Raw genomic sequence first — 56,162 nt, forward strand, 5'->3', positions numbered from 1 at the left:
GAGCACACGTTCCCTGGCTTGCGTTTCTGACGTTACACCCAATCTCCCCGTGCGGCTTTGCTCCCCGGCAATCGGCGCGCAGCGGATTTTTTTTGGCTTACCCAACCGCTGGCTCGCGATTCTGGCCATCTCTTCAAGCCTGATCGGTTGCTCGCCTTCTGCCGAACAGAACACGAACAATGGCACACTGAAAATCGCGTTTTTTCGGGATAACACCACGCTCGTCAGCCTGGATCCTTTTCAGGTTTACTGGCTGGAACATCGGGTCGTGCTGCGCAACATTGCCGAATCTCTGACCGATCAGGACCCGCAGACAGGCAAGATTATTCCCTGGCTGGCGACAGGATGGGACATCAGCGCGGATGCCTTGCAGTACACCTTTCACTTGCGCAAGGACGTTACGTTCAGCAATGGCACGCGCTTCGATGCCCACGCGGTGAAGACGGCGTTTGATTCCGACAAGGCCTTCGCTGCGCAACTGCCTGCGACCTTCGGCGCAACTTATCTCGCAGGCTACGACCATGCCGAGGTCGTTGACGACTTCACGGTAAAACTCGTTCTTGCCCGCCCGAATGCCGGCTTCCTGCAAGCCACATCCACCACCAACCTGGCCATCCTCGCGCCTGAGAGCTACGCAAAAACTGCCAAGGAACGCTCGCTTGGGGCAATTATCGGCACCGGGCCCTTCGTGCTTGATCACTACACCCCGGAGTCTGGCCTTCGTCTGCTCAAGCGAAGCGGTTACGCCTGGCCCTCAGCCAACGCGCAGAACCGGGGCGAAGCCCACCTGGACAAGGTTGACGTCACCTACATTCCTGAGGAAAGCGTGCGTAATGGCCAGTTCGTGCAGGGCCAGCTCGACATACTCTGGCCTCGCGCACCTTTTTCTGAGGTGGATAGCAAACTGTTCGAGTCGAAAAAAGCCACAATCCAGAGCCGCTCACTGCCTGGCCCGGCCCTGAACTGGTTTCCGAATACGCGTGGCGAGCGCCTCCTCGGTGACAGTGCGATACGCCAGGCGCTGCAAAAAGCCATCGACCGCAAGACCTATGCGTCGACCGTTTATAGCCAGCAATTCCCGGTTGTCAGCAGTCTCTACGACACAACCACTCCATTTTTCAAAAGTCAGAGTGCCAAGCTCGCCTTCGATCCCGCCGGCGCACGTCAACTGTTGAATGACGCGGGCTGGGTGCCGGGTGCAGACGGGTATCGAGTCAAGAACCGCAAGCGCCTGAAGCTTACCTACAACCTTCAGGTCGCAGAAACCGCCGGCGACGTTCTCATCCAGGATCAGCTGCGCCAGGTCGGCATCGACCTCAAGCTCAACGTTCTCACTACTGCCGATTGGGCAGCGGCAAACGCCGCCGGCAACTATGACCTGACCTCCACCTACATGACGCGCGCGGACCCGATCATTCTGCAAACCATCATTGATCCACGAACGGCCAACAGTTCCACGGTGGCGACCAACCTGTACACCCCGCAAACGCTGCCCAAGGCCCAGGCGCTGTTTGACACGGGAATGACCGCAACGTCCAGCGTACAACGGGCCCAGGCCTACGGCGCGCTGCAGGATTTGCTCATTGACGAGGCCTCGGCGTTTCCGATCTATGAGCGGGTATGGCAAGCCGCGACCAGCCAGCGGGTACACAACTTCCGCTGGACCGCTGAGGGCTTTGCACTGCTCAACGACATTGAGCTCAAACAGCCATGAGTCGCTATGTGATCGGCCGAATCGGTCAGGCTTTCTTGGTGTTATGGGGCGCATACACGGTCGCCTATTTCATTCTGTACCTGCTTCCGGGCGATCCACTCTCGATCATGCTGAGTGCATCGGGCGTGGAAATCGATTCACTTTCAGCCGCGGACCTTGCCAAGGCCCGCGCGTACTACGGCCTGGATCAGAGTGTCCTTCAGCAATACCTCAGCCTGGTGTTGGGCGCAGTGCACGGTGACTTTGGTCAGTCAATCGCGCTGAATCGTCCGGTCGCCGAGCTACTCGCCGAACGGTTGCCTCAAACATTGGCACTGGCTGGCGTGGCCATCGTGTTGTCGTTGACCGGTGGTATCGGGCTGGGCTATCTGGCTGCCTATGTGCGCTGGCGCCCCTTGCAAACGGCCTTGGCTCGAGTGCCTTCGCTGGGCTTTTCCGTACCGGTTTTCTGGATGGGCTTGCTGCTGATCCAGGTGTTCGCGTTCACCCTGGGCTGGCTGCCATCCACCGGCAACCAAGGTGCGTCCAGCCTTGTGTTGCCGGCGATCACCTTGGCGATCCCCAGCGCGGCGGTTTACGCGCAAGTGTTACTCCGAGGCTTTCAGGGTGTCCGCCATGAGCCCTACCTCGCGACCGCTTACGCCAAAGGCCTGAGCCGTGCGCAGGTGCAGCGCCGCCACGCCTTCAAGAACGCGGCCCTGCCGCTGCTCACCTTGATCGGTTTACAAGTCGGCAACACAGTATCCGGTGCCGTGCTGGTGGAGACCATCTTTGCGCGCAGCGGCATAGGTCGTCTGGCCCAGGAGGCAGTACTGCGCCAGGACATCCCGGTGGTTCTCGCCATCGTCAGCGTAGCGGCAGCGGCATTCGTTCTGGTCAACCTTGTCGTGGACCTGCTCTACCCCCTTCTTGATCCACGCATCACCCATACGCCGAGGATTGCCTGATGGCTGTTACAACAGAAATGTTGATTGAGACGTTCCCCGGACAACTCAGCCCGGCCCCCGTCTGGCGACCACGAACCCGGTGGCAACGGGCGCGCATTGCCATGGCACCTTTACTGCGCCGTCCGGGCTTCCTGCTGGCCCTGGCTGTCGTCGCTTTCGCGCTTCTGTCTGCACTCGCCCCTGGGCTGCTGAGCCATGCCGATCCGTATGCCACGGCGCCAGCCGCCAAACTGGTAGCGCCGAGTGCCGCTCACTGGTTTGGCACCGACGAGCTTGGCCGCGATCTGTACAGCCGCGTGGTGTACGGATCACGTCTGTCGGTCACCGCCGCACTGCTGGCAGTCGGCATTGCTCTGGTTGGCGGTCTCGGGCTGGGTATCCTGGCCGGCTTTGCCGGTGGGCGTCTGGACACCGTACTCATGCGCCTGATTGACGTCATGCTCGCCCTGCCCGGCCTCCTCCTCGCCCTAGCCATCGTGACCGCCATTGGTTTCGGCACAGTGCCCGTCGCGATTGCCGTAGGAGTAGGCATCGTCCCCGGCTTTGCGCGCACGACCCGGGCCGAAGTGCTGCGAATCAAAACCCTTCCCTATGTCGAAGCGGCCCGGCTCGGCGGCGCCAGCTGGACCCGCACCCTGCTGCGCCACGTGTTACCCAACGCATGGGGCCCGGTAGCGGTTCTGGCTACCCTGGACTTCGGCGCCGCGATTCTCGCCACGGCGGGTTTGAGCTTTCTCGGTTTTGGCGCGGCACCGCCTGCGGCTGAATGGGGCACGCTGATCGCCAACGGCCGATCCTTCCTGATGACCGCACCCTGGGTGCCTTTGCTGCCCGGCCTGTTTCTGGTGGCTGTGGTGTTCAGCGTCAACCATATCGCTCGTACGATGGAGGAAAACCCACGATGACGTCCCCACTGCCCCTCATTGAAGTCATCGATCTGCACGTGTCGTATCGCGCCAGCGGTCAATCGACGCCCGCAGTCCGTGGCGTGTCGTTCACCGTACAGCGTGGCGAAATCCTGGCCATTGTCGGCGAATCCGGATCGGGTAAATCCACGCTGGCCAATGCTCTGCTGGGCCTGCTGCCAGGTAATGCGAGCATCGATAAAGGACAGTTACGCGTTGATGGCAAGCAGGTTACACACGCCAGCGAGCGTGAATGGCAAAGGCTGCGCGGCCGCACGGTAAGTCTCGTGCCCCAGGACCCGATGGTTGGGCTCAACCCCACATTGCGCATCGGGCAGCAGATCGGCGAGGCGCTGATCCAGGCTCAGGGTCGACGTTACCTCACGGTTGACGCAGACATCATCGAGCTGCTGAAACGCGTCGGGCTTGACCAGCCATTGCTGCGCGCGCGCCAGTATCCCCATGAACTGTCCGGTGGTATGCGCCAGCGTGTGCTGATCGCTATCGCGTTGGCTGGCAATCCGCGGCTGATCATTGCCGACGAACCTACCAGCGCTCTCGACGTGACGGTGCAACGCAAAATCCTCGATCACTTGCAGAACCTGGTGGCCGAGCGCGGCATATCACTGTTGATCATCACCCACGACCTCGCTGTGGCCGCAGACCGCGCCGATAGGCTGTTGGTGATGAAGGATGGCCAGCTTATTGAACAAGGCCCTCCGGCCCAGGTCCTGGCGTTTCCGTCTCAACCCTATACCCAAGCGCTTATCGCGGCGGCTCCTGCCTTCAGCACGCGTGCGCATCCATCGCCAGTACCGGCGGCCAACGGCGCTCGGCTTTTGTCCGTGGAGGGAATCAGCAAGACCTTCCAGCTGCCCAGACATAAAGGCGAGCCGAGTTCATTTCAGGCGTTACAGAATGTCAGTCTTGAGGTTTACCCCGGTCAGACTGTGGCGATCGTCGGTGAGTCAGGCTCCGGAAAAAGCACTGCATTGCGCATTGCATTGGGACTGGAGCAACCCACCGAAGGCCGCATCGTCTTCGACGGTCAAGACGTTACCAACCTCAGCTGGAGGGAATTTCGCCCCCTTCGTCAGCGCATGCAACTGGTGCAGCAGAACCCATTCGCCGCACTGGATCCTCGCATGACTATTTTCGAGAGCGTGATAGAACCGCTGGTGTCGTTCGGCCGACTCAAGGGGCGGGAGCTTGAACAAGCAGCCCGCAAGCTGATGGAGCGTGTTCATCTGCCAGTGACATTTTTAGACCGGCTACCTCGCGAATTATCCGGCGGACAACGCCAACGGGTCGCCATCGCTCGTGCGTTATCACTGCAACCGGATCTGTTGCTTCTGGATGAGCCAGTGTCGGCTTTGGACGTCTCGGTTCAAGCGCAGATTCTCGACCTGCTGGCCGAATTGCAGGCCGAACTGGGATTGGCCTACCTGCTCGTATCGCATGATCTGGCGGTGGTGGCCAACGTCGCTCCGCACGTGCTGGTGCTGCGTAACGGTCAGGTGGTTGAACAAGGGCCGACCGACAAAGTGTTCAAAAACCCTCAGGCGGCCTATACCCAGGAACTGCTGGCAGCGGTGCCAGGGAAAAAGCTGAGCGCCTGATTGAATATGCCGGCAGACACAGCTTCGCCAGATGACTTTGTAGAAGCCAGCGTGATTCGCTTACCTCAACATCACAACTTTTCAGCTTGCTCCACGCGATTTCGCCCCCCACGCTTGGCGCGATAGAGCGCGGCGTCAGCCGAACCGTAAGCGGTATCAAAGGTTGTCCCGGAGGTGCTCGCGCTGACGCCAAAGCTCGCGGTGATTTGACGGTTTACCGGATCGGCAAATACATGATTGGCAATCGCGTCACGCATGGCTTCTGCCAGCTCCAAGCCACGTTCCAGGTCTTCGCCGGTGATCAAGACTGTGAACTCCTCGCCCCCGACGCGACCTATCTTTCCAATGTCTGCGACCACCTTGCGCAGGCACCCGACAATCCCCTGGATGACCGCATCGCCGGCAGGATGACCAAACTCGTCATTCACTTGCTTGAAGTGATCGATGTCCAGCACAACCAGTACGGCACCGTTCTTCTGAAGAGCCTGGACAGCCAGCTCGATGATCGCCCCGCGATTCAGTATTCCGGTTAGCGCGTCGTGAGTGGCACGGTATTCAAGTTGACCCGCCAGAGTCTGCAACTGCGTATTGAGCAAATTCATTTCTCGCTCGGCACGGTCGCTTCTGCCGATCAACCGTCGCGTTTCGCGCAGCAGTCGTTCGTAATGAGAAGCCAGATCAGCCAGTGATCGCCTGTAGATTGATGCCTCGGCATCATTGACGGCCAGGATCGAGCGGGCATGTTCGAGCGCATCCGTCTCGCTTTTAAACAAGTCAGGAACCGCGTCACTCGAAGCACAAATGGGTGTGACTGAAGCTGACATGACCGTCATCCTCATCAAGTGGTGATTGGATGGTCGTTGAACATGACTGCCGTAAAGTCAGCCTTCAGTTCCTCGCCGAATTCAAAAATCGTTTCGTCTTCTTCGTCGTGATACCAGTTCACCTCGATGCGGTTTCCAGCCTGGGCAGATTGATCCAGGGCATCGAAAATATTGAACAGGATTTTGGTGCTGGAACTATTGAAATAAGCCAGTGCGATATTAACGGTGATGGTTGCGCTGGCTCGCTCAACCAGAAAAGCGCGCAATTGCTGCACAACAGGCGCATAAAAAGCAGCGGCATTTTCCGGATACGACTCGCCCTTCATCGAAAGAAGATCCTGATCAAAGCGAAAATCGATTTCTGGCGAAGTTGCGGTTGCTTCGATGTAGAAATTATCCATGGTAGATAGGCCACTCATTTCAAATGATCGCTTTGAGACAGAACAACGTGGTGTCGGGATCGTCTTCCCTCGGGTAAAAGCCAAACTCCAAAGGAGCGCTTGCGTCGCGCGCCATTGTCAGGAAGCCCAGCCCGGCACCCTTGCTGTCGGCAGGAGTCTCCGAACGCAACGTTACCTTGTAAGCGGCCTTTATTTCTTCAAGTGACATGCTGCGCAAAGGCTCCAGCTTTTCTCGCAGGTGCTCGACATCCGTCGTCGCAATGGGGTTGGCGCAAAGCATCAGATGTCGCTCGCCTTCGGTACTGATGCAGACGGCACCCTGGCGAAGCACTGAATTCTCGGAATGAGTCGCGCCAAGAGAGTCGGAGGAATAATGAATAATATTCTGCGAAAGCTCGACGAAAGACGAAAACAACTTGCGTCTCGTTGGCCCGCTGACTCCGGAGATCTCCAACTGGAGTTTGACAACCTCAGCCATTGCGGAAATGACATGGTGTGAGAAGTAGCCCTTGTGATAGAAAATCACGTTCTGCCGGCTGGCCAATTCGAAGAATGAACCATCCTGCTGAGCGGTAGATGTATTAAGCATTTTTATTCCTGAGGCGGGCACAGAATAGGGTCAAGTCATCCCGACGGGTTTGCTCGCCCTGCCAGTTGAGCAGCGTATTTTTTATAGCGTCACAGATGGCTGCCGAGGGTTGGGCACGATGTTGCACAATGGTGTCGAATGCCTTGCGCTTTCCGAATGCAATTCCTTTAGGGCCGCCGATTTGATCGGTAAGCCCATCGGTGGCGATGAAGATAATGCTGCCAGGCAACATGGACACGGCGGCGGGAATCCACTCAAAGTCATAGTCGCTATCGACGTAGCCAACACCCATCCGCTGGCCGACCAGGGTATGAAGCTGTTCCGAATCCGGATGCAGTACGTGCAGCGACATTCGCGCACCTGCGAAACTCAGCACCTGCGTGGCGTTATCGAACCAGAAAAAAGCCGCATCCAGTCCGTCATCTGATTCCGGCGTGCCGTCCAGTCCATCGACCTGCCCTAGAAGCCCCTTCACACCACGGTTTACTGCCGATAAAAGCGCCGCCGGGTTGCGAGGCCCGATCTGCCCCAGCGCCTGGGTAAGCGATGAAGACGCAATCAAGGTCATGAAGGCGCCCGGCACGCCATGCCCCGTGCAATCGGCTATTGCCCCGAACCACCCCTCGGAGTACGCACAAAAGTGATAGAAATCGCCCCCCACTACATCGCGCGGTTCCCACAACAACGCAGCGTCATCCAGCGTTGAGGCCAATGCATCGCGAGAAGCTCTGAGCATCGCGCGTTGAATGACGCTTGCGTACTCGATGCTCTGCATCATCTGACGGTTCTTTTCCGCTTGCATGGCGGCCACCACCGCCATCAATTGCAAACCATTGCCCAAACCTGCGAACCGGCCTTCACGCGTTACGATGAAACCGTCGGCAAGCGCTTTTTCGCCAAACTCGACCGTCTTGAAGGTCAGCTCTTCGATGCTCATCCTCGAATCGACCACCAGAGGCTCTTTGTCCATAAACGCAATGCAGCTCTTGCGGTCATACAGCTCGCGATGAAACGGCTTGCTCATCTGCGACATAAAGATGTTTCGATTGATCAACCCGATGGGGCGATCGCCCTCGACCACGGCCAGGCACACCATTTCTCTATGAGCGGTGAAGATATCCATGACCTTGATGTTGGTGCTGTCCGAGTCGATGCCGGGCACCTCGTTGCACAAATCATCTGCACATCGATGGTCCCTGGGCAGTGTTGGCCGCATGAATATGAACTGTTCTGCCTGCATGCTCGCGTCATCGTGGCTGACTAAAGCTCGTATCCTGACACACTGATATTAAAGTGATATTACAGTGCCCCCCCTTCATCCTGCTGCCCGATTACCCTGTGAATAAGGCAGTGGTTCCGCGCCAGAGGATAGCCGCCCGCGCCCCTGAAGATCTCCGCAATCAGCATCAATTCCCCACTGCACATCGAACACCCTCACGCCACCTCATTGTCAGGCGCGCTCAATGTAATCACAGCGTCATCGTTCCTTAACACCTTTATGACATTCATCTTGCAGCGCTCGGTCAAACACCCGCCAGGCACGCCGAAAGTTTTGTGGATCAGAGGAAAGCGGACAGATGAAAGTGACAGTGTTCGGAACCGGTTATGTAGGCCTTACCCAAGCCGCCTGCCTGGCCGAAGTGGGGCACACGGTTTGCTGCGTGGATGTCGATCGGGAGCGTATTGACGCCCTGCGCCAAGGCATCTGTCCAATTTTCGAGCCCGGCCTGGCGCAACTGCTGCGCAACGGGCTGGACAGCAAACGACTGTGCTTCACCACCGACGAGGCCGAAGGCAGTCGCTTTGCTGAACTGGTATTCATCGCGGTCGGCACGCCTCTGCAAGCCGACGGCCACGCTGACCTGACTCAGGTGCTCACCGTGCTGCGCTCGCTGATCAGACACGCCGAAGGTGCGCGAATCATCGTCAATAAATCCACTTCGCCGGTGGGCACCGTCGACCGCCTGCGCCTGGAAATCGCTGCCAGCCCGCGTCGCGATGAAGGCTTCGAAGTGATCAGCAACCCGGAGTTCCTCAAGGAAGGTTCAGCCGTCAACGACTGCCTGCGCCCGGACCGCATTATTGTCGGCGGTGCCAGTCCAGCGGCGCTGGAACGCTTGCGCGAGCTTTACCAGCCCTTCAGCCGTAACCGCGAGAAATTCGTGGTGATGGATGCCCGGAGCGCCGAGTTGACCAAGTACGCCGCCAACTGCCTGCTGGCGACCAAGATCTCCTTCATCAATGAGATGGCCAACCTGGCTGAACGACTGGACGCCGATATCGAACAGGTGCGGCTGGGCATCGGCGCCGACCCGCGCATTGGCTATGACTTTATCTACCCTGGATGCGGCTTCGGCGGCTCATGCTTTCCCAAGGATCTGCACGCTCTGTTAAGGACTGCCGAGGAGCACGGCATGGAAGCCTCTTTGCTCGGCGCCGTGGAGCAGGTCAACCGCCGCCAGAAACACCGCCTATTTGAAAAAATCCACGCTCATTATCAAGGCTCACTAAAGGGCAAGGTCTTCGCTGTCTGGGGGCTCGCCTTCAAACCCAATACAGACGATATCCGCGAGGCCTCCAGCCTTGCCTTGCTCGAAGCGCTTTGGGCCGCCGGCGCGCAGGTACAGGCCCATGACCCTCAAGCGATGCAGGCCATCCAGCGACAATATGGCACGCGCAACGACCTGAACCTGGCGCAATGCAAGGAAGACGCACTGGAGGGCGCCGATGCTCTGGTGGTCATTACCGAATGGCAGGATTACCGGGTGCTGGATCTGGATCGACTCGGTAAACAGTTAGGTGACCGGGTGGTGTTCGACGGCCGTAACCTTTTCGATCCAATGCAGGTGCGTGACGCCGGATTGGCTTACTACGGCATTGGTCGTGGGCAGGCGGCGCAGCTATGACGGTGCTGGTGACCGGCGCCGCCGGTTTTATCGGGTTCCACGTCGCCAGGCAGCTGTGCGAGCAAGGCGTTGAAGTGGTCGGCATCGACAACCTCAACGCTTACTACCGCGTGGAGCTCAAGCAAGCCCGGCTGGCCAGGCTCCAGTGCCTGCCGGGTTTTACTTTTCAGCGTCTGGACATCACCGACTTTGCCGGTCTGTCTGCCCTGTTCGAGCGGCACGGTTTCGAACAGGTTATTCACCTGGCGGCCCAGGCGGGTGTGCGTTATTCGCTGGAGGATCCAGGCGCCTACGTCCAATCCAATCTGGTCGGCTTCATCAATGTGCTCGAAGCCTGTCGGCACCATCGCCCGGCGCATCTGATCTACGCCTCAAGCAGCTCGGTCTACGGCGCCAACCAGCGCATGCCCTTTCAGATCGAGGATGCCGTCGACCGGCCATTGTCACTGTATGCCGCCAGTAAACGTTCCAACGAACTGACCGCGTACAGCTACTCGCACCTGTACGGCCTGCCGACCAGCGGCCTGCGTTTTTTCACGGTGTACGGCCCTTGGGGTCGCCCGGACATGGCCCTGTTCAAATTTACCAGGGCGATGCTCGCCGCAGAGCCTATCGAGCTCTACAACCATGGGCAGATGGCGCGGGACTTCACCTACATAGATGACATTGTCGAAAGCATTCTGCGCCTGCGGCTGCGCCCTCCCGTCGCTATCGACAGCATGCCACCCCATCAACTTTTCAACATTGGTCGAGGTCAGCCGGTCACGCTGCTGGAGTTCGTCAATTGCCTGGAAGCGGCGCTGGGTTTGCGCGCAGAACGTCGCAACCTGCCTTTGCAGGCTGGCGACGCGCTGAAAACCTGGGCCGACGTCACCGCTCTGGCGCGATGGATCGACTTTCAACCGCAGGTGTCGCTCGACGCCGGCGTCCGTGCCTTCGTCGCCTGGTACTGCGAGCACTATCAGGTCCAGGTCTGCCTGCCATCTTCACAACAGGGACATCAATGACTGTGCCGATTTTTCTTTCCGTAGTGATTCCCGCCAAGAACGAAGCCGACAACCTGCCGACCTTGTTGGCGGAGGTCCGCAGCGCGTTGTCCGGGGAACACTATGAAGTGCTGGTGGTTGACGACGGCAGTACCGACGACACTTTGCGGGTGCTGCGTGCGCTGATGGACGGCGACTTCCCGGAACTGCGCGTTCTGCGAAACGAGCGTTCGCTGGGGCAAAGCACCTCGATCTACAGCGCTGCTCAGGTCGCCCGGGGTACTTGGCTGGCAACCCTCGACGGCGACGGACAAAACGATCCCGCGGACATCCCCGGCATGCTGGAACTGGTGCGTGCTCGCGCAGGACGCGCCGATGCCATTCAACTGGTCGCCGGGCACCGGGTGAACCGTCGCGACACTGCCAGCAAGCGTTGGGCTTCGCGATTCGCCAACGGTCTGCGCAGCCGACTGCTCAAGGATTCCACGCCTGATACCGGTTGCGGCCTCAAACTGGTCGAGCGTGAGGCTTTCCTGCGCCTGCCGTATTTCGATCATATGCACCGGTTTATTCCGGCACTGATCCAGCGCCACAACGGCCGCATGTTGATCCATCCCGTCAATCATCGTCATCGCCAGGCCGGTGTGTCCAATTACGGCAATCTGGACCGTGCGCTGGTCGGCATTCTCGACCTGTTTGGCGTCTGGTGGCTGATCCGCCGCACCCGCCTGAACAGTCAGCCACAGGAGCTGAACCCATGAGACTCGATAGCGCAACCCTCTGGCTGATCCTCGGTTTTGTCGGGCAGGCAGTGTTCACCGGCCGCTTCGTCCTGCAATGGCTGTACAGCGAATTCAAGAAGCGCAGCGTGATCCCGGTGGGCTTCTGGTATTTGAGTATGCTGGGCAGTTCCCTTTTGCTGGTCTACGCCATCTATCGCCAGGACCCAGTATTCATCGCTGGCCAATCCTTCGGCCTGGTGGTGTACCTGCGCAATCTTCAACTGATCAACCAGCAAGCCAAGTCGCTCAAGGAGCAATGACGGTGCGACCTACCCTTTCGCTCCGCCTCGAAGGTTGGCTGCTGGTCGTGTTTGCCGTGCTGCTGATCGGTGCCGGACTAGGTTTGCGCCAGGCACAGAATGTGGATGAGGAACGTTTTCTGGGCGTCGCGCTGGAAATGCTGCAGAGCGGTTCCTGGTTCGTGCCACACCGGGCGGCAGAGATTTACGCCGACAAACCGCCACTGTTCATGTGGACCGTAGCGTTCTTTACGTGGCTCACCGGCCGACCGGAAATCGCTTTGTACCTGCCGGGCTTGATGTCTGCCGCTACCACCACCGCTGTGCTCTACGACCTGGGCAACCGTCTGTGGAACAGACGCACCGGACGCTACGCCGCCTTGCTGTTCCTGGCCACTTATCAGACCTACAGCATTCTGCGCACGGGCCAGATCGACAGCTTCCTGTGCCTGTGGATCGCGTTGGGTTTCTATGGACTGGTTCGCCACTTGTTGCTGGGACCGGCCTGGCGATGGTTCTATCTGGGTTGCGCAGCCATGGGCCTGGGTATTATCAGCAAGGGTGTGGGCTTCGTGCCGGCGCTGATGCTGATTCCCTACGCTTATGCCGTTCGCAAGGGCTGGCATGGCGTGGTGGCAATGCCCGGACAGGCCGCTCGCTGGGCGCTTGGCCTGCTGGTTGTCCTGTTGGCCTGTTGCCTTTGGCTCGCGCCGATGATCATCTCGGTCTTGCGCGACGGCGGGCCGGAAGGCTTTGCCTATCTTCGCGAGATACTCCTGCATCAGACCGCCAATCGCTATGCCAGCGCCTGGGACCACCGCGAGCCATTCTGGTACTTCGTCATCAAGGTCATCCCGCAATATTGGTTACCGCTGGTGCTGGCGCTGCCGTGGCTGATCCCGGCCTGGCGTCGACAGCTGTCCAAGCGCGACGGTCGGGTGCTGGTTCTGCTTGGCTGGGTGTTGCTGGTGCTGCTGTTCTTCAGCCTCTCCAGCGGCAAGCGCAAGATTTACATCTTCCCGGCGCTGCCCGGTCTGGTACTGGTTGCAGCGCCGTTGGTGCCCTGGCTATTGCGGCGCTGGTTCGCCGATCGCGTCTGGGCCCGGCGAATTTTCCTGGGCGCGACTGCGGCCTGGTTCAGCCTCTGGTTTGCCCGCGGGTTCATCGAGCCCGTCATGGAGGGTGACAATCCTCATCAGCGCCTGATGGAGCAAGCCGCCGAAACGACCCACGGTGCCGACCTGGTGCTGGTCAACTGGCGAGAAGGCCACTGGCTTTATGCACGCCAGCCTCTGGTGCATTTCGGTTTCGCTAACGCTTTATCGATTGAACAGGCCGCCGGCTGGTTGCAAGCGCACCCAAGCGCCTATGCGCTGGTACCTGGCGCGCAGCTGGGCAGGTGCTTTATCCAGGACAAGGCCTACCCGCTGGGCCAGACGTCCCGGGCTGACTGGTTCATCGTTGGCGTCAACGCCGACAACGGCGAATGTCGACCGGCCAGCCCTGCTTCCGTCTACCGCTTCGCCTGGGGTCCGAACGGCCGTTGATGGGCCAAAAGCAGACACTTACATGGTGTGTGCATATCGTTCGGTCGCGCTTGCCGTCCTGCTCATTCCCTGCTCTCAGGAAAGATACATCCGCCATTGCGAACCAGCGCCTTCACCTCTTCGCTCACTTGCATGGGGTTTTGATTTAATCGAGCAACGAACGCCTCGCGGCGCCGCACGTACGACTCCGAATCGTGCTTCGCACTCCAGAGGACGATGGTAAGCACGATGGGGATGAGATCCAGACCCTTCTCGGTAAGCGTATAGAAATCCTTGCGCCCGTCGTCGGGGCTGGGCGCCCTCGAGAGAATCCCTTGCTGCTCAAGAAACACAAGGCGGGAAGCCAGGACATTGGTCGCGATTCCCTCTTCCGACTTCCGGAACTCGCCATACGTCTTCTTACCCACAAAAACGATGTCGCGAATGATCAACAGCGACCACCGGTCGCCGAAGATTTCCACGCCGTAATTCACTGCGCAATGGGACCGAATGTCTACTTTAGATGTCGTTTTCATGGCGGGATCTTAACATCGCTTGCATGTCGCAAGTAAATCTCCGTCTATTACTTGCTTTTTGAAAGTAACAGACCCCGACATGGTCTGCGCGGTCGCCGGATCGCCCCAGCAGCCCATCAATGAACAACCCATATCAGTAAGGAACTCGAAATGAAAGTCGGCTTTATCGGCGCAGGGCCTGTCGCCCAAACAATCGCCAAACACGTCCTGTTGGCAGGTCACCAGGTTGTCCTTAGCAACTCGCGTGGGCCTGAGTCACTCGCCGCCCTTGTGGCGCAGTTGGGTTCCGGTGCTGGCCGCCGGTACAGCGAGGTTCAATACCTCTCCAGCGCTCCAGAAGACAAGTTAAGGCGGCGCAACAGCAACGTCAGTTGCGTGAGTTCCGAATCGGTCAATTGCTCAGTACGTTGGGTGAAGCGGTTTCCCTTGTGCACCTCTGCAATACCGAGCTGCTCCCTGCCGATTGCCGTGAGGTCGACCACAATACTTCGCCCGTCATCGTCCCCCGCGCGAACCTGGATCAACCCGAGAGTTCTCAGGTGATTGACGAGTCTGCTGATAACGCTGCGATCCATTAAAAGACCGTCCGCGATTTGGCTTGCCTTCGCCGGGCCATGAGCCCTCAGCCATTGTAAAAGGTGAAATCCGGAAGGCGTAAGCGGAGGATCAAACACCGCAGCGGCCTCTGCCGAAACGGTCCGAAATCCAGCGATAAGCATGTTGAGCTCGGCACCCAATTCCGTTAGTGCGCGCTCCCGCAGAAGGATCTTCGTTGTTTCAGGCATCGCAATGACCACTCCAATCTAGTTGACAATTATCCATCATCACAGGAAATATGATTGATAATTATCAATCATTGGCGTGACACATGACTACCGTAAAGACGATCATTTTGACCGGCGGCACCAACGGAATAGGCCTGCTGGTTGGCCGTGAACTTGCCCGCCACGGAAAGCATCTCATCATGCTTGCTCGTAACGAGGACAAGGCGCACGCCATCCGTTGTGATATCCAGAAAGATACGCCGGGTGCCGCCATCGACATTTTTTATGCAGATTTTTCGCGACTCAATACGGTGGCTGACGCAGCAACCTCAATCAGCAGCAGGTTCTCCAATGTTGATGTGCTCATCAATAATGCAGGCATACACGCCTTCAGCCAGCGTGTAACCGAAGATGGATTTGCCGAAATGCTGTCGGTGAACTATCTGGCGCCCTGGTTACTGACCCACAAACTTGCAGCGCTTCTCGGCGCCTCACCGCAAGCTCGCGTTGTAACGGTTGCCTCAGAGGCATCGCGTCACGGAGGAAGCGTCAAGCCGGTCATCGATCTGGCCGATACCGCCCAGTTCTCACGCCGCAGGTCAATGGAGCTCTATGGCAAAACCAAGCTTATGAACATCATGTTCTCTCTCGAACTTGCGCACCGGATGCGAGACACACACGTTAGCTCGAATTGCCTTGATCCCGGTTTCAATGCGACTGGCATAGGCCGTGAACTTCCATTCTCAGGACCCATGCTGTGGATGTTGAGTGCACTCGGTATTGGTAACCCCAGGCAAGGTGCAGATATCATTATTCGACTGGCAACTGACCCCGACTTTTCCTCCATTTCGGGTCAGTACTTCTCACGTCGAGCAGAATCGATTTTGCCCGCAGGCGGCTCGTCGAATCCTGCCGCCCGAGTGGCTTTGTGGGATGCCACAGAGAACTTGCTGAAGAAATTCCTTTGATAGCCGCCTCTGGCTTTTCGGACAGCCTGATCGTTTGCTGCCGCGATAGGTAGCTACCGGCCAAAAGCTGCCTGTGACGAGTGCCTCGGTAATCCGGGGCAACTCTCGACTTCTTACCCGATGCGACTTACTCCCGGTCTTTGGTAAACCGGATGAGATCGCCGCGTAATTTCACAATTGCCTTTTGCATCTGCACGAAGTCGTCGGGATCAAGACCGGTTTTCGGGAAGCCCTCTTCTGTGAGGCCTTCACGCAGTTCTCGACCCTCTTTTGTCAGGCTGATACGTACCTGGCGTTCGTCTTCCGGGTTGCGCTGGCGCAGCAAATAGCCCATCGCTTCCAGCTTCTTGAGGATCGGAGTAAGGGTGTTGGATTCGAGGAATAGCTTTTCGCCAAGGCTGCCAACGGTCTGGTTGTCTTCCTCCCACAACGCAACGAGGGTGATGTACTGCGTATAGGTCAGCCCGAGCCGTTCCAGCATTGGCTTGTAAGCCTTGCCGAAGGCGAGATTGGAGGAATAGACCGCAAAACACAGGAAATCGGCAAGCTTCAGGTCGAGAGCGGCGGTCTTTTCATTTGATTTCATGAGTATTCTCGATAGCCAGGACGAATGGGTTGCAGAAATGCACTATACGTCGCATGCGATGATATCGGAATAACTCTCCCCTTTTGTAATCGATATCACGTACATCAGGTCTTTGCAGGTCGGCGACCGGCTCACCAGGAATAACCCTGGCGAGCTGGCCACGCGGCGCATTACTCGGTGAGAACGTTGATAGCGACATCAATGTTGCCGCGTGTTGCTTTCGAGTACGGGCAGATTGCATCGGCGTTGTGCGCCAGCTCGGTCGCGACATCCTGAGTCAAACCCGGCACGCGCAGGGTGAGCCGGGCCTGGAGGAAGTAATCCGCACCGGTCTGGCCCAGATCCACTTCGATGTCGACGGCGGTGTCGACCGGCAGTGTCACTTTCATCTGCTGGGCAGCCAGACCAACCGCCGCGATGTAACAGGCCGACCAGGCTCCCGCGAACAATTGTTCGGCTTTCGGGTGCGGCTGAACGCCGGTCAGCACATGTGCCGGTGTAGCGTTGCCGGGCGACGACAGCTCGATATCGAGGTTGCCGTTATGACCGCGCGAGGTTTTGCCTGCGCTGTTGTGGCTGGTGTGGGTTTTGCCGGTGACCAGTACTTTTTCGATCTTGCTCATGGGGGATTTCCTGAGTATTTGTAGTTGCATACGATTTGGTCGCATACGTTATATTGGATGGTGTAAAGCCAGGACTTATTAATCAACTGGCGAGGTGATCCAGTTGTTGTCGTTGCAGCCATGGAAAACGCGATAGGTGTTGTGATTACTTTCGGCATCCATGGCTGTATCTCCAGACGGTGAGATCTTGGTCAATGTTTATCTCTAGCGATTAGATCGCATGCGATGTACCAATGTACGATTAAAGCCCCGATGATGTCAAAGATTATCTGTCGTCTGGACGACGAGCGGTGGAAGGCAGTTGCGCGGTTCGGATTGCTTTACGCATGACGGTCAACGTTGCGAACCCGAAACTGTGCCCATCTGCCCATCTGCCCATCTGCCCTTCCCGCGCTTTACGCAACCTTTACCGAGTCTAGACCTCCGTTTACACGAAACGGGTGTTTCATACATCCATGGCGAACCCACACATGCCGCCTGAGGAGACACCATGTTTTCGAAGATAACCAACGTCTTGATCCTGTCCGGTTGCCTGGTTGCCGCTGGTGCGGCATCTGCCAATGGCCGCGATGTGGTCGTGCCAGTCATTGCCGGGGCTGCGGTGGGCGCCATACTGGCCACTGTGATCAGCGGTTCAAGCCACGATAACTACCGCCCGCAATACCAGGGCTACCAACCACAGCCCCGTTATCAGCCGCAGTATCAGCCACAGTACCAACCAGTGGCCTACGTACCGGTGGCCACCCGCGTCGAATATCGCCGGTTCGATCCGCGGCCGTCTCGCGGCTATTACAACGGTGGTTATGACTATGGTCATGATCGTGACGGGGGCCGTGATCGTGATCGCGGCTTCGACCATAACCGGGGCGACGGCCGCTGGTAATCGCTAGTCTGGGCACAAGGCCGCTCTTGTCATTGAGAGCGGCTTTTTTATGTGAATAAATCGATGCCGCCTCATCTGAGGTTCAAACGCATCCAGTGCTCCACATCCGTGACTTCAATACCCTGTCGCACATTGAACGTGCAGCCTCGATCCCAGGCAACGCCCTGCCCTTGCGCAAACACCGCCCGGTATTTTCTTATTGCGTCGTCAGGCTCAAGTGCCAGATCCGCATTCAATTTCGCGACAGGCCATTCGACCCGCTGCACCTTGCGATTGAGCACCTTGTCGATTTTGTCCGCCAGCTCGCCATACGTGAGCGTGTCACCCGCGGTGTAAATCACCTGATGGGCCAATCGTGGGTTAGCAAACAGAATTTCTGCCGTGAGCAAGCCAATGTCTTCGGGCGTCGTCACGGTGACGGCAGTGTCCCAACTGCCGAGGGCGTGAACCGTGTTTTGCGCGAGATCAACCACGCCGAACACCGGCTCGAATAGAAAACTGGTGAACATCCCGGTGGAAATGATCAGCCACTCGGTTGCATCTTGCCCCCGCAGGATATCCCGCACGTCCAGCTGCTCATCGAACAGATCCTGGGCGCTGCCTCTGCCAATGACGTCATAATCCACACCAAACTGCCAAGGCACATAACGCTGAACACCAGCCTCGATTGCCGCACGCGCAAGCTTGATCTGAGTGCCTTTGCCCGCAGCGAAGCCAATGCAACTGACCACTGTGTCGAAGCTGGCAAACAACGCACTGAGTTCGGCAATCGTGCCTGACACCAGATCACCCGGCAGCAAGTCGATACCCAGCGAACGCAGTTCATCAATTTCCTTTTGCTTGTCTGGCGCGCTGGACTTTATCGTCGCAGGACGCAGCAGGACCGTGACCTGCGTATCGCCCGCCAACGCAGCCAATCTGGCCAACTGACGAAGCACAGCCATACCCAGCTCACCCGCGCCAAGGACGAGGATCCCGCGATCCGTAGTGCGTGTGTCATCTTGCATGATCGTCTCCCGTTATTTGTTTGCGCCACCGATGGCACTGCGTAATGCTGGCACACTTGAAGACGGCTCATAAGAAGGCACACCAGTGATACCGGGAGGGTAATTGGACAACGAAGAAGTATTAAGACGCTCGCAAGCCGCCTGTGACGCCTTGAGCGCAGACGATGACGGGCTGAAACGCGAAGTGCTGACTCACGCAGGCAATCGCTGGTCACTGGGTGTTGTTCATACGCTGGGGGTGGCGGGCAAATTGCGCCACGCAGAGATCGGACGGCGCATGCAGGGCGTGACACAAAGGATGCTCACCCGGACGCTACGCCAACTAGAACGCGACGGTCTGGTGCTGCGGCACGATCACCACGAAGTGCCGCCGCGCGTCGAATATGAGTTATCGGCGCTGGGCATGGGAATGCTGGTGCACATGATCCCCCTGTGGACCTGGGTGGTGGAAAACGCGGAAGATTTTCGCAGCGCCCGCGCGGCCTATGACAGTCAGATAAACCCCGTTACAGCGCCCTGACGAAGCGCTTGCGATATTCGCTGGGAGTCACGCCAACGTGTCGGGTGAACGTGCGCCGCAGGGTATCGGCGTTGGCAAATCCGCACTGCGCGGCCACTTGCTTGGGTACATTCACCCCGCTCTCCAGCTGCTTTCTGGCAGCAGCGACCCGCGCCTGTTCGACCCAGGCCGCTGGCGTGATGCCCACCTCTGCGTGAAACAGGCGAGCGAAATGCCGTGGACTGAGGTTCACCCGTTCGGCCAGGCGGGAAATGCTGTGATCGTCAGCAGGATTGGCCGCGATCCAGCGTTGCAGCTCTTGCAGCATGGCGCGTCCGGTGGGCAACGATTCGCCGTGCCGACTGAACTGCAACTGCCCGCCGGGCCGTTTGAAATACATGACCAGCTGGCTGGCGACCTGCTTGGCGATATCACGACCCAAATCATCTTCGACCAGCGCCAGCGCCATATCCAGCCCCGCAGTAACACCCGCTGCGGTATGCACCTTGCCGTCGTGGACATGCAGGGCATCTTCTTCCACGTAGATATCGGGATAGCGCTCGGCCAATAGCGCCGAGCGCATCCAGTGGGTCGTAACATGCTTGCCTTCAAGCAATCCAGCCGCAGCCAGCACAAAGGCACCAGTGCATACCGAGCCGTAGCGGCGAGCGCTGCGTGCCGAGTCTTGCAGCCAGTGAATAATGTCCGGCTTGAGCATCAGGAACGGAGCATTCGGCGCGCCAGCCACCAGCAACGTGTCGACCTCAGGCAGCTCGTCGCCCACCACATAATCAGGCAATAAACGCGCGCCGGATGAACTGCGGACCGGCCCTGCCTCCAGTGCCCAGATGTGCAGTTGATAGTATTCACGACCGCTCTGCGCATTGGCTTCGGCAAACACATCCAATGGCCCCGAGACGTCCAGCAACTGAACGCCGGGCACCGCGAGGATGGCGATAGTGCGCGTTTTCGACATGAAGGGCTCCCTGTCTGTCAGCTGCGCGATATGGCAGGATTTGAATGCTAGCGCCATTTGAGGCCATTACGCCAGCCCTGGATACTGGGATCACAAACCACCCCGCCGGAGAACCCCCATGACATTGAACATTGGCGACATCAAGATTCCCGACAGCGCCATGGCGCGGCAGATTACCGAACTGGTACGCGATACCGAGTCCGAGCTGCTCTTCAATCACTCCAGTCGCGTTTATTATTTCGCCGCCTTGGCCGGCCAGAAGCGCGGGCTGAGCTTCGACTCAGAATTGCTCTACGCCGGCTGCATGTTCCACGACATGGGCCTGACGCATAAGTGCAGCAGCGCCTGCGAACGCTTTGAAGTGGACGGCGCCAACGCGGCGCGGGATTTTCTCAAGGGCTATCAGCTCAGCCAGCAGGATATCGACACGGTCTGGACAGCCATCGCGCTGCACACCACGCCCGGCATTCCCGAGCATATGCACCCGGTGATCGCATTGGTCACAGCAGGCGTGGAAATGGATGTGCTCGGCCTGACTTATCCGCTTTACAGCGACGCAGAGCGCGAAGCCGTGGTAAAGGCCTATCCACGCAGCGCGCAGTTCAAGGAAGACATCATTCAGGCGTTCTATGAAGGGATCAAAGACAAGCCGGATACCACCTTCGGCAACGTCAAGGCCAATGTCATCGCAGACAAGGATCCGTTGTTCGTTCCAGGTAATTTTTGCGAGGTGATTCGTCGGTCCGCCTGGTCTGCTTGAACCCCGGAGCAGCTCGTTGAGGCAAATCAACGAGCTGGCACCTCCATCAGTCTTGCAAGACCTGCGCGATGAGCCACTGCTTGAACGCTTCAGCAGCAGGCGACGCCTTCACCCCTTCTTTTTGCACAATGTAGTAGGCGAAGTCGCAGCTTTGCGCTTCCCCAAATGGGCGAATCAATCTCCCCGCTTCAATATCGCTACGGACTAGACTGCTGCGGCCCAACGCGACACCGCTTCCGGAAATGGCAGCCTGCATTACCGCCGCAGAATCATTGATCTGCAACCCTCGCTCAGTGTCGGCAACGTCATGGCCTGCCCGCTGCAGCCAGGTGCGCCAGGTGGGGAAAACCGTCGAGTAGCGCATCGACACGTCATGAATCAACGGGAAATGCTTCAGATCATCCGCGCTCTTCAGCGGATGTGCAGCGGTGGGCAATGTCGGACTGCACACCGGGAAGAACTCGTCGCCCATCATCTGCGTCGCGCTGAGTCCGGGCCAATGCCCACTCCCAAAACGGATGCCGAGATCAATCCTTTCAGCATTGAAATCGGCTAGCTTGCCGTTGGTATCAAGGCGCAGTTCGTAACTTGGATGCAGGCCACGAAAACCTTCGACACGCGCCAGTAACCATTTATCGGCAAATGCAGGCGGCACCGTCACCGTGATCGTCGCGCCCCCTTCGGTTTTCAAACGCGCGACAGCCGATGACAGAAAGTCGAAACCGGCCTGAAGATCCGGCAGCGCTGCCAGCGCCTGATCGGTCAATACCAGCCGCGCAGGACCACCGCGCGACCGATGAAAGAGCACGACACCATGCGCGTCCTCCAACCCTCGAACCAGTTGGCCGATGGCTGCAGGACTGACATTCAGCTCTTCAGCGGCCCGCACATAGCTCAAGTGCCGGGCGGCTGATTCGAATGCTCGAAGAGCATTGAGATGATTAGGCGCTCGCATAAGGCTCGCTGGCAGGTGTTGGGAAATTGAAAATCATAGTCTCAGCCAGGTAATTTCAGGGCAATATAAAAAAAACAGAAGCCCCTCGGGTTAACCTTGGGGCTTTCCTCATGCTAATTAAAACGTACTGATTTATCAGACGATCGCCTTGCCCACCACGTTGATGATCCGCTCGGCGATGTAATCAACGTGGGTTTCCAGCGCGAAATGGCCGGTGTCCAGCAGCTCGACCACGGCGTTCGGATTGTCCGCCGAGAACGCCTCGGCACCTGGCGGAATGAAGAACGGGTCATGCTTGCCCCAGATCACCAGCGTCGGTAACTCGGTGTCGCGGAAGAACTGCTGGAATGCCGGGTACAGCTTCAGGTTATTGGCGTAATCCAGGAACAGGTCGAGCTGGATTTCCTTGTTGCCTGGGCGCTGCATCAACAAATCGTCCAGCAGATAGGACTCGGGAGCGACCGCATCAGGATTGGCGACGCCGTGCAGGTACTGCCAGCGGATGCCGTCCAGGTTCAATACGTTGTCGTGGATCACCTTGCGGTTTTCAGCAGTCGGGTTGTCCCAGTACGCCCTGATCGGTGCCCAGGCATCGCCCAGACCTTCCAGGTAAGCGTTACCGTTCTGCGATACCAGCGCAGTGACGCGCTCCGGATGTGCGAGAGCCAGCCGCAGACTGGTAGGTGCGCCATAGTCGAAGAAATACAACGCGTAGCGCTTCAGATCCAGCGCGTCGACGAAGTCCCCGAGGGTTTTCGCCAGATTGTCGAAGTTGTAGACGTACTCACGCTCTACCGGAACTTCGGTAAAACCAAAACCTGGCAAATCCGGCGCGATCACTCGGTAATGTTTGGCCAGCAGAGGAATCAACTGACGGTATTGATGGGACGAAGACGGGAAGCCATGCACCAGCAAAATCACCGGCGCATTGATATCGCCTGCTTCGCGGTAAAACACCTTCACGCCGTTGGCTTGAACGTATTGGGTCACAACACTGTTGGTTAACGTTGCGGTAGTCATGAGCAAAGCCTCTTGAGCAATTAAGAAAGTTTCCAGTCAACAACTAACAAGCGGTACCCGGCGCCCACAGTTCAGCGTCAAACCTTGTTCAGAATCATCTGAGGTCTTGGGAATCACTGTGGAGCCTTGGTCGCCTTCGAGCGTTTACGGCGAATCAGAAGTGCGAGATGCCGCCATCGACAATCACTTCCGAACCGGTCATGAACGATGAATCATCGCTGGCCAGGAACACGACGGCAGCGGCAATTTCGTTGGCCTCGCCGAAACGACCCAGCGGCACTTGCGCTTCGATGCTGGCAGCGACTGCACTCAGATCGGCATCCGACAGGCCCAGTTTGCCGTGGAACGGCGTGCTGACCGGGCCTGGGCTGATGGCGTTGACGCGAATGCCGCGTGGGGCCAGTTCTGCGCCCAGGGTCAGTGCCAGCGAGCGAACGGCCGCTTTGCTGGCCGAGAGAATCGACAGGCCCGGCGCGCCCACACGATTGAGGAACGAGGTGGTCAGGATCACGCTGCTGCCTTTGACCAGCAACGGCGACGCCTTTTGCACCGTGAAGAAGATGCCCTTGAAGTTCAGCGCAAACTGCTCGTCGATCTGCTCTTCCGTGACCGCTTCCAGTGGCGCGGCTGTACCGGCACCCGCATTGGCAAACAGCACGTCAATGTGGTCATAACGGGTACGGATGGTCTTGATGACGCGATCCATCTCGGCCGATTTACGCAGGTCAGCGCAGATAACCATCGCGTCCGCACCGAGTTCTTCTCTGGCATCTTCCAATCGACCCGGGTTGATCCCGGTCACAATGACGTGCGCCCCTTCATCACGAAAGCGCTTGGCTGTTTCCAGGCCAATGCCCGAAGTGCCGCCGGTGATCAAAGCTACTTTGTCGGTCAGTTTCATGATGTCGCCCCAGAAGGAAAAGTGTCTGAATGCAGGCTGTGATGTCTGCGTGGGTCCACTATCGCCTTACCGGTATTTCGTGACAAACCAGAAGATCTGTTCGAGTCGGATAGAAAAACTTTGCCGCCTGCCCTTGCCCGAAAACGTCAATTAGCCTCAGGTCACTAAGCCGCCTGCGCCGTGAGAAAGTCGATCAGCGTCCGAACGCGCAGGGGCACATGCCTGACGTGCGGATACAGCAACATGAACGGCCGGGTCGCGCCGCCCAGTCCGCTGAGTAGTTCAATCAGCGCGCCGCGTTCAATGTCTTCCTGCACCGTGAAACGATAGGTCTGCACGATCCCTGCCCCATGCCTGGCCAGGGTCACGCTGGCGAGATAGTCCTCCAGGCAAGTTGTATTACCGGACGTCTGCACGTTGATTGCCTTGCCCTTGTCCATGAACACCCACGGCAGATTTCGGCCGCTGCTGGGCAGTTCAAACTGGATGCAGTCATGTGCTTGCAGATCCGTCAACGATTCAGGGACACCATATGCCTTCAGGTACCGGGGCGAAGCGACGACCACCAGCTCGGCATTCTCCAGGGTCCGTGCAATCAGCCCTGAATCGTCCGGAGCGCGACCGCGAACCGCCAGGTCATAACCGCCCTCGGCGAAATCGATATTGCGATTGCTCACGTGTACCGCAACCTGCACCAGCGGGTATAGACGACGAAACTCAGCGAGCATCGGTAGCAGCCGAAAATGTGCGTAAGGCGTGGGCGCGCTGATCCGGATTTCGCCTGAGGGCGCCTGTTGCTGGCCGGTGACCTCCCGCTCGGCGTCCACCAGTTGGGTCAGCGCCTGGCGACACTGCGCGTAATAGAGGCGCCCTCCCTCCGTCAGGCGTATCTGCCTGGTGGTTCGTACGAACAAGCGAACGGCCAGTCGCTCCTCCAGCCGCGAAATCGATCTGCTGACCGCCGCCGGGGTGACGCCAGCCGCGTTGGCCGCAGCGGTAAAACTTTCGTGCTCAACGGCCAGACAGAACAGCTCGATACTGCCCAACTGCACATCATCGAAATGGCGCGGCATGTCAGCCTCTATTGATTACACCAGGTATCAATTCAATTGCTCAGCAGGCGATTTATCCCACTCTTATGCAAAAGTAAAGTGGCCTCACCGGACAACAGTCCACTCATCCAGAGGCCTTCACCATGAACACCATTCAAACCGTTATTGTCACCGGCGCTTCGAGCGGCCTGGGTTTCGCCATTGCCGAGGCGTACCTGAAACGCGGCTACAACGTCGTGGGTAATGCCCGCACCCTGGATCGTCTTGAAACGGCCGCTGCCAAGCTCGGTAATCCTGAAAACTTCTTGCTGGTTGCCGGCGACATCGCCCAACCAAAAACCGCCATAGCCTTGTTCGAGCAAGCCATCGCCGCTTTTGGCAAGGTCGACATCCTGATCAACAACGCCGGTATCTTCATTCCCAAAGCCATCGGTGACTACACCGAGGCGGACGTCAATGCCATGGTCGGCACCAACCTGATGGGCTTCTTCTACCCGTCCCAGGCGGCCGCTACCCACATGGCCGCAAATGGCAGCGGGCACATCGTGACCATCACCGCGAGCATCGCCATGCAGCCCAACATCAAGGTCCCGGCGCTGCTGCCCGTGCTGATCAAGGGCGGTTTGAACCATGCAACCCGCGGCCTGGCTCTGGAACTGGCGCCGTTCAACGTCAAGGTCAATGCCGTTGCGCCGGGAATCATCAATACGCCGCTACACAACCAGGACGAAGGCACTCAAGCCTTTCTCAAGGCATTGTCGCCAAGCGGCACCATCGGCAGCCCGAAAGACGTGGTGGATGCGGTGATGTACCTGACCGACTCGTCCTTCACCAGCGGCAGCGTCGTGGTCGTCGATGGTGGCTCCACGGCCGGCACCTGGTAATCCCAGCCCTTCTTCTCAGAAGATAAGACCATACACCCCTGACGCCTGCTTCCTCGGAGCAGGCGTTTTTCGTATTCAGCAAGGCTGCCATAGGCCGGGTGACGCCTGTTCAGCCGCAGGGCTGGCATTGCCAGTCGTGAACAGCTACCTTTCCGGCTTCCCCACTGTGCGCCCGAGTTCCCATGGCCCCAGCCGACAGTCGCCGACATTTTGGTATGAGCCTCAAAGGCATCAATCAGCCTTATGGTCGGTCCGACATCCTTTCAGGACCACAGGCAGACGGCTGTCGCAAAATTGCCGTGGTGGTCCTGGAGCATTTTTCGATGATGGCTTTCACTGGCTCACTGGATGCGCTAGTGACAGCCAATTATCTGAGCCAGACGCCGCGTTACGAAATTACCACCTACAGCCTGAAAGGCGGTCAAGTGCGCAGTGACCTGGGAATCGCGATTGCCACTGACCTGCCCGTCGACGCGCTGACCGTGGCCGGTCTCGACATGCTGATCGTCTGTGGTGGCTTGCGCACCGCGTTGACGCCTGCTGCGGCGCTCATCAAAAAACTGCGGCAGGCCAGTCGCCAATCGGTGCTGCTCGGCAGCCTGTGGAACGGCTGCTTTCAACTGGCGCACGCCGGGCTGCTGGATCAGCGCGAATGCACCGTGCACCCGGAAAGCCAGGCCAGCCTTCACGAACTTTGCCCCGGCGTTCGTTTGCGGCCACAACCTTTTGTCATTACCGGCGACCTGGTCAGTTGTGCGGGCGCCAATAGCGCGTTGGGGATGATGCTGGCAATCATTCGGCGCCAGCAAGGGGCCGAACTGGTCAAGGGCATCGAGGCGATTCTCAGCTGCGATCGTGGCGCCTATGCCGAGGATATGCCCTTGGCACGTGGCGGCCGGGATCCGGCCTTTCCGCCTCAGCTGTCGAGCCTGATCGAACTGATGGAAAACAATCTGGAAGACCCGCTGGAGCTGGATGAACTGGCGCGGTACGTGGACTTGTCCCGTCGGCAGATCGAGCGCCTGTTCCAGACTTTCCTGCACAGCTCGCCGCGCCGGCACTATCTGGAGTTGCGCCTGACACGGGCACGCCGCCTGTTATTGCAGGGCAATGCCTCGGTCGTGGAAGTGGCCATGGCCTGCGGTTTTATCAGCTCCCATCACTTTAGCCGGTGCTTCCGGGATTATTTCGGCTACACCGCCAGCCAGGCGCGTAGCCGACAGCGCGTCGCCAGCGACTCATCCTCCTCTCAGCAAACCCCACCCGAGAACCCCGACCGTTAGCCGGAAGTCAGAAGCGTCTGCCTGCCTTTGGCTGGATTGCGTCAGGTAACGGACCTATGAGTCTGTGGGCGGGGTTTAGTTGTCCCAGTCATACGATTGACCCACGAGTTGGGCTTGTAGTCTTTAGCCGCCAACTTTGATCGAAGACGCGCTGGGTTCATCTGCCTCCTTCTCCAAGTGGAATCTGACTGTTGCGGAAAGATCAGCTTAAAAAAATCGTTCAGGTGATAAAGCCCTCGCAAGCACACAGCTGCGATGATGGCCTGTAGCGCAGTGATGGATCGTGGTCACCACCGTCAAAACCCTCACGTTAAAATGTGAAATATTATGTGAACATTAAAGCTGGACATATCACCATAAAAAGCACTCACAGCCTTATAAATAAGGGGTTATAGTCACGCCGATATGTGAAATAATATGTGAAGAAAATATTGCTCGACTATCCACAGACAGTAAGGCGCTCAGGGATGTCATTGATCACATCGAAGACTTGGCTCGACCCAATCCTGCCCGAAGACCTGCCACCCTCCATCGTCTCGTTGGCCGATGCGCTCCCGAGGAAAACCCAGTTCCTCGCTGGTCGCCTGGCCCCGGAAACAGGCGTCCGATTGGCGCGCCTGCTGAGGGTAACGAACACTTATTATTCAAATCTTATTGAAGGGCAGTACACAGAACCTGCGGATATGCAGAAGGCTCAATCTGCGCCGCGCCGCGAGCGCAAGCTGCTGAATGATCTGGCCGTCAAACACATGGAAGTGCAGTCAGTTCTTGAACGCGCATTGCGGCGCAATGTGCCGGAAAACTGGGCCCAGATGTACGATCCGCAACTGTTGTCCCTGGTCCACTACCGGCTTTTCACCGGCACCAGCGAGAGCAGCAGGACGCTACAAAACGGACTAGTCATGGAGGCCGGCTTGTTGCGGTCAAAGACCGGTCAGAACGTTTCGGTTGGCGGTCATGATGCGCCGGACGCAGCGGCTGTTGAGAGCATGCTGCTACATCTGCAGACCGGGTTCGGCCGTATCAAGGACCCGCGGCGACAGCTTATCGGTGCTCTTGCCTATCACCACCGTCTTGCCTGGGTACATCCATTTGCCGACGGAAACGGTCGAGTGGCACGAATGATCACTCATCTGCAATTGGTCTACCTGGGACTGGAGCCACGCCTTTGGTCTCTGGCCAGGGGCTTGGCGCGGCGGCATGAGGAATACTACCGCATGCTTGAGTTGGCGGATCGCCAGCGCGAAGGCGATCTGGACGGGCGAGGACAGATGTCGCGCAAGCACTATTTCGCGTTCATAGAGTTCATGCTGGACGTTTGTCACGATCAGGTCGATTACATGACCTCAGCATTGAATCCTTCGCTAATGCGAGAACGAATCGTGCGGTCATTCAAGACCAATGAAAAGCTGCTGAGCATGAAAATCCGACCGGAAAGCGCCCCGGCCATTCATGCACTCATCATGGCAGGAGCAATGCCACGCAACGATTTGAAGACATTCACCGGTTTAACGCCGCGGCCGGCCATCGACGAACTTACACGCTTGATCAAAGCGGGACTGGTGATAAGCCCTACGCCCAAATCCCGGACAGTATCGCCAGGCCTGCCGGCATGGTTTGCGCAGGATATCTTCCCGGACCTCCATCGGCGTTTTCAGTAGGGTTGTTCGCGTCTTGTAGCGTCGCAGCCCCCCTCTTGGGGGCTTTCGATCGTGGAGGCAGAGGTCGGAATCGAAAAGCGGCGTGAAGAAATCAGCTCTTGAAAAATTCCGTTCGCAATGTGCCGGGCGGTTCAGTCCAAAATTTCCAGACCGTACTTTATTTCGGAATTTCCCCCTTTCCAAAGCCCAAAAAAAACCCCGAAGACGTGAGTCTTCGGGGCTTTTAATAGTGGAGGCCGAGGTCGGAATCGAACCGGCGTAAGCGGATTTGCAATCCGCGGCATAACCATTTTGCTACTCGGCCTCAAACATCAAGTGCTTAACAAGCATTCAATGCATATAAACTTGTCCGGAAACCATAACAAGCTACTGGCTTCCAACCCTTTGAAATCTATAGGGTTTTTCGTATTCCCGAATCAGGAATGGACGCAATTCTGTACTTGTTCGGCTGGCATGTCAAGGAATGCCATGAAAAAAATGCAAGTCAGCCTTAAAGCGATGAAGTTGGTCAGGGACAACCCGCAATCGACCTGCTGTGCCGACTGCGGGTTTCAGGTTACTTGCCTTCGGGCAAGGCGTAAGCGATGACGTAATCGCCGCGATCCTGCGACTGGCGTGCCCCGCCAGCGGTGATTACAACGTATTGCTTGCCGGTTTTAGGCGAGACAAACGTCATCGGTCCACCTTGGCTGCCGACTGGCAGGCGGGCTTTCCAGGCTTCTTCTCCGTTGGCGGAGTTGAAGGCGCGCAGGTAGTAGTCCTGAGTACCGGCGATAAATACCAGACCGCCCTGGGTTGAGAGCGTGCCGCCGAGGGTCGGCATGCCGATTGGCAATGGCAGGTGCATTTTGATCCCCATTGGGCCAGTGTCCTGGACCGTACCGACCGGCACTTGCCAGGCGACTTTCTGGGTCTTCATATCGATGGCGGTCAAGGTGCCGAAAGGCGGCGCCTGACATGGGATACCGGCCACCGAGAGGAAGCGGTTCTTGTTCACGGCATACGGCGTGCCTTTGAGCGGCACTGCGCCCATGCCGGTGTTCAGTGCTTCGCCACCGGTAGAAGCCAAGGCATCCTTTTGCTGCGGCACCATCTGATTCCACAAGCCCAGACGCATGTCGTTGACGAAGATGAAACCGTGGACTGGATCAGTTGAGATGCTGCCCCAGTTCATTCCGCCCAGCGATCCCGGAAAGCTCAGGGAAACATCGGTGCCTGGCGCCGTGTACAGCCCGTCGTAGCGCATTTTCTTGAATGAGATACGGCACAGCAGTTGGTCGAACGGCGTAGCGCCCCACATGTCCGCTTCGGTCAGGTGTTGCGCGCCGATTTGCGGCATGCCGACTGACAATGGTTGAGTCAGCGAGTATGGCTCGTTCGGGATATTGGAGGCTTTGACCGGGATGTCTTCAACGTTGGTCAGCGGTTTGCCGGTGGCGCGATCCAGCACGAAGATCTGCCCGGCCTTGGTGCCGATCACGACGGCAGGAACCTCGCTGCCATCTGCCTTGGTGAAGTCGATCAGACTTGGCTGCATGGGCAGATCGAAGTCCCACAGGTCATTGTGAACAGTCTGATAGACCCACTTCTCTTCGCCGGTAGTAGCGTTCAGCGCCAGCACCGAAGCGCCGTACTTATGGTCCAGCTCGGTCCGTTCCACACCATAAATGTCGGTGGAGGAACTGCCCATCGGCAGGAAGATGGTGTTCATCGCCGGGTCGTAAGACATCGGCGCCCAACTATTTGGTGTGCTGCGCACGTAAGTGCGGTCGGCAGCCGGAGCCAGCTTGTCGGCAGGATTGCCCGGATCAAAAGCCCAGCGCATTTCGCCGCTGACCACGTCGAACCCACGGATCACACCACCAGGCATGTCAGTCTGAACGTTGTCGGCGACTCGGCCACCGACCACTACAGTGGTCCCGGCCATCAACGGTGGCGATGAAAGCTGGTAGTAGGAATCAGGGACATTGCCCAGACCGGCCTTCAAATCGACCTGACCGTTGGTGCCAAAGCCTTGGCAGAACGCACCGGTGTCGGCGTCGACAGCGATCAAACGAGCATCAATGGTGTTGGTCAGCAGGCGGCGCTGGCAGTTAGCGCCCGTCGGTACTGCGACAGCCTTGGCGGGCACACTGCCATCGGTGGGCTGGGCGACTGCAGCCGTGGCGTCGAAATACGCGATGCCCCGGCAGCGCTGCCAGACCGCAGATTTGGCGTTGATCTGGTTTTTCCACAATTGCTTGCCAGTATCAGCATCCAGCGCGATGAGATTGTTGTGCGGAGTGCAGATAAACACCTTGTCACCGACCTGCAACGGCGTCATTTGATCTTCGGCGCCGTTACCATCACTGACTGCGATATCTCCGGTCTGATAGGTCCAGGCTGGCACCAGTTTCGAGACGTTGTCGCGATTGATCTGGTCCAGTGCAGCGAAGCGGCCGCCACCCTCGTCATTGCCGTAATGCGCCCAATTCCTCTGAGCGTGGGCAGGATCAACCTTGGTCAGGCCAGGACCATCGCCATTGGCCGACACAGGATTGTGCGGGAGGAACATGCCCCAGAACCCGGCAACCATGGCAATCGCCAGCACACCGCTCAACGCGTAGCCGCCGCGACCACTGGCCAGACCGTTGGCCTTGCGTAGAGTTGGGTAGATCAGCGCAACCAATAGGCTCAGCACGCCCAAGGCAAACAAACGCGAAACCAGCGGCCAGAAATTCAGACCGGCATCCACCAGCGCCCAGATCACCGTAAGGACCATCACGGCCGCAAACAGCCAGGCACCCAGCAGGCGCTGCCTAAACAACAACACTGCGCAAATGGTCATACCGAGACCGGCGAGTAAGAAGTACCAGCTGCCACCCAGCTTGGCGAGATATCCGCCACCTGCGGCGAAGAGCAGACCAAATACCAGCACGCCCAAGGCGACGACCCAGATGGGCCAACGGCTGAAAGACGCCGGAGATTGAGAGTTAGTCATGTTGCATGATCCTGTTGACGCATGAACGTTTAGGGAGAAGGTTAATAGTCTTGAAGCGGGGCCGCTGAGTGCCCGTTTGGCTGAAAAATCGCTGGAAGACTGTTGAAGTCTGGGCGGCGTCGCTGGCAAGCCACGTCGAAACGACGCACTGGCAGGACGCGGGAAACTATTAACTAACTGGTTAGTTTTGCAACGATATCAAAAAAAATCGCTCCTGCGACAATTTGCCATGCTCTACGGACGATAAACACTGTTGCGATTCTGGTAACAATCAGGCGCGCAGTTTTTGCAGATACGCCCGCTTGACCACCTCTTGCCCAGAGGTTAGCGGGCGCCAAGCCTCGCCGGGCCTTTGCGGTATTCACTCGGCGTTTGCTGCATCTCGACGCGAAAATGCCGATTGAAGTTGGACAGGTTGCTGTATCCCACCTCAAAGCAAATATCGGCTACTGACATTTGCGTCTGCAGCAACAGCCGACATGCGCGCTGGACGCGTAGTTTGCCCATCAGATCGATAAAGCCGTGGCCGGTGACTCGTTTGAAAAAACGTGAGAATCCAGGCTCGCTCATGTTTAACCGATCGGCGATAACTGAAAGTCTGATGTCGCCAGTCAGTTCGTTTTGCAGGTAGTCGAACGCCTTATGGATGCGCGCGGCGCTATGTGCGTCGAGGGGCGGCGCGTAACAGGCGCTGGCCAGACAACGCGCCTCCTCGATAGGTGCGCGCATCAACGTGTCGAGCAATTGCAAGAACAGCACAAGGCGTTGTAAACCCTGTGCGGGGCCGATGTCTTCCAGCAAATGCGCCGCCTTCAGGGCTGTATCGCCGCTGAATTCCAGACCACGTCGGGCGCGGGCGAACAGCATTTGCAGGTCACCCAGCTCGGGCATCGTCTGGCGCAGCGCCAGCAGTGCGGTGCCATCAAACTGGAGAACAACATCACGCCCTTCAAGGTATTCACCTGCCGCCAGGTCACCCATCCAGTCATGGGGCAAATCCGGACCGATCAGGGCAACGTGGCCAGCACTGAAAGCACCGATGTAGTCTCCCGCTACCAGTCTTCCGCTGCCCTGACGGATAAGGTGGATTTCGAATTCGGGGTGGTGATTCCAGCGGGCGAGCGGATAGGGATAGTCGTGCTCGTACCAGCGAAAGCTTTGCGCTGGCTGGGGAAGAATAATCTCCAACTCGGCCGGCTGGTGCTCGAACAGAGCGGTGCGGTTGCCAGGCATGGTCTGCCCCTTTTTATAATTGTGCGGTTTTACCAATGAGCACCATACCGCCAACGCTGCGCCCTTCTCTACTCCGGGTTTTACCGCCTACCGATACTTTTTTAACCCATTGAGCAAATGCAGTCACGGGTTAAAAAAGTATCGCAATTGCGTTCGCCACGTGTTTGTGACGATTGCGCCATGTTGCTTTAATCCGGACGTCACTGCACTGCCAGCCAATAGCCGTCGGCAGCCGTGGTTTACCACAACAATAATAATTCCGCGCCGATGGCGTGGAGTGGAGAGCAACATGAAGATCACGCCCCGAGCGCTTCTTCTGTGCACTGGCTTGTCCATCGTCGTGACCAGCCAGGCGGCAGAAACCATCACCATCGCCACCGTCAACAACAGCGACATGATTCGCATGCAGCGATTGTCCAAGACCTTCGAAGAACAGCATCCAGACATAAAACTCAATTGGGTAGTGCTCGAAGAAAATGTACTGCGCCAGCGTCTCACCACCGATATCGCCACCCAGGGTGGACAGTTTGACGTACTGACCATCGGCACTTACGAGACACCGCTATGGGGTGCCAAGAACTGGCTCGAACCGATGAAGAATTTGCCGGCGGACTACGACCTGGAAGACATTTTTCCATCAGTGCGCCAAGGCCTTTCAGTGAATGACACGTTGTACGCCCTGCCCTTTTATGGCGAAAGCACGGTCACTTACTACCGTACCGATCTCTTCAAGCAAGCTGGACTGACCATGCCGGAACACCCGACCTGGAGCCAGTTGGGTGAGTTTGCCGCCAAATTGCACCATCCCGATAAAGATCAGTACGGCATGTGCCTGCGGGGCAAAGCCGGTTGGGGTGAGAACATGGCGCTGCTGAGTACGATGGCCAACACCTTCGGTGCGCGCTGGTTCGACGAGCAATGGCAGCCGGAGCTGACCAGTCCCGAATGGACCGCCGCAGCGAACTTCTATGTTGACACCCTCAAGAAGTACGGTCCGCCGGGCGTATCCAGCAACGGCTTCAACGAAACCCTCGCGCTGTTCAACAGCGGTAAATGTGCAATCTGGGTCGATGCGAGCGTCGCCGGATCCTTCACCACTGATAAAGAGCAAAGCAAGGTCGTCGACAGCGTCGGCTTCGCTCCAGCGCCGGTAGAAGTCACCAGCAAAGGCGCTTCCTGGCTGTACGCCTGGTCGCTGGCGATCCCGAGTAGCTCCAAGCACAAAGAAGCGGCCAAGTCGTTCGCGACCTGGGCGACCTCGAAAGATTATGTCCAACTGGTAGCCCGGAAAGATGGCGTGACCAACGTTCCGCCAGGCACACGCACCTCCACTTATAACGACGCTTATTTGCAAGCCGCGCCCTTCGCCAAGGTCACGCTGCAGATGATGCAGAACGCCGATCCGAAAAATCCTTCGGCCAAGCCTGTGCCCTACGCGGGCATCCAGTACGTGACCATTCCGGAGTTTCAGGCCATCGGCACTTCGGTTGGCAAGTTGTTCTCGGCGGCGTTGACCGGACAGATGTCGGTCGAGCAGGCGCTGAATTCGGCCCAATCGACCACCGCCAGAGAGATGAAACGCGCAGGTTATCCAAAAAAATAAAATCGTGTCGTTCTACTGCCGGGGCTACAGGTCACCGCGTGAAAGCGCCCTGTCCAACGACCGGCATACGGGACTCATTGTTTGCAGACTGGATAAATATCAGATGAAAAGACTGAAAGGAAAAAGCGCCCTGATCACAGGTTCCGCTCGTGGTATTGGCAGGGCCTTCGCAGAGGCCTACCTGCGCGAAGGCGCAACTGTTGCCATCGCTGACATCGACCTTGAGCGCGCCAAAACCACGGCGTCTGAGCTGGGGGATCAGGCTTACGCAGTTGAAATGGACGTAACTGATCAAGGGTCTATCGACGCAGCCATTGCCGGGGTTATTGCCAAAACCGGCAAGTTGGACATTCTGGTCAACAACGCCGCGTTGTTTGACCTCGCACCGATTACTGAAATTACCCGGGACAGCTATGAACGGTTGTTCTCGATCAATGTGGCAGGCACTTTATTTACCCTGCAAGCGGCTGCAAAGCAAATGATCAACCAGGGTCATGGCGGCAAGATCATCAACATGGCGAGTCAGGCTGGCCGACGTGGTGAGGCACTGGTCGGGGTTTATTGTGCGAGCAAGGCGGCGGTCATCAGCCTGACGCAATCTGCCGGATTGAACCTGATCAAGCACAAGATCAACGTCAATGCGATTGCTCCCGGCGTCGTCGATGGAGAACATTGGGATGGCGTCGATGCCCTGTTCGCCAAGTATGAAAATCGCCCGTTGGGCGAGAAGAAAAAACTGGTCGGGCAGGAAGTACCTTACGGACGCATGGCCACGGCCGATGACCTGACCGGAATGGCGGTGTTTCTCGCGTCGCACGACAGCGACTACGTGGTCGCCCAGACCTACAACGTTGATGGGGGCAACTGGATGAGCTGAAAGCGCCGAAAACGACCCTAATTCGGGTTAACGGAGCAGACCAAAGCCTCGAATCGGCACAGTGACCGAACGAGGCTTTGAGACGAACGGCTTCCGATTCAGCCCGCCGCAACCACCGTGATTTCCACCAGCAAATCTGGAGCCGCCAGACGCGATTCGACAGTTGCCCGAGCGGGAGCGTGACCTTCCGGTGCCCAGGCGTCCCAGACTTCGTTCATACCGGCGAAGTTGGCTTCAATATCCGACAGCCAAACCTGCGCGCTGAGAATACGGGTTTTATCCAGTCCTGCCTTGGCGAGGAAGTTGTCGATCTTCTCCAGCACCTGCGCCGTTTGGCCTTTGATGTCCAGGGTGCGGTCGGTGGCGGTCTGGCCGCCGAGAAAGGTGAAGCCGTTGCATTGAACGACGCGGCTCATGCGTTGATTGGTTTCGATGCGTGTAATTTCCAGCATGTGAACTCCTCAATGTTGCGGGATGGTTGAAGCGGATTGCAGCGGTATCAGCGGCGTTATTGCCGCTGCTTTATCAAAACGGTCGATGGCGAAAGCATCGAGATTGATATCGGAATGCTCGCCAAGAATTTCCTGGGCCAGACGCCTGCCCGTGCCAGGGCCCATCTGAAAGCCACTGCCGCAGAAGCCGAACGAGTAACTCAGGTTGCTGGTCTTGCGACTGGCGCCAATCACCGGCAAGTCATCGGCCGTGAAGGCCTCGACACCCGCCCAGACGCGATTGACACCCAGGTGTTTGAGATGCGGAAACAAATCGGTGACCGTGCGCGCGCTGGTGCCGAGTCGGGTCATATCGACTTCGCCGTGACGCGTGGGGAAATCCAGCGCGCCAATCAGCTTGCCGCCGATCACCACCGTGCCGTTGGCGAATTGCTTGAACGACAGCGACCTGCCCGTAGCTCCCAATACCGGCGCGCAGAACGGCGCGACCCGGTGCGTGACCATCAACATCAGGCCTTCTGGATGCACCGGCACCGCTTCGCCCACCTGGGCCGCCAACTCCCCCGCCCAGGCACCGGCGGTGACCACCAGATGCTCGGCGCTGAACACTGCCTTCGCCGTGGTGACTTGCCACTGGCTTCCAGTCTGTTCGATACGCTGCGCGGCACAGTTCTCATGCACTTGAACGCCGAGTTTTTCTGCCGCCAGCCGAAATGCCGTCACGGTTTTGTAAGGCACCGCATAACCGTCGTCTTTGACCCAGATGCCGCCGACAACGTGTCGGGCCACGGTGGGAATGATGTCGAACACCTGCTGTTGGTCGATCAGCACTTCATGGCTGAAACCCAAAGCCTGCAAGTGCTCGACACGCTGCCTGCACTCCTCCAGCTCAGCCGGGTTTTCCGCCAGTTTCAACTGACCACTGGGTACGAAGCCGCCATCGTCGCCCAGCACATGCTTCAACTCATGCCACAGCTCCCGAGATGACAACGCCAAAGGGATTTCAGGCGTATGCCGGCCTAAAGTGCGTACGCCGCCAGCGTTTACCCCGGAAGCGTGGCGACCGCAATATTCAGCTTCCAGAATGGTCACCTTGATGCCGCGCTGGGCCAGATGAAATGCGGTGCTCAGCCCATGAATGCCGCCGCCGATGACCAATACGTCGCCCTGGCGTCGGCTCGACTCACTCACCGGCCAACTCCCCGAGCGTGATGGGCTTGATCGGCGGGCGAATCCGGTAGTAACCGACTTCCGCAGCCGACACGCCGCGCGCCTTGGCAATGACTTCGGTGACGGTCAGACCGCACATCCGGCCCTGACAAGGCCCCATGCCGCAGCGCCCAAAGGATTTGGCCTGATTCGGCCCGGCGCAGCCCAAGGCAACGAAGCCGCGCAGATCACCGGCAGTAACCTCTTCGCAGCGACAGACCATCACGTCGTCCGCCGGGATGCGATTTTGTTCTTTCGGTTGATACAGCGTGTCGAGAAAGGGACGAATTCGCAGATTGCTGTCGAGTTTTGCGCGCAGCGGCTCGGCTTGTTGATCACGTTGCGCCGTGCTGATTGTCGCCAGTTGCGCAGCAATCCCAAGCGCCGCCAGTTGCCCTTGCACTGCCGCTGCCTGAGCACCGCCAATGCCTGCTCCATCCCCGGCGACATAAACGCCCGGAACATCCAGTTCGCCCCAAGCGTCGACCGCCGGGCTGAAACACAGCTGAGCGGCGTCCCATTCATGACGCGCACGTAGCGATTGGCTGAATTGAATATTGGGCACCACGCCTTGATGCAACAGCACACAACGGCTGGCAATGCGTACGGATTTCCCGGCAGCGGTGAACGTCAGCGCCGTCGCGGCCTCCTCGCCTTCCACTGCCAATTGCTCGGCGCCGGTGTAGTGAGCGATGCCCGCAACGCGCAGGCTGCGCATCAATTCCAGCCCTTTGCGCAAATACGGCCAGGCGCGCAGCGCAGCAAACAGATGACGCCGTGCGCGCCAGTAATCCTCTGGCCGGGTCGTATCGACCAATGCCTTGATCGGCACACCGGCGCGCAGGTATTGCCAGCCGAGCAGGTACAGCAGCGGCCCGCAGCCCGCCAGCACCACAGGCTCACTCGGTGCCAGCCCCGAACTTTTCAACAGGATCTGCGCGGCGCCGGCGCTCATTACCCCGGGCAAGGTCCAGCCGGGAATCGGAAACGGCCGTTCCATGGCACCCGTGGCGAGCAACACAGCCTTTGCGTTCAGCGTGTGCAAGCGACCGTCGCGCAAGTAGCTGACCTGATGATCCCGGGTAACCTGCCACACCGCCGCGCCCTTCTCATAGCGCACCGTCGATGACGCCAACGCCTGGGCCAGTTGATTGCCGTGCGCGTAATCCGGGCCAAGCATGTCCCGGCGCGACAACGGTGCCAGGGTGATGCCGCGATAAATCTGTCCGCCCGGACTGCCCTGCTCGTCCAGCAACACCACGCCAAGCCCCAAACCGGCCAGTGCCACGGCGCCGCTCATGCCCGCCGCGCCTGCGCCAATTACCACCACGTCAACGGTTTCGGGGTTCATGACTGCACCTCCATGAGGTCAACATTCGTCGCCTGGAAAATCAGGTCGCGGGCGCCTTCCTGGGAACGAATGCGCATGCCTTCAGTGACCTCGATCAGACAACTTTGGCGGTTGGGCACGCCATCGATATCCACCAGGCACTCGAAACACACGCCCATCATGCAATACGGCGCACGCGGTGCTTCGCTCACCGGCGTCGCACGGAAACGATTGATGCCGGACATCAGCAACGCCGCCGCGACACTGCTGCCTGCGGGCACGGTCAAAGGTTGCTCGTTGAACGTCAGGTTCACGGTGCGCGTCGCCCTGACTTCGCTTATGACGGGTTGAAATAGCGGATCAGTGCGCATGGGAAAACACCTTATCGGTTAGAAAACGCTCGCCGGTAAACACCGCCAGCTCGTCGGGTTGCGCGCCGCCCATGATCCACGGCGCAATGCGTAACGCGTGAGCGGCCGCCAGGGTCACGCCGCTGTGGCAAGTGACCACGAACGCGCCGGGGTGCACGGGGGATTGCTGATAAATGGGAAAACCGTCCGGGCTCATGACCCGCAACGCGCCCCAGGCGCGAATCAGGCGTACGTCACGCAGCAGTGGAAACGTCGAGACGCCACGTCTGGCGATAGCCGCCAGCACCTCAGTGGAGGTGCCGTCATCGAAACCGACCTCCTCCATTGAATCGCCCAGCTGCACCGTGCCTTCGTCGGTCTGCCGCACGTTGATGGTCGGGTAATCGAGAAATGGCCGGACACGCTCGCTGATCAGCACCTGACCGCGATTCGGCGCAACCGGCGCGTGCAGGCCGACTTGCCTGGCCAACCCCGGATTGCCGAGGCCTGCGGCCAATACGATGCGCGGTGCGATAAAGCGGCGCTGCCCCGCCGTGACGCGGAACTCGCCTGGGGCGCAATCAATACGGTCAACCTGCACGCCGCCATGCAACCGCGCGCCTTTGGCCTGAGCCGAGGTGTGCAGCGCGCGCAGCAATTTCAACGGATTGACGTGCCCGTCCTGAGGCGTGTAGCTGGCGCCAATCACCGCAGGACCAATCAACGGCAAGCGAGCCTTGAGCTCGGCGGCGTCGAGCATCTGAAATGGATAATCGCCCAACGCATCCTGCAGGGTTTGCAACCGAGACTGCCGCTCCAGCAATTCTTCGTCACTGAAACACATGTGAAATCCTCCCGGTTGCCGCAGCTGCACATCGACTCCGCTGTCGGCCAGCAGCGCTTGCGCCAATGCCGGCCAGCGCGTCGCCGATGAACGGGTCCAGCGCGAGTAATCCGGCAGGTCGTGGCCTTTGCCTTGCACCCAGACCAAGCCGAAATTGCCGCGTGATGCGCGAAACGCGTCGTCGCCCTGGTCAAGCACGACCGTGTCCACACCGCTGCGCGCCAGCCCGTAAGCCACCGCCGTACCGACCAACCCGCCGCCGATCACGATCACGTCGGACTGCGTGACGCTGTTGATGTCCTGACTCATTTTCCCTCTCCAATCAACACCCGATCCAGACCCACCATGCGATCGAGCACCAGCATCAGCAGCAGGGTGCCGACGATCAGCACCGTGGAAACGGCGGTGATCAGTGGGTCAATGGTCTGGGAAATCTGGTTGTACATCGCCACCGGCAAGGTCGTGGTGCCTGGCGTGGCGACGAATACGGTCATGGTCAACTCGTCGAAACTCTGGATGAACGCCAGCATCCAGCCGCCGATCACGCCGGTGCGGATACGTGGCAGCACCACCCGATAGAACGCAGTCCAGCGACTGGCGCCCAGCGATAACGCTGCCTGTTCGATGTCGCGCTCAAGGCCAATGGTCGAAGCCAGGGTCAGGCGCAGTGCGTACGGCAGGACCACGATCACGTGGGTCAAGGTCAACGCCCAGAAGGATCCGCCAATCTGCGCCAGCGAGAAAAAGCGCAGGAACGCGATCCCCAGCACCACCGAAGGAATCATCAGCGGCGACAGCAGAAAGCCGGTCAAAGCGCCGCGTCCGGGGAATTCGTACCGGCTGATTGCCAATGCCGCAGGAATCGCCAGCAACGCCGCAATGGTCGCCGAGGCCAGGCCTAGCTTGATCGACAGCGTGAATGCGTCGAGCATTTCCTGGTTGTCCAGCAACGCCCGAAACCAGCGCAACGACAGACCGTCAGTGGGCAGCGACAAATAGCCCTTGCTGGTAAATGCCATCGCCATGACCACCAGCAAGGGGGCGACGATGAAGATGACGAAACACACATGATAGAGCTGCGAGAAAAATCCGTTCTTGTGCATGGCGGCCTACTCGAAGACTTGCTTGAAGCGGCGCTCGGCCAGCTTGCTGCAACCCAGAATGATGATCAGATTCGCAACCAGCAAAAGCATTGCGATGGCAGCGCCGAGGGGCCAGTTGAGGGTGCCGAGAAATTCGTCGTAGGCCGCCGTCGCGACCACCTTCAAGCGCCGACCGCCGATGATCGCCGGAGTGGCAAAGGCTGACGCGGCCAGGGCGAAGACGATGATCGAACCGGACAGAATGCCAGGCATGATCTGCGGCAGGATGATCCGCCGGAACACGGTCAACCGAGAGGCACCCAGCGACAACCCGGCCCACTCCACTTGCAGGTCCAGACGTTGCAAGGTCGCCCACACCGCGATCACCATAAAGGGCACCAGTACGTGCGTCAGGGCAATGATCACGCCAACTTGGGTGAACAACATCTTCACCGGCTGATCGGTAATGCCCAGCGCCTGCAAGGCGTCGTTGATCAGGCCGTTGTTGCCCAACAGGATCGCCCAGCCCAGCGTCCGCACCACGACCGAAATCAACAGCGGTCCGAGCACCACCAGCAGAAACAACGAACGCCAGCGCGGCGCCATGCGCGCAATGATGATGGTTTCCGGCACGCCAAGCAGCACGCAGAGCACCGTAACCGCCAGCGCCATGCCACCAGTGCGCAGGAATATCTCGTGAAAATAGCCGTCCTTGAACACCTCGATGTAGTTGCCCAGGCTGTAGCCCGGAACCACGCCTCCGGTATCGCTAAACAGATTCAGCGACAGCACCGCCGTCAGCAGCAGCGGCGCCAGCAAGAGTGCGATAAACACCAGCAATGCCGGCCCACTGAGCAGCCACGGGGCAATGCCGACGTGTTCGGCATCATACCTGGCCATGGGCGACCTCCCGATCCAGCAGGCGCAGGTCGTCATCGGACCAGTCCAGGCCGACCTCGTGGCCTTCATCGGGCGGCGGAATGCCGAGATTGGGCTGGGTCATGTGGACCAGCCCAAGATGGCTATCGACTGCGATCAGCCACAGATTGCCCAAAAACACCCTCAGGCGAACACGCCCTGTCAAACGACCGTTGCCAACAGCGGTCAGGCGGATTTTCTCCGGGCGAATGTAGACATTGACGTCGTTGCCCAGCGAGCGGTCTTCGTGCGGCACATGCAGCAGCGTGTCCCGGACCTGTACCTCACAGCACCGCTCGTTACGCAGCTGCACCGCACCCGCGAAGGCGTTGGTCTTGCCGAGAAACGCCGATGCGAACGGCGAATGGGGACGTTCATACGCCTCGAACGGCGTGTCGATCTGCACGATGCGGCCTTTCTGCATGACCGCGATACGGTCGCTCATGGTCATGGCTTCGACCTGATCGTGGGTCACCAGAATCGTGGTGATACCCAGATCGCGCTGAATCGCCCGCAGCTCGATGTGCATCTCTTCGCGTAGCTTGGCATCGAGGTTGGACATGGGTTCGTCGAGCAGCAACAGGTTGGGACGGATCGCCAGCGCACGGGCAATCGCCACCCGTTGCCGTTGTCCGCCGGATAACGCTTTGGGGTACCGCTCGCCGAGGCCGCCAAGGCGCACCAGATCCAGCGCCTCATTGACCCGCTTGCTGCGTTCGCTTTTGAGTACGCCGCGCATCTCCAGACCAAAGCTGATGTTTTGCGCCACCGTCATGTGCGGAAACAGTGCGTAGCTTTGAAAGACGATGCCCAGCCCGCGCTGCTCCGGTCGCACATGAGTGATGTCGCGACCGTCCAGGACGATGCGCCCTTCGGTGGGCTGCACGAAACCGGCAATGGATTGCAGCGTGGTGGTCTTGCCGCAGCCGGACGGGCCGAGCAAGGCGATGAATTCGCCGTGCCGGACTTCCAGGTTCAAACCATCAATGGCCCTGAAATTGCCGTAGGTCTTGACGATACCTTCGAGTGTGAGAAATGCCATGGGGCTTGCCACGCAGGCATGAGCCTGCGTCTCCAGAAAGGTTTCGGGAAAGTCGCAACCGCCGTGAAGGCTAGCGCTCGACGGTACGATTCCAGCGCGTCGTCCACTCGCTGCGCTGCTGGTTGATCGTGTCCCAATCGACCTTGATCAACGCGTTGACCTTCTCCGGCCCATACGGCATGCGCGCGGCAATTTCAGGCGCAAGCGTGACGGTCTGATTGACCGGCGCGAACCCGTTTTCCCTGGCCTGGATCGTCTGCACTTCGGGCGACAACACGTACTGGATGAACGCCTGGGACAGTTCGGGCTGCGCATTGGGTGTCACGCCGCAGGCGGCGACCTGCAGGGCGATGCCGCCTTCCTTCGGGTAAATAAACTTCAGCGGGAAACCGGTGCTCTGCAACGCCACGGCACGACCGCTGCCATACACGGCCATGACCACGTCGCCGTTCTGCATCATGCCGTCCATTTCACCGGGCGCCGAGACCCAGGCCAGGACGTTGGGGCCTATCTCGTCCTTGAGCGCCTTGAAGCCGGGGTCGATATTTTTCTCGCCGCCACCCCGCAGCCGGGCCATTTCCACCAGCGTGTGCAAACCATAGGTATTGGTCACCGGGGGCATGCCGAGCAATTGCTTGTAGCGCGGATCGGTCAGGTTTTCCCAGGAATCCGGCGGGGTCCAGCCGCGCTTCTTGAACGCATCCTCGTTGTAACCAATGCCGGTGGCGACCACGCCGATACCGGTGGCTTCCGGGCTCAAACGCGCCAGGGGATAAAGGTCTTTGTAAACCGGCGCATCGCTGAGTTTCCCGCACAGGCCCATCTGCAATGCCTGATACATCGGGCCATCGTCCATCATCGCGACGTTGATCTGTTGCCGACCTTTCTGCGCTTGCAGCTTGGCCAGGGTTTCCGTGGAGTTGCCGGCAACGTAGATGACTTTGACGTCGTGCTGTTTTTCGAAGGCGGGAATGACTTTGGTCTTGTACATCTGCTCCGTGGAGCCGCCGACACCGGCGACGTACAGCGTCGTTTCAGCGAAAGCGGCGCTGCTGCCAAACCCGATAAGGCTGACAACGACGGCGATGGGAAGACGGTTCAACGAGCGAAACGGCTGTGCTGCTTGGGATGCGTTAAGGCTATTCACAGACTATCTCCGAAGTGCGTGGGGCAGATCGAACAATGCGTCAGGTGCTTCGGCCAAGACCGAAGTCATGCATGCAGGCTGCATGCTCCCGGAGATCCATCCCGGGTGGCGCATCTTCATGTGCGCTATGGGGTTGCTGGTTTTGAGTATTGCGACAGCCCATTCATATGGTCAAATACGGATATAAGGGTTAGTTATTCATATTTGATATGGAAGGTCGCCATGAACCTCAGGCAGATAGAAGCGTTCCGCAGTGTGATGCGGCTTGGCTCGATGACCGCGGCGGCGGAGGTCTTGTACACCTCGCAGCCCAATGTCAGTCGGCTGATTTCCCAACTGGAACTGAGTACCGGGCTGACGCTGTTCAAGCGTGCTGGCGTGCGCTTGATCCCGACTCAGGAAGGCCAGGCGTTTTTTCAGGAAGTGGAGCGCGCGTTCGTCGGCCTGGACAGCCTCAAGCTTTCGGCGAAGAACATTCGCAACCTTGGAACAGGCCGCTTGCGGGTCGCAGCCGTGCCGTCGAACGGCTTGAGCGTGATTCCCCGAGTACTCAAGACCTTCACTGACTCGAGGCCCGAGCTCACCGTATCCCTGCACGTCAACTCGTCACCGACGGTGGAGCAATGGGTCAAATCGCAGTATTGCGACATCGGCATCGTCGTCCATCCCGGCGATGTCAGCAGTCACCAGATCGAGTTGCTGACTGAAATCCCCGCAGTCTGCGTATTGCCCAGCGCTCATCGCCTGGCGCAACGTGCTGAAATCACCTTTGCCGATCTCGAAGGCGAAGCATTTGTCTCGTTGTGCCATGGTGACGGTACGCGGTCGTTGGTGGACGGTTTATTCGAGCAAGCAGGCGTCGAGCGGATCATGGCGGTGGAGGCGCAATACAGCGCAATCAACTGCGAAATGGTGGCGCTGGGCATGGGCATTACCCTCGCCCATCCACTGGTGGCCAGGGATTACCTGCACCGCGATGTGGTGGTCCGACCGTTCAGACCGGACATCCTCTTCCCCACCTACGTCATCTGGCCCATTGCCCAGGCAAGAACCAGGCTGGCCGAAGAGTTTGTCGAGACCTTGAAAGCGTTTTACCGGGATGCGTTCGAGGGCGTTAACTAGCGCGCAATCCCTCGCGCTCCAGCCAGGCGCAAAACAGCACAACCGCATCATCCGCCGACTTGCTGAGCGGAACGTAGGTGCAATAACTGCGCGACGGCAGACGCGGGTTTGCGAAGGGCATGACCAGCCGGCCAGCAGCGAGATCACCGGATATCAGCGCCGTCGGCCCCATCGCGACACCCAGCCCGTCAATAGCCGCCTGCAAGGTCAGATAGAAATGATCGAAGACAACGGCGGCACTCGGTTTGAGCGTAGAGATTTTGGCGCTCGCCAGCCAATCCGGCCAAAGCCTTGGCAGGCTCGATGTATGCAGCAACGTATGTTGACGTAGATCGTCGGGCACGCGAAGCGGCAGCCGCCGCAGAAGTGCCGGGCTACACACCGGCAGCCGTTCTTCGTACAGAAAAGGTCGCGTCGAGTAGCCATACAGCGTGTCCGGACCGCCGCGAATAATCACGTCATAGGGGTCTTTCAGGCTCTCCACCAGTTGGTTCGACGTCTCGACGTTGACGTCCACACCGGGATGCTCGGCACGGAATTTCTCCAGGCGCGGCACCAGCCAACGTAACGTGAACGTCGCAGGCGCATTCACCGAGAGCGTTCGCGAGGTCGTCTCGGCAAAGCCAAATTTCAGCGTTGCCTGGGACAGCTGCTCGAACAGCGGCCCGATTTCGCCAAGGTACGTCTTCGCTGCCGAAGTCAGCACCACGCGGCGATTGTGTCGCTCAAACAACGACGCACCGAACCACTCCTCAAGCAAGCGCACGCTTTGGCTCACCGCGCCGTGGGTGACATGCAACTCCGCCGCCGCTTCTTTGAAGCTACCCAGGCGGCCAGCGGCCTCGAAGGCCCGCAATGCGTTGAGAGGAGGTAATTTCCGATTCATTCGAGATAGTTCTACTCACGTGAACGGGCAATTTATCTGGTTTGTCAGCCAACTCCAAGATAGATATTTTGCTGATCACAGCAATCTCATCCCCCTTCCACGATATGGAAAAACACCATGCTCAGTTATACCGGCGGCCTCGTCCTGCTCGCGGCAATTCTCCACGCAGGCTGGAACGCGATGTTGCATGGCAATCGTGACCGCTATCTTTCCATGACCTGGATGAGCATCGCCATTGCGCTGGTTTCGACTGTGGCCGCACTGTTTCTGCCTTTGCCAGCTTCGGCGGCATGGCCTTATATCGTCGCCTCGGGATTGGTGCACATCATCTACAACATGAGCCTTGTGCGGTCGTATCAGCGCTGCGATCTGGCAGTGGCCTATCCCATTGCGCGCGGCTCGTCACCTTTGCTCGTCACACTGGGCGCGGCGCTTTTCGCCCAGGAAGCAATCAGCCCGTTGCATGCCCTCGGGATTGCGCTGATTTCCGGTGGCATCCTCACGCTCGCACTTCAGGACCGTCACGTGTCGCGCTCGGATGCACTGGCTGCGCTGACTACCGGCGTGATGATCGCGCTGTATACGGTGATCGACGGCATCGGCGTGCGGTTATCTGACGGCCAGGCGCTGGCCTATACCGTATGGATGTTCATGTTCTACTGGCTGATGCCAGTCCTGTTCGTCGCGATGCGAGGGGCGGCCGCACTATTGAATCCGCTTCGAGCGACGCCGGCGGCCATTGGCTCGTCGCTCATGGGCGGACTGGTGTCACTCGCCGCTTATGGCATCGTAATCTGGGCGTTGCAGCTGGGGGCAATGGGTGCCGTATCGGCGCTGCGTGAGACCAGCGTGGTCTTCGCCGCGCTGATCGGACGTGTATTTCTGCGCGAAGCGGTCAGCGGAAAACGTTGGATCGTATGCCTGGTCGTTGCCGCTGGGGCGGTTGTCCTGGGACTTTGAGTATCGCAACCTGCGATTGCCCCTGGATTCACCGCTCTTTTATCCCAGCGCTTCCAATTCAGCCAGCAGGTCAGGCGCGATGACCAATTCACTCGCGGAGATATTTTCGTGAAGGTGTGCCACCGATGACGTCCCGGGAATCAACAGAATATTGGGAGCACGTTGCAGCAGCCACGCCAGCGCTACACAGAGCGGGGACGCCTGCATGCGCGCTGCCACGCTGGAGAGCACGTGCGACTGCAGCGGTGTGAAACCACCTAATGGAAAGAACGGCACATAAGCAATGCCCTGCTGACCCAGCTCAGCGATGAGCGTTTCGTCGTCCCGGTGAGACAGGTTGTAGTGATTCTGCACGCAGACGATGTCGGCGATCCCCTGCGCCTGCTTGATCTGCGCTACCGTGACATTGCTCACGCCCAGATGGCGAATAAGCCCCTGGCGCTGCAATTCGGCCAGCGTGGTAAACGATTCCTCGATAGAGCCTTCGGCAGGCGCTTGCACGTTACCCATTGCCCGAAGATTCACAACATCCAGTACGTCCACGCCAAGGTTGCGCAGGTTGTCATGCACGGCCTGGGTCAATTCGGCGGGACTCTGTGCCGGATTCCACGAGCCATCGGCACCGCGCAGTGCGCCGACCTTGGTCACGATCACCAGCTTTTCAGGGTAAGGGTGCAGCGCTTCGCGGATCAGTTGGTTGGTGATGTGCGGGCCGTAAAAATCGGCGGTATCAATGTGGTTGACGCCCGCCGTCAGCGCTTCACGTAGCACGGCAATGGCTGCTTTCGGGTCTTTCGGAGGACCAAAAACATGTGGTCCGGCCAACTGCATCGCACCGTAGCCCATACGATTGACCGACCGGTCGCCCAACTGGAAGGAACCTGCTTTGGCAACATCGCTCATTTTGTCCACCTCAATCAAAGTTTGTGAGACGCACTATAGGCATTGACCACTTCATTGGTAATGGGGTGCAATCGGCACGGGTTGTACGGCTGAGAGAACAATGGAAACCAACATTCAAGACCTGCTGGCTTTTGTCGCCGTGGTGAACGCCAAGGGATTTCGCGAAGGAGCACGGTCGAGCGGTAGATCTGCCTCAAGTCTGAGCGATGCCGTGCGCCGGCTGGAGGCCAGGCTCGGCGTGCGCTTACTCAACCGAACCACCCGCAGCGTGGCACCGACCGAGGCTGGCACCAGATTGATGGAGCGCATCGTGCCCGCATTAGGTGAGGTCGAGTCAGCTCTGGATGTAGTCAACGACTTCCGCGATCGCCCATCGGGCACGCTGAAGCTGAACGTGCCAGCCGGCGTCGCAAGACTGGTGCTGCCATCGATCATTACCCCCTTCCTGCAGACTTATCCTGACATCCGTCTGGAAGTGACAATTGAAGAAAGCTTCGTCGACATGCTTGCGGCCGGTTGTGATGCGGGTATTCGTTACGATGAACGCCTTGAGCAGGACATGATTGCGGTCCCCATTGGCCCACGCTTTCAACGCTTCGCAACGGCTGCATCCCCGACTTACCTCAACGCCAGAGGTCGACCGCAGCACCCACGGGATCTGCTGAAACACGCCTGCCTGCGGGGCAAATTCCCCAGTGGCGCGATGCCGCTGTGGGAGTACGAACGTCAAGGCGAAATCATCAGCGTAGACCCGACCGGACCGTTGATCGTCAGGGTGGGGGGCGCCGTGGACCTGACCGTTCAGGCGGCGATCGACGGGCTGGGCATTGTCTACCTGTTCGAGGGCTGGCTTCAGCCTCATCTGGACAGCGGCGCGCTGGAACCGGTACTGGAATCCTGGTGGCAAAGCTTTACCGGGCCATTTCTCTATTACCCTGGACGCCGCTATCTACCCTCCCCGTTGCGGGCATTTATAGACTTCATCAATGCCGGCCAATATCCGGCAGGCAAGTCTTGACCCCATCAAGGCGCATTTCAATTGCGCCTTCCTGTCATCCCGTCGCTTAGACGGCACCGAGCGATGACCCTATTGCTCCTCATCATGGCGCTCTCAGTCAACTCTGGCCGTTGCGCTCAAGCATCACCAACTACCACGAATTAAAGTCGAAGTGCCAAGGGAAGCTACCCCGCTCACAATTCCAAAAATAGAGCCACTTCAATGAGTCTGACGAAATCCCTGCCAGCGTGCCTGGCACTTAGCTTCGCATCATGTGCCGCACATGCAGCCGATGGTCCACCACCGCCTTCGGTGAGTCAGCCCAGCGGTATCAACCTGGGCGGCACCAGTTTTTACGATGGTTTCGCGGGACCGCCCGGGCTGACCCATCAGACCTATTTGAAGTTCAGCACCGCAAGCAGCATCAGGACCAATGGAGGCAAGAACAGCAGCTCCTTTGATGATCCGAAGATCAATGTCATCACGATGGTCAACCAACTAAGCTACTACTCACCCGACACCATCGGTGGTGGTGCACACCTGGGTTGGAGCCTGTTGGTGCCCGTCGTCTCCCTGGACGGCGATTTTGGTGACAACGGTGCCAAACTCAAGGACAACGCTACCGGCCTCGGTGATGTCACGGTTGGACCTCAGATCCAGTTCGATCCGATCGTCAACGCCAGTGGCAGGCCGGTCTTTGTGCAGCGTGTGGCCTTCGACACCATCCTTCCGACAGGCAAGTACGACAAGCATAAAGACTTGAACCCAGGCTCCAATTACTTCTCCCTGAACCCCTATTGGGCGGCAACCTGGATGCCAGCGCCTCGTTGGGAGGTGAGCTGGAGGCTGAACTACCTGTACAACTTCAAGAACGACGATCCCGCGAGCAGTTCGGCGCAACTCTTCGAAGGGCAATCGGTGCGTGACACCCAGTCAGGACAGTCGGCGTGGGCTAACTTCACCGCCTCGTATGAGGTGTTTCCAAAAGTCTCGGTCGGCATCAACGGGTACTACTTCAGGCAGATATCGGACGACAAGGTCAACGGAAATACCATGGCCGACTCCCGGGAAAAGGTATTGGGCATTGGTCCGGGCCTGTTCTGGAAAATCACCGAAGACAAAGCGTTCTGGCTCAACACCTATAAAGAAACCGGCGTCGAAAACCGCTCCCGAGCGGATTACCAGGTGCAGCTTCGCTACGTCCACAAGTTATGACTGACGTGTTCGCCCGCTCATGCATGAGGGGCGGGCTCTTTACTGAGGTGATGTTCCATGAATGCGCTCGACTCCATCGACAGCAAAAGATCATTGGGCGCTATCTGCCTGATGATGGTCATTTCCCTGGGGACGCTGCAAATCCAGCCTATTCTGGGTGGCGCGTTGATCGATCAACTCGGCTTGCCGCTCAATGCGATCGGCGCCATTTTCGCAGCAGAGCTTATTGCGATGGCAATTGCCTGCGGCGTCTGTGCCATGTTCATGGCGAGCGTCGATCGGCGCCGCTTCGTCCTGGTTGCCTTGCTGATTCTTGCAGCAGGTAATCTGGCCAGCACGCAACTGTACAGCCAGACCTGGTTACTCGTTTCCAGAATGATCTGCGGCGCAAGCGGCGGCGCTGTCATGGCGGTTGTCTACGCCACGGCGGCGCTACGCAGGTCCAAGGACGCGACGTTCGCGGTCATCAATATTGGCAACCTGCTTTGGGGCATGCTGATTGTGACTTCCATGCCCCTGATCCTGAAATCATTCGGCGTCAAGGGTGCGTTTTCCCTGCTGGCGATTACCAGCGTGCTCGCGGCGTTGGGTTGCTGGAGGGTGCCCAAGCGCTACCCGGAAGCACATCGCGCGGCCAACGGTTCGATTCAGCCCTTTGGCCTCACGTCCATCCTGTTGATCATGCTGTTTGCGCTCCTGTTTTTCGGACATTCCGCGCTGTGGGTTTACCAGGAGCGCATCGGCAAGAGCATTGGCCTGGAGCCGCAGCAGATTGGGGGAATTCTCGGCGGCAGCATCCTGGCCGGGGCCCTGGGAGCAGGTTTGGCCGGACTGATCGGACGTCGCCTGGGTTTGCTTTTTCCGCAGCTATTGAGCTTTGGCACAGCATTGGTGGCGACCCTGATCATGGTCTATGGGGATAGCGCCGTAGCGTTTGCCGCCACTGCGTGCCTGATCCATATGGTGTGGTTTTTCAGCTTGCCTTACCTGCTTTCCATGGCGGCCGAACTGGACCCTTCCGGCCGACTCGCGGGCCTGGGTAACGCTGCAATTTTTATCGGCCAAGGGCTCGGCCCTTTTGGTGCGGCACTGGTCGTCGGAGAGGGACACTTCCGGGCGGTCGGCTGGCTGGCCGCCTCAGCCTATTTGATCGCCTTGATCATCTCGTGCCTGGTGGTCGCTCGCTTTCGTCGAGGCGTGAAGCCTTCCGGGCCGGCAATGTCCCCTCAATCGGCCTGAACCTGCACCCTGAACATGAACCCAACCGCACATTAACGAGATTGCCCGATGAGTATTCCATTCCCGCAAACCGCTGAGTTTTCCGGCGCGCTCTACACGCCCAGCCGCGTAGAAGCAGAGGTGTTCGACCTTGAAATTGAAGGCGCCCTCCCCGACTCGATCCACGGGACTTTTTATCAGGTCGCGCCAGACCCGCAATATCCACCCATGCTGGGCACCGATATATTTTTCAACGGTGACGGAATGGTCAGCGGCTTCTACTTTGCGCACGGCAAGGTATCGGTGCGACGCCGCTACGTGAAGACCGATCGCTTGCTGGCTCAGCGCCGTGAAGGTCGCTCGCTCAACGGCGTCTATCGGAACGTCTTTACCAATGATCCGCTCGCGGCGAAGAACAACACCACCGCCAATACGACCGTGATCCCACACAATGGCGTCCTGCTTGCGCTCAAGGAAGATGCCATGCCTTGGGCGATGGATCTCGAAACACTGGAGACCCTCGGCGAATACAACTTTGACGGGCAGATCAAGTCGGCAACCTTCACCGCCCACCCCAAGCTCGACCCGGTAACAGGAAACCTCTTGGCATTCAGCTACGAGGCCAAGGGAGACGGCACGCCTGACATGGCGTATTTCGAAATTTCGCCCGACGGCAAACTGCTGCATGAAATCTGGTTTCAGGCACCTTATGCGGCCATGGTGCATGATTTCGCGGTAACCGAACGGTATGTCGTGTTCCCGCTCATTCCGTTGACGGTGGACATCGAGCGCATGAAAAACGGGGGGCCGCACTTTCAGTGGCAACCCGATCTGCATCAGCTTTTCGCCGTTGTGCCCCGCAACGGCCTTACTGAAGACGTTCGCTGGTTCAAGGGCCCCAAGGACGGTTTCCAGGGGCATACGCTCAATGCCTTCGATGAGGGCGGCAAGATTTACCTCGACATGCCGGTCACTGGCGGGAATATCTTCTACTTCTTCCCCCAGGCGGACGGTTATGTCCCACCGCCTGAAACGCTGGCTGCAAGCCTGATGCGCTGGACCTTTGACCTGACCAGCGCACAGAACGACATTCAACCGCAGCCACTGACCGACTACCCCTGCGAGTTTCCAAGGTGTGATGACCGCTACATCGGTCGAAAGTACCAGCACGGCTTCCTGCTCGCCTTTGATCCACAGCGCCCTTACAACCCGGCGAACGGACCGCTGCCCTTTCAGTTTTTCAACCTGCTGGTACATATCAACCTGAAGACAGGAATCACCGACGCCTGGTTTCCCGGTGATAGCGGATGCTTCCAGGAACCCATTTTCATTCCGCGCTCGCCAGAGGCGGAGGAAGCAGATGGCTATGTCGTTGCCCTGCTCAATCTCATCGCACAAGCCCGTAGTGAACTCGTTGTTCTGGATTCTCGCGATATGGCGGGTGGGCCTGTCGCACGAATCAAAGTCCCGTTCCGGATGCGCATGTCGCTGCATGGCTGCTGGGTACCGAGCTGAGCTGACGCATTCTGCATAGCAGTTGCAGGGCACAGGCTCCGTCACCTGTTACAGAGCACCACCCTTTCCCTCCTCGCAAAATCTCGTTGTCATCCGTACACCGTACGGATGACACGCATCCTTCATTCCTCGTTTATCCCTCAGGCCAACACTTCGCAAAAACCGAATAAAAACAAATATTCCACTATATAGGATTTATGTACAAATCCTGCTTTACAGGATTTACCTATGAGATTAGATTTATCCTCATTGCATCCCGTGCCCAGGCACCCACTCTCTACCGAGGAGACTCCATGAAACTCGCGAGTTTTGTTGTTCAAGGTCGTAGCACTTACGGTGTCGTTGAAGGCGACCAGGTTATTGACCTGGAATCGGTCAAGCCAGCCTTCGGTACCGATCTCAAGCAAGCCATCGCCAACAACCGCCTTGGCGAACTGACCAGCACCGTTCTGGAGAGCCTGCCGCGCATCCCTTTGATTGAAGTGATCTTCCTGCCCGCTATCCCCAATCCGGGCAAAGTGCTGTGCATCGGCATCAACTACGCCACTCATGTGCGCGAAACCGGCCGTGAGATGCCGACCTATCCCATGATTTTTACCCGCTTCGCCGACAGCCAGACCGCCCACCTGCAACCCATCATTCGCCCGAAAGCCTCACACAAGCTTGATTTTGAAGGCGAGCTGGCGGTGGTGATCGGTAAAGCGGCGCGTCATGTCAAGCAAGCAGACGCGCTGGACTATGTTGCCGGATACGCCTGCTACAACGACGGCAGTGTCCGCGACTGGCAGAAGCACACCATTCAGTTCGTGCCGGGCAAGAACTTCCCGAACACCGGCGGTTTCGGCCCCTGGATGGTGACCAGCGACGAAATCGGCGATCCGCAGGACCTGGAATTGACCACCCGCCTGAATGGTGAAGTGATGCAACACACCAGCACCAGCGACATGATTTTCGACGTGCGCAAGCTGATCGAATACTGCTCCACCTTCACCGAACTGGCCCCCGGCGACGTGATTGTCAGCGGCACCACCGGTGGCGTCGGCGCGTTCCGTGAGCCGCCGGTCTGGATGAAGCCTGGCGATGAAGTCGAGATCGAAATTGCGCGAATCGGCATTCTGCGCAACCACATCGTTGACGAGCAGTAAGGCATGGACAAACCAACCCCATCGGAACAACTGCCAGAGCAGGATGCCGACTCCAAAGGCTCAAGCCTGGAGCGCATGCTGCGCGTACTCGACCTGTTCACCGAGGAAAACCCCATCTGGGCCGTCGATGACATGGGCGGTGCACTGGGCTTTACCCGTTCGACTATCTACCGTTATGTGCGCGAGCTGGCCGAGGCGAATTTGCTATTCCAGGTTGAAGCCGGGCGTTACGCGCTGGGTGCCCGGATCATTACCTGGGACCGTCAGTTGCGGCTGAGCGACCCCCTCGTGCGCGCCGCGCAATCGCTGGAGCCGAGCTTCCCACGGTGGAGCGAGCAGCAAGTCTGGCTGATCTGCCGGCTGTTCAAGAACCAGGTCGTCTGTATTCATCAGCACGGCGACTTGTTCAGTGAAGTCAGCTATTCCCGTGGTTCACCCAGACCCTTGTTCCTGGGTGCGACGTCCAAGGCGATCCTCGCCAACATGACCTCCCGGCAACACAGTCAGCTATTTCTGGATAACCCCGACGAGGTGCGCGCCAGCAACCTTGGCCAGACCTGGGACCAGTTTCGCCGTTCGCTGCAGCAACTACGACGCCAGGGTTATGTGGCCACCGCAGGTGAGGTTGACGGTGGCGTCTATGGCCTCGCTGCACCGATCTTCGACGGCGATGGCAAGGTCGTCGGCAGCATCAGCTGCGTACGACCTGTTCGAGAACGTGACAGTGCTCAGGAAAAGGAACAAGGACAGCAGATCCTCGCCCTGGCGCAGAAGCTGTCGCAGCTCATGGCCACGCTCGCCAACGGTTCCAGGCAACTGGTCTGAGCCATCCAGAAGGGAATAACAATGACAACCCTCACAAATTTCACCACCCAGGTACTGATCATCGGTGCCGGACCTACCGGACTGACCCTGGCCAACCTGCTTGGCCAGGCCGCTGTGGACACCTGGATCATTGATCGCAAGCCGGGCACTGTGACCGAACCACGGGCCGTTTCGATTGATGACGAATCCTTGCGCACCATGCAGGCCGTGGGCCTGAATGAAGTCGTGTTGCGTGACGTAGTGCGCGGCTACGGCGTGCATTACTTCACCCGCCCCGGCGGCCGTTGCTTCGGCAAAGTCGAACCTACTGGCAAGTTGTATGGATTCCCCAAGCGCAATGCCTTTCGCCAACCCCTTTTCGAGAACACCCTGAAGACCGGCCTCGAACGCTTTGCCAGTGTCAAGGCACGGTTCAGCCATGAGCTGCTGGAGTTCAGCCAGGATCAGCACGGCGTGTGCGCACTGATTCGTGACGCCGATGGCGAATTGATAGAAGTCACCGCAGGCTACCTGATCGCCTGCGACGGCGGTCGTAGCCCGGTGCGCAAGCAACTCGGGATCAAGATGGTTGGCTCAAGCTTTTCTTCGCGCTGGCTGGTGGTCGATACCGATCAAGATGACGACCCATTCTGGCAAACACGCGTGTATTGCGATGCGCGTCGCCCCGTCGTTGAAGTACCTGGCCCCCACCGTACCCGCCGATTCGAGTTTCTCCTCAAGCCGGATGAAACCGATGAGCAAGTGCTCAGCGAAACCCGCTTGCAGGCGTTACTTCGTCCATTCAAGGGTGACGCCCCGGTTTCCATCGTGCGCAAGACTGTTTACACCTTCCACGCCAGGGTCGCCGAGCGATGGCAGGTGGACCGCGTGTTTCTCGCCGGCGATGCCGCGCATCTGACCCCGCCCTATGCAGGACAAGGCATGAACAGCGGTATTCGCGACGCCCATAACCTGGGTTGGAAGCTGATCAGCGTGCTGAAAGGGAAAATGACCGAAGCCGCCTTGCAGTCTTACGAAAGCGAGCGGCGCGATCACGCATGGGCATTGATCAAGCTGGCTTTGAACCTCGGTGTGGTCATGGCCCCGGCAACCATCCTGCGCGCAAATGTGATAAGCGCTGCATTCGCCCTGGTCGGCCTGTTGCCGCCGTTGCGGGACTATTTCCTGCAAATGCGTTTCAAACCTAAACCTCGATTCACTAAAGGGTTGGTACTGACCGAGGGCAACGCTGGAAAACTGTCCTGTGGGCAGATGTTTCCCCAACCAATGCTCACCGATGCCCATGGGCAGGAACGCCTGCTCGACGACGTCATCGGCGCCGGCTTCGCCTTGATTCAATACGGCGACCCCACCGGGCAACGTATCGATGAACTCAAGCACGACTTCTGGAACCATCTTGACGCCAAACGCATCCTGATCTTTGCCGAAGACGCCAAGCCCATGCCTTCGATTCCTGGTTGCATGGCGCTACAGGACCGTGAAGGTTTACTCAAAGGAATACTGGGCGATTCAG

General features: G+C 58.5%; 54 protein-coding genes, 1 tRNA gene and 1 pseudogene (2 of these 56 cut by a window edge). 28 read left to right on the forward strand and 28 right to left on the reverse strand.

Annotation, left to right across the window (positions count from 1 at the left end; all coding sequences use genetic code 11):
- The 4 genes in view from AFK24_RS25080 to AFK24_RS25095 are tightly spaced (at most 17 nt apart) and all read left to right on the forward strand, a layout consistent with a single transcriptional unit that may run on beyond the window.
- On the forward strand, positions 1 to 1,714 hold the 3' portion of the coding sequence (locus tag AFK24_RS25080; protein WP_240500442.1) for an ABC transporter substrate-binding protein. The gene continues 2 nt to the left of window position 1, outside the view; only the last 1,714 of its 1,716 coding nucleotides appear in the window; the start codon is cut by the window's left edge — 1 of its three bases falls inside, at position 1; it ends in the stop codon at positions 1,712 to 1,714.
- On the forward strand, positions 1,711 to 2,661 hold the full coding sequence (locus tag AFK24_RS25085; RefSeq protein ID WP_065835789.1) for an ABC transporter permease: 951 nt from the start codon (positions 1,711 to 1,713) through the stop codon (positions 2,659 to 2,661). The genes AFK24_RS25080 and AFK24_RS25085 overlap by 4 nt, the downstream gene beginning before the upstream one ends.
- A gap of 17 nt (positions 2,662 to 2,678) precedes the next feature.
- Positions 2,679 to 3,566: an ABC transporter permease gene (locus AFK24_RS25090; RefSeq protein WP_080482318.1), complete on the forward strand. Its 888-nt coding sequence runs from the start codon at positions 2,679 to 2,681 to the stop codon at positions 3,564 to 3,566.
- The gene (locus AFK24_RS25095; protein ID WP_065835791.1) at positions 3,563 to 5,185 is read left to right on the forward strand and encodes a dipeptide ABC transporter ATP-binding protein; all 1,623 of its coding nucleotides are present in this window, start codon (positions 3,563 to 3,565) and stop codon (positions 5,183 to 5,185) included. The genes AFK24_RS25090 and AFK24_RS25095 overlap by 4 nt, the downstream gene beginning before the upstream one ends.
- Before the next feature lie 71 nt (positions 5,186 to 5,256).
- On the opposite strand, the gene AFK24_RS25100 is transcribed toward AFK24_RS25095, so the two are convergent.
- The 4 genes from AFK24_RS25100 to AFK24_RS25115 are packed head-to-tail and all read right to left on the reverse strand — an operon-like array spanning position 5,257 to position 8,215.
- Entirely contained in the window at positions 5,257 to 6,009 is a 753-nt protein-coding gene (locus tag AFK24_RS25100; RefSeq protein WP_065835792.1) for a GGDEF domain-containing protein, read from the reverse strand.
- A gap of 14 nt (positions 6,010 to 6,023) precedes the next feature.
- On the reverse strand, positions 6,024 to 6,410 hold the full coding sequence (locus tag AFK24_RS25105; RefSeq protein WP_065835793.1) for a DUF1987 domain-containing protein: 387 nt from the start codon (positions 6,408 to 6,410) through the stop codon (positions 6,024 to 6,026).
- A gap of 19 nt (positions 6,411 to 6,429) precedes the next feature.
- Positions 6,430 to 6,999, reverse strand: coding sequence for a SiaB family protein kinase (locus AFK24_RS25110; protein ID WP_065835794.1), 570 nt, complete (start codon positions 6,997 to 6,999; stop codon positions 6,430 to 6,432).
- A complete protein-coding gene (locus tag AFK24_RS25115) occupies positions 6,992 to 8,215 on the reverse strand; it encodes a SpoIIE family protein phosphatase (protein WP_065835995.1) in 1,224 nt (407 codons plus the stop codon). Before AFK24_RS25115 ends, AFK24_RS25110 begins: the two co-directional genes overlap by 8 nt.
- A 361-nt stretch (positions 8,216 to 8,576) precedes the next feature.
- Between AFK24_RS25115 and AFK24_RS25120 the strand changes: the two genes are divergently transcribed.
- Genes AFK24_RS25120 through AFK24_RS25140 form a run of 5 tightly spaced genes read left to right on the forward strand, consistent with a single transcriptional unit; the run spans position 8,577 to position 13,459 of the window.
- The gene (locus AFK24_RS25120; RefSeq protein WP_065835795.1) at positions 8,577 to 9,905 is read left to right on the forward strand and encodes a UDP-glucose dehydrogenase family protein; all 1,329 of its coding nucleotides are present in this window, start codon (positions 8,577 to 8,579) and stop codon (positions 9,903 to 9,905) included.
- Positions 9,902 to 10,912: an SDR family NAD(P)-dependent oxidoreductase gene (locus AFK24_RS25125; protein ID WP_065835796.1), complete on the forward strand. Its 1,011-nt coding sequence runs from the start codon at positions 9,902 to 9,904 to the stop codon at positions 10,910 to 10,912. Before AFK24_RS25120 ends, AFK24_RS25125 begins: the two co-directional genes overlap by 4 nt.
- On the forward strand, positions 10,909 to 11,652 hold the full coding sequence (locus AFK24_RS25130; RefSeq protein ID WP_065835797.1) for a glycosyltransferase family 2 protein: 744 nt from the start codon (positions 10,909 to 10,911) through the stop codon (positions 11,650 to 11,652). The genes AFK24_RS25125 and AFK24_RS25130 overlap by 4 nt, the downstream gene beginning before the upstream one ends.
- Positions 11,649 to 11,933, forward strand: a complete 285-nt coding sequence (locus tag AFK24_RS25135; RefSeq protein ID WP_065835798.1) for a lipid-A-disaccharide synthase N-terminal domain-containing protein — start codon at positions 11,649 to 11,651, stop codon at positions 11,931 to 11,933. The genes AFK24_RS25130 and AFK24_RS25135 overlap by 4 nt, the downstream gene beginning before the upstream one ends.
- Positions 11,930 to 13,459, forward strand: coding sequence for an ArnT family glycosyltransferase (locus AFK24_RS25140; protein WP_065835799.1), 1,530 nt, complete (start codon positions 11,930 to 11,932; stop codon positions 13,457 to 13,459). Before AFK24_RS25135 ends, AFK24_RS25140 begins: the two co-directional genes overlap by 4 nt.
- Before the next feature lie 62 nt (positions 13,460 to 13,521).
- On the opposite strand, the gene AFK24_RS25145 is transcribed toward AFK24_RS25140, so the two are convergent.
- Entirely contained in the window at positions 13,522 to 13,974 is a 453-nt protein-coding gene (locus tag AFK24_RS25145) for a winged helix-turn-helix transcriptional regulator (protein ID WP_065835800.1), read from the reverse strand.
- A gap of 150 nt (positions 13,975 to 14,124) precedes the next feature.
- Between AFK24_RS25145 and AFK24_RS32135 the strand changes: the two are divergent.
- A pseudogene (locus tag AFK24_RS32135) lies at positions 14,125 to 14,259 on the forward strand (NAD(P)-binding domain-containing protein); the annotation flags it as partial.
- Positions 14,260 to 14,288: 29 nt separating this feature from the next.
- Here AFK24_RS32135 and AFK24_RS31410 read toward each other — a convergent pair.
- Entirely contained in the window at positions 14,289 to 14,759 is a 471-nt protein-coding gene (locus AFK24_RS31410) for a MarR family winged helix-turn-helix transcriptional regulator (RefSeq protein WP_065835801.1), read from the reverse strand.
- Positions 14,760 to 14,842: 83 nt separating this feature from the next.
- Here AFK24_RS31410 and AFK24_RS25155 point away from each other — a divergent pair, with 83 nt between their 5' ends.
- Entirely contained in the window at positions 14,843 to 15,706 is an 864-nt protein-coding gene (locus AFK24_RS25155) for an SDR family NAD(P)-dependent oxidoreductase (protein WP_065835802.1), read from the forward strand.
- A gap of 127 nt (positions 15,707 to 15,833) precedes the next feature.
- On the opposite strand, the gene AFK24_RS25160 is transcribed toward AFK24_RS25155, so the two are convergent.
- Both AFK24_RS25160 and AFK24_RS25165 read right to left on the reverse strand, forming a co-directional pair.
- A complete protein-coding gene (locus AFK24_RS25160; protein WP_065835803.1) occupies positions 15,834 to 16,292 on the reverse strand; it encodes a MarR family winged helix-turn-helix transcriptional regulator in 459 nt (152 codons plus the stop codon).
- Positions 16,293 to 16,462: 170 nt separating this feature from the next.
- Positions 16,463 to 16,915 carry an Ohr family peroxiredoxin gene (locus tag AFK24_RS25165; RefSeq protein ID WP_065835804.1) on the reverse strand — a complete coding sequence of 151 codons (453 nt, stop codon included), beginning with the start codon at positions 16,913 to 16,915 and terminating at the stop codon, positions 16,463 to 16,465.
- A gap of 490 nt (positions 16,916 to 17,405) precedes the next feature.
- Between AFK24_RS25165 and AFK24_RS25170 the strand changes: the two genes are divergently transcribed.
- Entirely contained in the window at positions 17,406 to 17,798 is a 393-nt protein-coding gene (locus tag AFK24_RS25170) for a hypothetical protein (RefSeq protein ID WP_065835805.1), read from the forward strand.
- A 71-nt stretch (positions 17,799 to 17,869) separates the two neighbouring features.
- Here AFK24_RS25170 and AFK24_RS25175 read toward each other — a convergent pair whose 3' ends face one another.
- Entirely contained in the window at positions 17,870 to 18,805 is a 936-nt protein-coding gene (locus AFK24_RS25175) for an aromatic alcohol reductase (RefSeq protein ID WP_065835806.1), read from the reverse strand.
- A gap of 103 nt (positions 18,806 to 18,908) precedes the next feature.
- Between AFK24_RS25175 and AFK24_RS25180 the strand changes: the two genes are divergently transcribed.
- Positions 18,909 to 19,325, forward strand: coding sequence for a winged helix-turn-helix transcriptional regulator (locus AFK24_RS25180; protein WP_065835807.1), 417 nt, complete (start codon positions 18,909 to 18,911; stop codon positions 19,323 to 19,325).
- Here the strand turns inward: AFK24_RS25180 and AFK24_RS25185 are convergent.
- On the reverse strand, positions 19,312 to 20,280 hold the full coding sequence (locus AFK24_RS25185) for a GlxA family transcriptional regulator (RefSeq protein ID WP_065835808.1): 969 nt from the start codon (positions 20,278 to 20,280) through the stop codon (positions 19,312 to 19,314). The genes AFK24_RS25180 and AFK24_RS25185 overlap by 14 nt on opposite strands.
- A gap of 118 nt (positions 20,281 to 20,398) precedes the next feature.
- On the opposite strand from AFK24_RS25185, the gene AFK24_RS25190 reads away from it, so the two are divergent.
- Positions 20,399 to 21,040 carry an HD domain-containing protein gene (locus AFK24_RS25190; protein ID WP_065835809.1) on the forward strand — a complete coding sequence of 214 codons (642 nt, stop codon included), beginning with the start codon at positions 20,399 to 20,401 and terminating at the stop codon, positions 21,038 to 21,040.
- 46 nt (positions 21,041 to 21,086) lie between these two features.
- On the opposite strand, the gene AFK24_RS25195 is transcribed toward AFK24_RS25190, so the two are convergent.
- The 4 genes from AFK24_RS25195 to AFK24_RS25210 all read right to left on the reverse strand — a co-directional run bounded on the left by AFK24_RS25195 (position 21,087) and on the right by AFK24_RS25210 (position 24,989).
- Entirely contained in the window at positions 21,087 to 21,995 is a 909-nt protein-coding gene (locus AFK24_RS25195; RefSeq protein WP_065835810.1) for a LysR substrate-binding domain-containing protein, read from the reverse strand.
- Between the two features lie 135 nt (positions 21,996 to 22,130).
- On the reverse strand, positions 22,131 to 23,015 hold the full coding sequence (locus AFK24_RS25200; RefSeq protein ID WP_065835811.1) for an alpha/beta fold hydrolase: 885 nt from the start codon (positions 23,013 to 23,015) through the stop codon (positions 22,131 to 22,133).
- 154 nt (positions 23,016 to 23,169) lie between these two features.
- A complete protein-coding gene (locus AFK24_RS25205) occupies positions 23,170 to 23,916 on the reverse strand; it encodes an SDR family oxidoreductase (protein ID WP_065835812.1) in 747 nt (248 codons plus the stop codon).
- Between the two features lie 164 nt (positions 23,917 to 24,080).
- Positions 24,081 to 24,989, reverse strand: coding sequence for a LysR family transcriptional regulator (locus AFK24_RS25210; RefSeq protein ID WP_065835813.1), 909 nt, complete (start codon positions 24,987 to 24,989; stop codon positions 24,081 to 24,083).
- Between the two features lie 122 nt (positions 24,990 to 25,111).
- On the opposite strand from AFK24_RS25210, the gene AFK24_RS25215 reads away from it, so the two are divergent.
- From AFK24_RS25215 to AFK24_RS25225, 3 genes are all read left to right on the forward strand, one after another.
- Positions 25,112 to 25,852 carry an SDR family NAD(P)-dependent oxidoreductase gene (locus tag AFK24_RS25215; protein ID WP_170826392.1) on the forward strand — a complete coding sequence of 247 codons (741 nt, stop codon included), beginning with the start codon at positions 25,112 to 25,114 and terminating at the stop codon, positions 25,850 to 25,852.
- Between the two features lie 182 nt (positions 25,853 to 26,034).
- Positions 26,035 to 27,135, forward strand: coding sequence for a GlxA family transcriptional regulator (locus AFK24_RS25220; RefSeq protein ID WP_065835814.1), 1,101 nt, complete (start codon positions 26,035 to 26,037; stop codon positions 27,133 to 27,135).
- A 467-nt stretch (positions 27,136 to 27,602) separates the two neighbouring features.
- Complete coding sequence (locus tag AFK24_RS25225; RefSeq protein WP_080482299.1) at positions 27,603 to 28,796, forward strand: Fic family protein; 1,194 nt, start codon at positions 27,603 to 27,605, stop codon at positions 28,794 to 28,796.
- Positions 28,797 to 29,026: 230 nt separating this feature from the next.
- On the opposite strand, the gene AFK24_RS25230 is transcribed toward AFK24_RS25225, so the two are convergent.
- The 3 genes from AFK24_RS25230 to AFK24_RS25240 all read right to left on the reverse strand — a co-directional run bounded on the left by AFK24_RS25230 (position 29,027) and on the right by AFK24_RS25240 (position 33,009).
- Positions 29,027 to 29,100, reverse strand: a tRNA-Cys gene (locus AFK24_RS25230).
- A 252-nt stretch (positions 29,101 to 29,352) separates the two neighbouring features.
- Positions 29,353 to 31,776 carry a glucose/quinate/shikimate family membrane-bound PQQ-dependent dehydrogenase gene (locus tag AFK24_RS25235; protein WP_065835815.1) on the reverse strand — a complete coding sequence of 808 codons (2,424 nt, stop codon included), beginning with the start codon at positions 31,774 to 31,776 and terminating at the stop codon, positions 29,353 to 29,355.
- A gap of 324 nt (positions 31,777 to 32,100) precedes the next feature.
- The gene (locus AFK24_RS25240) at positions 32,101 to 33,009 is read right to left on the reverse strand and encodes a helix-turn-helix domain-containing protein (RefSeq protein ID WP_065835816.1); all 909 of its coding nucleotides are present in this window, start codon (positions 33,007 to 33,009) and stop codon (positions 32,101 to 32,103) included.
- A 289-nt stretch (positions 33,010 to 33,298) separates the two neighbouring features.
- Between AFK24_RS25240 and AFK24_RS25245 the strand changes: the two genes are divergently transcribed.
- The gene (locus tag AFK24_RS25245) at positions 33,299 to 34,612 is read left to right on the forward strand and encodes an ABC transporter substrate-binding protein (protein ID WP_065835817.1); all 1,314 of its coding nucleotides are present in this window, start codon (positions 33,299 to 33,301) and stop codon (positions 34,610 to 34,612) included.
- Positions 34,613 to 34,715: 103 nt separating this feature from the next.
- Positions 34,716 to 35,489 (forward strand): L-iditol 2-dehydrogenase, encoded by a 774-nt coding sequence (locus AFK24_RS25250; protein ID WP_065835818.1) that lies wholly within the window; start codon positions 34,716 to 34,718, stop codon positions 35,487 to 35,489.
- 98 nt (positions 35,490 to 35,587) lie between these two features.
- Here the strand turns inward: AFK24_RS25250 and AFK24_RS25255 are convergent, their stop codons facing one another.
- From AFK24_RS25255 to AFK24_RS25295, 9 genes are all read right to left on the reverse strand, one after another.
- Positions 35,588 to 35,938: a RidA family protein gene (locus tag AFK24_RS25255; protein WP_375232974.1), complete on the reverse strand. Its 351-nt coding sequence runs from the start codon at positions 35,936 to 35,938 to the stop codon at positions 35,588 to 35,590.
- Between the two features lie 12 nt (positions 35,939 to 35,950).
- On the reverse strand, positions 35,951 to 37,132 hold the full coding sequence (locus tag AFK24_RS25260; protein ID WP_065835820.1) for an NAD(P)/FAD-dependent oxidoreductase: 1,182 nt from the start codon (positions 37,130 to 37,132) through the stop codon (positions 35,951 to 35,953).
- Positions 37,125 to 38,501 carry an NAD(P)/FAD-dependent oxidoreductase gene (locus AFK24_RS25265; protein WP_065835821.1) on the reverse strand — a complete coding sequence of 459 codons (1,377 nt, stop codon included), beginning with the start codon at positions 38,499 to 38,501 and terminating at the stop codon, positions 37,125 to 37,127. Before AFK24_RS25265 ends, AFK24_RS25260 begins: the two co-directional genes overlap by 8 nt.
- Entirely contained in the window at positions 38,498 to 38,851 is a 354-nt protein-coding gene (locus AFK24_RS25270) for a (2Fe-2S)-binding protein (protein ID WP_065835822.1), read from the reverse strand. Before AFK24_RS25270 ends, AFK24_RS25265 begins: the two co-directional genes overlap by 4 nt.
- Complete coding sequence (locus AFK24_RS25275; protein WP_065835823.1) at positions 38,841 to 39,983, reverse strand: NAD(P)/FAD-dependent oxidoreductase; 1,143 nt, start codon at positions 39,981 to 39,983, stop codon at positions 38,841 to 38,843. Before AFK24_RS25275 ends, AFK24_RS25270 begins: the two co-directional genes overlap by 11 nt.
- Positions 39,980 to 40,777, reverse strand: a complete 798-nt coding sequence (locus tag AFK24_RS25280) for an ABC transporter permease (protein ID WP_065835824.1) — start codon at positions 40,775 to 40,777, stop codon at positions 39,980 to 39,982. The genes AFK24_RS25275 and AFK24_RS25280 overlap by 4 nt, the downstream gene beginning before the upstream one ends.
- A 6-nt stretch (positions 40,778 to 40,783) precedes the next feature.
- Positions 40,784 to 41,656 carry an ABC transporter permease gene (locus AFK24_RS25285; protein WP_065835825.1) on the reverse strand — a complete coding sequence of 291 codons (873 nt, stop codon included), beginning with the start codon at positions 41,654 to 41,656 and terminating at the stop codon, positions 40,784 to 40,786.
- The gene (locus AFK24_RS25290; RefSeq protein WP_065835826.1) at positions 41,643 to 42,716 is read right to left on the reverse strand and encodes an ABC transporter ATP-binding protein; all 1,074 of its coding nucleotides are present in this window, start codon (positions 42,714 to 42,716) and stop codon (positions 41,643 to 41,645) included. The genes AFK24_RS25285 and AFK24_RS25290 overlap by 14 nt, the downstream gene beginning before the upstream one ends.
- 70 nt (positions 42,717 to 42,786) lie before the next feature.
- Positions 42,787 to 43,863: an ABC transporter substrate-binding protein gene (locus AFK24_RS25295; RefSeq protein WP_170826393.1), complete on the reverse strand. Its 1,077-nt coding sequence runs from the start codon at positions 43,861 to 43,863 to the stop codon at positions 42,787 to 42,789.
- Positions 43,864 to 44,085: 222 nt separating this feature from the next.
- Here AFK24_RS25295 and AFK24_RS25300 point away from each other — a divergent pair, with 222 nt between their 5' ends.
- Positions 44,086 to 44,985, forward strand: a complete 900-nt coding sequence (locus tag AFK24_RS25300) for a LysR substrate-binding domain-containing protein (protein ID WP_065835827.1) — start codon at positions 44,086 to 44,088, stop codon at positions 44,983 to 44,985.
- Here the strand turns inward: AFK24_RS25300 and gcvA are convergent.
- Positions 44,978 to 45,871, reverse strand: coding sequence for a transcriptional regulator GcvA (gcvA, locus tag AFK24_RS25305; RefSeq protein WP_065835828.1), 894 nt, complete (start codon positions 45,869 to 45,871; stop codon positions 44,978 to 44,980). The two genes, AFK24_RS25300 and gcvA, sit on opposite strands and share 8 nt — an antisense overlap.
- A 117-nt stretch (positions 45,872 to 45,988) precedes the next feature.
- Here gcvA and AFK24_RS25310 point away from each other — a divergent pair, with 117 nt between their 5' ends.
- On the forward strand, positions 45,989 to 46,831 hold the full coding sequence (locus AFK24_RS25310; protein WP_065835829.1) for an EamA family transporter: 843 nt from the start codon (positions 45,989 to 45,991) through the stop codon (positions 46,829 to 46,831).
- A 39-nt stretch (positions 46,832 to 46,870) separates the two neighbouring features.
- Here AFK24_RS25310 and AFK24_RS25315 read toward each other — a convergent pair whose 3' ends face one another.
- On the reverse strand, positions 46,871 to 47,734 hold the full coding sequence (locus AFK24_RS25315; protein ID WP_065835830.1) for an aldo/keto reductase family oxidoreductase: 864 nt from the start codon (positions 47,732 to 47,734) through the stop codon (positions 46,871 to 46,873).
- Between the two features lie 100 nt (positions 47,735 to 47,834).
- Between AFK24_RS25315 and AFK24_RS25320 the strand changes: the two genes are divergently transcribed.
- The 7 genes from AFK24_RS25320 to AFK24_RS25350 all read left to right on the forward strand — a co-directional run.
- Positions 47,835 to 48,752, forward strand: coding sequence for a LysR family transcriptional regulator (locus AFK24_RS25320; protein WP_065835831.1), 918 nt, complete (start codon positions 47,835 to 47,837; stop codon positions 48,750 to 48,752).
- A gap of 201 nt (positions 48,753 to 48,953) precedes the next feature.
- Complete coding sequence (locus tag AFK24_RS25325) at positions 48,954 to 49,946, forward strand: SphA family protein (protein WP_065835832.1); 993 nt, start codon at positions 48,954 to 48,956, stop codon at positions 49,944 to 49,946.
- Positions 49,947 to 50,003: 57 nt separating this feature from the next.
- The gene (locus AFK24_RS25330) at positions 50,004 to 51,185 is read left to right on the forward strand and encodes an MFS transporter (RefSeq protein ID WP_065835833.1); all 1,182 of its coding nucleotides are present in this window, start codon (positions 50,004 to 50,006) and stop codon (positions 51,183 to 51,185) included.
- A gap of 48 nt (positions 51,186 to 51,233) precedes the next feature.
- Entirely contained in the window at positions 51,234 to 52,679 is a 1,446-nt protein-coding gene (locus AFK24_RS25335; protein ID WP_065835834.1) for a carotenoid oxygenase family protein, read from the forward strand.
- 293 nt (positions 52,680 to 52,972) lie between these two features.
- The gene (locus tag AFK24_RS25340; RefSeq protein WP_065835835.1) at positions 52,973 to 53,824 is read left to right on the forward strand and encodes a fumarylacetoacetate hydrolase family protein; all 852 of its coding nucleotides are present in this window, start codon (positions 52,973 to 52,975) and stop codon (positions 53,822 to 53,824) included.
- A gap of 3 nt (positions 53,825 to 53,827) precedes the next feature.
- Complete coding sequence (locus AFK24_RS25345) at positions 53,828 to 54,649, forward strand: IclR family transcriptional regulator (protein ID WP_065835836.1); 822 nt, start codon at positions 53,828 to 53,830, stop codon at positions 54,647 to 54,649.
- A 21-nt stretch (positions 54,650 to 54,670) separates the two neighbouring features.
- Positions 54,671 to 56,162: the 5' portion of a bifunctional 3-(3-hydroxy-phenyl)propionate/3-hydroxycinnamic acid hydroxylase gene (locus AFK24_RS25350; protein WP_065835837.1), read on the forward strand. 155 nt of this gene lie beyond the right edge of the window; 1,492 of the gene's 1,647 nt are visible here — the first part of the coding sequence; the start codon lies at positions 54,671 to 54,673; the stop codon falls past the right edge of the window.

Origin of the sequence: Pseudomonas syringae, from assembly GCF_001698815.1 — a bacterium.
Classification (GTDB): Bacteria; Pseudomonadota; Gammaproteobacteria; order Pseudomonadales; family Pseudomonadaceae; genus Aquipseudomonas; species Aquipseudomonas syringae_A.

Bases quoted from the DNA above. Each gene is read 5' to 3' on its own strand.
- AFK24_RS25085 (WP_065835789.1), top strand. From the start codon at position 1,711: ATGAGTCGCTATGTGATCGGCCGAATCGGTCAGGCTTTCTTGGTGTTA.
- AFK24_RS25090 (WP_080482318.1), top strand. From the start codon at position 2,679: ATGTTGATTGAGACGTTCCCCGGACAACTCAGCCCGGCCCCCGTCTGG.
- AFK24_RS25095 (WP_065835791.1), top strand. From the start codon at position 3,563: ATGACGTCCCCACTGCCCCTCATTGAAGTCATCGATCTGCACGTGTCG.
- AFK24_RS25100 (WP_065835792.1), bottom strand. From the start codon at position 6,009: ATGTCAGCTTCAGTCACACCCATTTGTGCTTCGAGTGACGCGGTTCCT.
- AFK24_RS25105 (WP_065835793.1), bottom strand. From the start codon at position 6,410: ATGGATAATTTCTACATCGAAGCAACCGCAACTTCGCCAGAAATCGAT.
- AFK24_RS25110 (WP_065835794.1), bottom strand. From the start codon at position 6,999: ATGCTTAATACATCTACCGCTCAGCAGGATGGTTCATTCTTCGAATTG.
- AFK24_RS25115 (WP_065835995.1), bottom strand. From the start codon at position 8,215: ATGCGGCCAACACTGCCCAGGGACCATCGATGTGCAGATGATTTGTGC.
- AFK24_RS25120 (WP_065835795.1), top strand. From the start codon at position 8,577: ATGAAAGTGACAGTGTTCGGAACCGGTTATGTAGGCCTTACCCAAGCC.
- AFK24_RS25125 (WP_065835796.1), top strand. From the start codon at position 9,902: ATGACGGTGCTGGTGACCGGCGCCGCCGGTTTTATCGGGTTCCACGTC.
- AFK24_RS25130 (WP_065835797.1), top strand. From the start codon at position 10,909: ATGACTGTGCCGATTTTTCTTTCCGTAGTGATTCCCGCCAAGAACGAA.
- AFK24_RS25135 (WP_065835798.1), top strand. From the start codon at position 11,649: ATGAGACTCGATAGCGCAACCCTCTGGCTGATCCTCGGTTTTGTCGGG.
- AFK24_RS25140 (WP_065835799.1), top strand. From the start codon at position 11,930: ATGACGGTGCGACCTACCCTTTCGCTCCGCCTCGAAGGTTGGCTGCTG.
- AFK24_RS25145 (WP_065835800.1), bottom strand. From the start codon at position 13,974: ATGAAAACGACATCTAAAGTAGACATTCGGTCCCATTGCGCAGTGAAT.
- AFK24_RS31410 (WP_065835801.1), bottom strand. From the start codon at position 14,759: ATGCCTGAAACAACGAAGATCCTTCTGCGGGAGCGCGCACTAACGGAA.
- AFK24_RS25155 (WP_065835802.1), top strand. From the start codon at position 14,843: ATGACTACCGTAAAGACGATCATTTTGACCGGCGGCACCAACGGAATA.
- AFK24_RS25160 (WP_065835803.1), bottom strand. From the start codon at position 16,292: ATGAAATCAAATGAAAAGACCGCCGCTCTCGACCTGAAGCTTGCCGAT.
- AFK24_RS25165 (WP_065835804.1), bottom strand. From the start codon at position 16,915: ATGAGCAAGATCGAAAAAGTACTGGTCACCGGCAAAACCCACACCAGC.
- AFK24_RS25170 (WP_065835805.1), top strand. From the start codon at position 17,406: ATGTTTTCGAAGATAACCAACGTCTTGATCCTGTCCGGTTGCCTGGTT.
- AFK24_RS25175 (WP_065835806.1), bottom strand. From the start codon at position 18,805: ATGCAAGATGACACACGCACTACGGATCGCGGGATCCTCGTCCTTGGC.
- AFK24_RS25185 (WP_065835808.1), bottom strand. From the start codon at position 20,280: ATGTCGAAAACGCGCACTATCGCCATCCTCGCGGTGCCCGGCGTTCAG.
- AFK24_RS25190 (WP_065835809.1), top strand. From the start codon at position 20,399: ATGACATTGAACATTGGCGACATCAAGATTCCCGACAGCGCCATGGCG.
- AFK24_RS25195 (WP_065835810.1), bottom strand. From the start codon at position 21,995: ATGCGAGCGCCTAATCATCTCAATGCTCTTCGAGCATTCGAATCAGCC.
- AFK24_RS25200 (WP_065835811.1), bottom strand. From the start codon at position 23,015: ATGACTACCGCAACGTTAACCAACAGTGTTGTGACCCAATACGTTCAA.
- AFK24_RS25205 (WP_065835812.1), bottom strand. From the start codon at position 23,916: ATGAAACTGACCGACAAAGTAGCTTTGATCACCGGCGGCACTTCGGGC.
- AFK24_RS25210 (WP_065835813.1), bottom strand. From the start codon at position 24,989: ATGCCGCGCCATTTCGATGATGTGCAGTTGGGCAGTATCGAGCTGTTC.
- AFK24_RS25215 (WP_170826392.1), top strand. From the start codon at position 25,112: ATGAACACCATTCAAACCGTTATTGTCACCGGCGCTTCGAGCGGCCTG.
- AFK24_RS25220 (WP_065835814.1), top strand. From the start codon at position 26,035: ATGGCCCCAGCCGACAGTCGCCGACATTTTGGTATGAGCCTCAAAGGC.
- AFK24_RS25225 (WP_080482299.1), top strand. From the start codon at position 27,603: ATGTCATTGATCACATCGAAGACTTGGCTCGACCCAATCCTGCCCGAA.
- AFK24_RS25235 (WP_065835815.1), bottom strand. From the start codon at position 31,776: ATGACTAACTCTCAATCTCCGGCGTCTTTCAGCCGTTGGCCCATCTGG.
- AFK24_RS25240 (WP_065835816.1), bottom strand. From the start codon at position 33,009: ATGCCTGGCAACCGCACCGCTCTGTTCGAGCACCAGCCGGCCGAGTTG.
- AFK24_RS25245 (WP_065835817.1), top strand. From the start codon at position 33,299: ATGAAGATCACGCCCCGAGCGCTTCTTCTGTGCACTGGCTTGTCCATC.
- AFK24_RS25250 (WP_065835818.1), top strand. From the start codon at position 34,716: ATGAAAAGACTGAAAGGAAAAAGCGCCCTGATCACAGGTTCCGCTCGT.
- AFK24_RS25265 (WP_065835821.1), bottom strand. From the start codon at position 38,501: ATGAACCCCGAAACCGTTGACGTGGTGGTAATTGGCGCAGGCGCGGCG.
- AFK24_RS25270 (WP_065835822.1), bottom strand. From the start codon at position 38,851: ATGCGCACTGATCCGCTATTTCAACCCGTCATAAGCGAAGTCAGGGCG.
- AFK24_RS25275 (WP_065835823.1), bottom strand. From the start codon at position 39,983: ATGAGTCAGGACATCAACAGCGTCACGCAGTCCGACGTGATCGTGATC.
- AFK24_RS25280 (WP_065835824.1), bottom strand. From the start codon at position 40,777: ATGCACAAGAACGGATTTTTCTCGCAGCTCTATCATGTGTGTTTCGTC.
- AFK24_RS25285 (WP_065835825.1), bottom strand. From the start codon at position 41,656: ATGGCCAGGTATGATGCCGAACACGTCGGCATTGCCCCGTGGCTGCTC.
- AFK24_RS25290 (WP_065835826.1), bottom strand. From the start codon at position 42,716: ATGGCATTTCTCACACTCGAAGGTATCGTCAAGACCTACGGCAATTTC.
- AFK24_RS25300 (WP_065835827.1), top strand. From the start codon at position 44,086: ATGAACCTCAGGCAGATAGAAGCGTTCCGCAGTGTGATGCGGCTTGGC.
- gcvA (WP_065835828.1), bottom strand. From the start codon at position 45,871: ATGAATCGGAAATTACCTCCTCTCAACGCATTGCGGGCCTTCGAGGCC.
- AFK24_RS25310 (WP_065835829.1), top strand. From the start codon at position 45,989: ATGCTCAGTTATACCGGCGGCCTCGTCCTGCTCGCGGCAATTCTCCAC.
- AFK24_RS25315 (WP_065835830.1), bottom strand. From the start codon at position 47,734: ATGAGCGATGTTGCCAAAGCAGGTTCCTTCCAGTTGGGCGACCGGTCG.
- AFK24_RS25320 (WP_065835831.1), top strand. From the start codon at position 47,835: ATGGAAACCAACATTCAAGACCTGCTGGCTTTTGTCGCCGTGGTGAAC.
- AFK24_RS25325 (WP_065835832.1), top strand. From the start codon at position 48,954: ATGAGTCTGACGAAATCCCTGCCAGCGTGCCTGGCACTTAGCTTCGCA.
- AFK24_RS25330 (WP_065835833.1), top strand. From the start codon at position 50,004: ATGAATGCGCTCGACTCCATCGACAGCAAAAGATCATTGGGCGCTATC.
- AFK24_RS25335 (WP_065835834.1), top strand. From the start codon at position 51,234: ATGAGTATTCCATTCCCGCAAACCGCTGAGTTTTCCGGCGCGCTCTAC.
- AFK24_RS25340 (WP_065835835.1), top strand. From the start codon at position 52,973: ATGAAACTCGCGAGTTTTGTTGTTCAAGGTCGTAGCACTTACGGTGTC.
- AFK24_RS25345 (WP_065835836.1), top strand. From the start codon at position 53,828: ATGGACAAACCAACCCCATCGGAACAACTGCCAGAGCAGGATGCCGAC.